This window comes from Gordonia sp. Z-3 (genome assembly GCF_036233855.1).
Taxonomy (GTDB): Bacteria; Actinomycetota; Actinomycetes; order Mycobacteriales; family Mycobacteriaceae; genus Gordonia; species Gordonia tangerina.
The window spans coordinates 230,687-288,357 of the sequence record NZ_JAZARS010000004.1; the positions used below are offsets into that span (position 1 = coordinate 230,687).

The following is a 57,671-nucleotide window of genomic DNA, read 5'->3' on the forward strand; positions in this document are numbered from 1 at the left end:
GAGACAGCGAAGCAGGCCAAGATCGCGTTCCTGATGCTGCCCGGACTCGGCACCAAGGACGACATCCGGGCTGCGCAGGACAACGGTGGACAGATCTGCCGCATCGCCACCCACTGCACCGAGGCCGACGTGTCGATTCAGCACTTCGGGCTTGCCCGCGATCTCGGGTTGGAGACCGTCGGATTCTTGATGATGAGCCATTCGCAGCCGCCCGAGAAGCTGGCCGAACAAGCCCGCATCATGGCCGACGCCGGCTGCCAGTGCGTGTACGTGGTCGACTCCGCAGGCGCACTGGTGCTCGAGGACGTCACCTACCGGGTGCAGGCGCTACGAGCCGAACTCGGTGATGATGCGCAGATCGGCTTCCACGGGCACGAGAACCTCGACATTGCGGTGGCCAACTCCATCAACGCCATTCGTGCCGGTGCGCAGCAGATCGACGGCTCGATCCGCCGCTTCGGCGCCGGCGCCGGTAACACGCCGACCGAGGCATTCGTCGGGGTGTGCGACAAGTTGGGTATCACCACCGGCGTGGATTTCATGAAGATCGCTGACGCCGCCCAGGATGTGGTGCGACCGGCGATGCCGTCGGAATGCCTGGTGGATCGCTCGGCGATGATGATGGGCTACGCCGGCTGCTACTCGAGCTTCCTCAAGCACGCCGAGGGGCACGCCGAACGCTACAACGTCTCGGCCGCCGAGATCCTGCTCGAGGCCGGCAACCGCAAGCTCGTTGGTGGGCAGGAGGACCAGCTGATCGACATCGCGTTGGAGCTGAAGAAGAAGCAGGACGCGAACGCGGGGGTCTGAGGGCTACGGCCTGCCGCGTTCGTTGGACGGCGTGACCGGGCAGGTTCACGCGGGTCGTGTGGGATGGCGCAGGTCGACTCGGTCCGCGCGGACCGTCGACGACCCGCGTTCTCCGAGCCGACCCGCGTCGTCCGCGCCCTCCTGGGCGGCCGCGGCCGCCTACCCCTCCCAGCCGGCGGGCGGATGCCCCAGACAGAACACCGCCCCGAACGGGTCGGTCACTGCTGCAAGAGTGCCGTAGGGGGTTTCCTCGCCGGCCATCATCACCCCACCGCCGAGCGACTCGACCTGCTTCACCGTCGCGGCCACGTCGTCGACGGTGATGTAGACCTGCCAGAACGATGGCACCTCGGCAGGGAACAGCTTGGCGGCGTCCATGATCCCGGAGTAGGAGCTCTCGCCGACGAACACCTGTCCGTAGAAGTCAGGGCCCACCGCGTCCGGGTCGCCGCCGGTGCCGACCTCTTCGATCCTCGCGCCGATGACGTCGGTGTAGAACTCGATGGATTTCTTGTAGTCCTTGCTCTGGCACTCGAACCAGTACGGTGTCCCGTGGGTGCCCCATTCCAGGAAGCCGGGATGGGTGTTGGGCTTCCACCAGCCGATCACCGCACCCGCGCTGTCGGTGGCGACCATCATGGTGCCCATGTCGCCGACATCCATCGGCGGCACCATCATCGAACCGCCCGCCTTCTCCACGGCCGCGACGGTGGCGGCCGGATCGGCGCTGTGCAAGTACACCGACCAGATGTCGGACGGACCGGACGGGTCCATCACAGGTCCACATCCGGCGACCCGTTTGCCGTTCTTGAGGAAGTTGCGATAGCCGGCGAAGTCGGGATTGGCCGCCTCCGCTTCCCACCCGAAGATCGCGCCGTAGAACTCGGCGGCCTTGTCGGGGTCACTGCTCATCAGATCGAACCAGATCGGTGCGCCGATCGGTGCCGAGTAGTCGCTCATCATGCATCCTTTCGAGGATTCGGGATAGAACACCACTGCTGACCTCAAGCGTGACCGAAAGTCATCGCAGGCACGCTGCGAACCGGCAGACCGATGAAAAATGGCCCGCCGATCGGTCGACACCGATGAGTGGAACCGACGTGAGGAGTACCGACATGCCCAACGACACCACCCACGCCCGGCAGATCTCGGCGGCTGCCGACGAGATGATCGCGATGACGGACCCGATCACCGATGCGATGCTGCGCCGCCCGAGTCCCTGCTCCGAGATGGACCTGGCCGCGTTGCTGGGCCACGTCGACGGGTTGTCGCAGGCGTTCGCCGCGGCCGCAAGAAAGGACTTCGGGCCGCTGACATCGACACCGCCGGACCCGGCGCGCAGCGAACTGGCATCGGACTGGCCCGATGCGCTGCGTCGTCACGTGCGGGATCTCGCCGACGCATGGAACACTCCCGGGGCCTGGGACGGCATGACACAGGCCGGCGGTGTCGACGCCCCGGCCGAGGTCATGGGCACCATTGCCCTGTCGGAGCTGGTGCTGCACGGCTGGGATGTGGCACGCGCCATCGGCATCGACTACGCGTTGCCCGAGGAAATCCTTCAGGTCGTGTTCGACTTCCACCATCCGCCGGGCCCGCAGAGCGAGCGGGAAGGAATGTTCGGGCCCGTCGTCGATGTCCCCGACGACGCCCGTCTCATCGACCGACTGGCCGGTCTGACCGGCCGCGATCCGTTCTGGCCGCATGGCACCCTGGAGGAATGAGCGACGGAGTCGACCGGGCACGAGCCACGATCCGTCGATTCACCTGGCCGATCGCTGCACTCGGTGGGTTGCTGTTGATCGGCTTCAGTCTCGTCCCATGGGGGATCTCCGACGAAGGAGTGCAGCCGTCGATCACCGGACTCGGCCGGGTTCGGGTGCCCGGCGCCACCGCCGAGGATGTCGCATTTCTCGAGGAGCACACCCTGCGTCCCGGGCTGTGGACGGTGACGTTCGGGGCGATCATCACGGTCGTGTCACTCCTTGCGTGGTGGCGCCCGCGACTGCGGTGGCCGGCGGTGGCGGTCGTCGGGCTCGGTGCCGTCGCGACGTTGGCGGTGACGATCCCGGCACTGGCCGATCCCGGGGGGCATCTGTTCGACCAGCAGGTGCAGGATGCGATTCGGGTGGAGTCACCGTTGGTGGACGTGGGTTACGGCCTGCTCGGCATCCTGATCGTCGCGATAGCGCTCATCGGACTGGTGGTGGCGGCCGCCCTCACCCCAGCCGACGGATCGTCTTGATGTACGACCAGTGATTCAGCGGGGTGAACCCGATCGGTGCCCCGTTGGGCCCATAGGCGTTGAACACCTGACCGAAGCCGGCGTAGATGCCGACGTGGCTGGCGTCGCGATAGAAGATGATGATGTCGCCCGGGGCCAGCGCTGACAATGGGATCGCATGGCCGACCCGCGCCTGCTCCTGACTGGTTCGCGGTAGTCGGATGCCGGCGGTGGAGAACGCCCACTGCATCAGACCGGAACAATCCCATGACCACGGGCCCGTCCCACCCCATTTGTAGGGTCGCCCGACCTGGGTCATGGCAGCAGAGAGCGCCTGCATACCTGCCGGTGTCGGGATGGGGAGGTAGATCTCGACGGAGCCGGAGGAGCCCGATGAGCCGGTGTCGGCCATCGCCGGAGTGCCTACTCCGAAGCCGACGCCCACCACGATGCCGGCCGCGCACAGCGCAGCGACAAGGCGGCGTCGGATGTTGTGCATGACATCAGAGTGACGGACGGTGCTGCGCTTGTCTCAAGTTTCGATTGAGAGTGGTGAAGAAATTTGTGACCACATGTGCTCGGTGCCGTCCCAACTGTGGTCGCGGGTCCCGAAAAGCGCCCCATAGAAACGCCCGGGTGAGCCCTTCCGTCGACATAATGTTCGCGGCGGCTCTGGCGGGGGCGCATCTGTGGGGCGCTTTCCCGAGGGCGGGGATCACGCTGGGCGCCCGAGATCGCAGAGCGCGCGGAGACGGGCGGCGTGGACTCACCAGTACCCGTCGGGGTCGCTCTCCGGCGACTCGGGCGGGATGATGCCCTCGGCCACGCCGTGGTCGATACTGGCCGACAGCCGCGGGCACGTCGGCATCATCGCGCCCGGCAACAAGGCCTTGCGCCCGTCGTCGGCGCGCTCGAGTTCGTTGCAGCGCTCGCGGGCATCGACGGTCCACTGCACGCTGGTGTGGAACGTGCTGGTCTTCTTGACCAGCACGCACGCATGACACGACCGGCACTCGATTTCGCGCATCCCGCCACGTAGATAGTGTGCGCGATCGCGTTCGGTGGCGGCGTGCACGGCAGCCAGGCGCTCGGGATCGTCGTCGAAGTCGGGGGCCTTGGCCCAGCCACGACCTCCCGACGCCACCTGGCGCGCGGCTGCCCGTGTCATCGCCTCACACCTGCGCCTTCTGCGTGGGCTCGGCCGCCGGCGCCCCGGACTCTTCGGCAGCCTCTTCCTCCTGGCGCCGCAGGTTCTCCTGGATCTCCACGCCCCAGCTCTCCAGAGCCTTCGACGTGTCGATCTCGTATTCGAAGCGCTGCGTCATCTCCTCGTCGACATCGGCCTTGTCGACGTAGAACTGCTCGTACCAGCGGCGCAGCTGATACACAGGTCCGTCCTCCTCGACGAGGAGCGGATTGTCGATGCGAGTCTTGTTCTTCCAGATTTCGACGTCCTGCAGGAATCCGACCTCGACGCCCGCAGTGATCTTCGACGCCATCTTGGCAGCCTGCTCGGCGGTCAGACCTTCGGGGACCTTGGCCATCACGCCGTACATCAGTACGAAGGAGTTCTCGTCGATGGGGTAGTGGCAGTTGGTCAGGATCGTCTCGATCGCGAAGCCGCCGTAGTACTGCACCATCGGGTTGAGCATGTACGACGGCCCGTAATACGCCGCGATGGACTCCAGCCGGCTGTCGCCGTAGTTGGTGCCGAGTGTGACGTCGGGTCGTCCGTGCGAGTTCATGTACTGCGCGGCGACCTCGCCCTCGAACACGTTCTTGAAGTAGTCGGGTAGAGCGAAGTGCACATAGTAGAAGTGCGCCATGTCGACGACGTTGTCGATGATCTCGCGGCAGTTGGAACCCTCGATGACGATGCGATTCCACGTCCACGGAGTCCACTCGTCGGAGCCGACCTCGTCGAGTTCGGGAATGATGCACTCCTCGGGCGGCGGGTTGCCCTCGGGATCGTTGTAGACGAACACCTGACCGTTGCGGGTCATCGTCGGCCACGCGCGTGTCTTGGCGAGCTTCGGATTGCGCTTGGCGTACGGAACGCCCGCGCAGCGTCCGTTGCCCTTCCACAACCAGCCGTGGAACGGGCATGCCACGTTGTCGTCCTTGACACTGCCCTGCGAGAGGTCGCCGCCCATGTGTCGGCAGTAGGCGTCGAGGACGTTGATCTCGCCCTTCGAATCGGCCCACACGACCAACTTGGTGCCGAAGATGTGCACGGAGTGCGGCTTGCCGTCGGTGAAGTCGTCGATGAGGCCGAGGCAGTGCCAGCCGCGCGCGAACCGGGTAGGGGGCGTGCCGGTGTCGATCTCGCGAACGGCGACGTCGTCGCCGTGGGCGGTGACGCCTGCGGTCGCCTCGGGGGTCGCTGACATCCGTTACTCCTGTTCTGGCGTGTGATTCGCTCGTTCCGCTCGAATCGGTACGAACCCAATACTAGAACATGTTACAAAAATGACGAGTCGATCGCTGCATGTGGTGATGATCGGACCAGGAAATGGGCCTAAAGTCCCAGTGCTCGACAGAAATGAGAACGTGTTCTAATCTCATCAACAGATGGGAACCAGGGGCGGCCGCCGAGGTCGTCGAGCAACGAGTAGGAGCGGGCGAGATGCCAGCACATCAACGTAGCGAAGCGGCCGAACAGGTCCTGGAGAAGATCAATGCTCTCCTCCCCGAGATCGAGCAGCGCGCGCAGCAGACCGAGGATCTGCGGCGTATCCCGGACGAGACGGTGTCGAGCCTCGAGGGTGCCGGCTTCTTCAAGCTGATGCAGCCAGAGCAGTGGGGTGGCCATCAGGTCGACCCGGTGACTTTCTACGAGGCGGTGCGTCGGATCGCGTCCGCATGCGGTTCCACGGGCTGGGTCTCCGGGATCATCGGCATCCACAACTGGCATCTGGCCCTGTTCGACCAGCAGGCGCAGGAAGATGTGTGGGGTGCCGACACCAACGTCCGTATCTCGTCGTCGTACGCGCCGATGGGGATGGGCGAAGTGGTCGATGGTGGGTACAAGGTCAACGGCTCGTGGGCGTGGTCGTCGGGCTGTGAGACCGCCGATTGGGTGTTCGTGGGTGGCCCGGTCATCAAGAACGGCAAGCCGGTCGACTTCGTCAGCTTCCTGATCCCGCGCAGCGACTACACGATCAAGGACGTGTGGAACGTGGTGGGCTTGCGGGGCACCGGATCGAACACCATCGAGGTCAAGGATGTGTTCGTGCCGCGTCACCGGATGCTCAGCATGCGGACCATGAGCATGGGGCAGAGCCCCGGACTCGAGCAGAACACCGCACCGGTCTACAAGATGCCCTGGGGCACAATTCATCCGAGCACCATCGCCACTCCCATCGTCGGCATGGCCTACGGCGCCTACCACGCCCACGTCGAACATCAGGGAAAGCGGGTGCGTGCCGCCTACGCCGGTGAGAAGGCCAAGGAGGATCCGTTCGCCAAGGTGCGGATCGCTGAGGCGGCCAGCGACATCGACGCCGCATGGCGGCAATTGTCGGGCAACCTGCAAGCGGAGTACGATCTGATCCTTGCCGGTGAAGAGATCCCGATGGAATTGCGGTTGGCTGCGCGCCGGGATCAGGTGCGGGCCTCGGGCCGGGCGATCTCGGCAATCGACCGCCTCTTCGAGAACTCCGGGGCGCACGCGTTGGAGAACGGCACCCCCATCCAGCGATTCTGGCGCGACGCGCACGCCGGCCGGGTACATGCCGCCAACGATCCGGAGCGGGCGTACGTGGCATTCGGCAACGGCGAGTTCGGGATTCCCATCGGCGACACGATGGTGTGACTCCTCGTGAGGTGGAGGAACACGTCCCGCTGGTGCGTGACAATCTAGAGGAGTCAACAGATGAGTGACAGTCCGATCCGATCCCTGGGATACATGCGGATCGAGGCGACTGACGTCGATGCCTGGCGCGAATACGGCCTGAAAGTGCTCGGCATGGTGGAGGGCAAGGGGCTCACCGAGGGTGGGCTCTACCTGCGGATGGACGACTTCCCAGCGCGGCTGGTGATCGTTCCGGGTGAACACGACCGTCTCGATGTGTCCGGCTGGGAGTGTGCGAACGCCGCAGCGCTGCAAGATGTTCGAGATCGCTTGTCGACGGCCGGGGTGGTGTTCCGCGAGGCCAAAGGTGAGGAGCTCGCGGACCGTCGGGTGGTCGAGATGATCGTGTTCGACGATCCCGCCGGCAACACCCTGGAGGTGTTCCACGGTGTCGCACTGGAACATCGGCGGGTGGTGAGCCCGTATGGCCACAAGTTCGTCACCGGCGAGCAGGGGTTGGGGCATGTCGTGCTGACCTGCGACGACGACAAGGCTGCGCTGGCCTTCTATCACGACGTGCTCGGCTTCGCACTGCGTGACTCGATGCGCCTGCCGCCGCAGGCCGTCGGACGCGAGGAGGGGGAGGAGTCGCCATGGCTGCGATTCCTGGGCTGTAACCCGCGTCATCATTCGTTGGCATTCCTGCCGATCCCCAACAGCACCGGCATCGTGCACCTGATGGTGGAGGTGGAGAACTCCGACGACGTCGGCCTCTGCCTGGATCGCGCGTTGCGCAAGAAGGTGAAGATGTCGGCGACTCTGGGTCGCCATGTCAACGATCTGATGCTGTCCTTCTATATGAAGACGCCCGGTGGGTTCGACATCGAATTTGGTTGCGAGGGAAGAACAGTCGACGACAACGAATGGATCGCCCGGGAGAGCACCGCGGTCAGTCTCTGGGGTCACGACTTCACAGTCGGGTTCAAGTGAGATGACCAGCACCGATACGACCCGTACCCCGTACGGTTCGGCCGACTTCGACAGTCGCCAGTTCCGCACCGCGATGGGTCAGTTCTGTACCGGTGTCACCGTGATCACCACGACCGACGCAGACGGTGGCCCGGTGGGCTTCGCCTGTCAGTCGTTCGCCGCGTTGTCGCTCGACCCGCCGTTGGTGCTGTTCTGCCCCATGAAGACGTCGCGGAGCTGGAAGGTCATCGAGGAGAACGGAAAGTTCTGTGTCAACGTGCTGTCCAACCGGCAGCAGGACGTGAGCGCGGCCTTCGGAGCACCTGGCGACGACAAGTTCCGCCATGTCACCTGGGACCCGTCGCCGGCCGGGCTGCCGGTGATACGCCACTCACTGACCTGGGTGGAATGCGACGTGGAACGGGTGACCGACGGCGGCGACCATCACATTGTCATCGGTCGCGCGCTGACCCTCGGTGAAGTGTTGCAGGACAAGCCGTTGCTGTTCTATCGCGGCGGCTACCTGTCGACCGAACACCCGCGCGTGACACCGGCGCAAGCAGAATTGGAGAACTTCCTCACCTGGACCGGAGGCGATACCTGGCTATGATCTCGATACGGCTCCTCACTCCGTTCGTCGCCTACTCGATCATCGGGTTGGGGTACGAGTGACCGATCAATCGGAAGTTGTGTCCCATTCGATTACCCCGCCGGTCGGCGTCACCGCGCCGCTCACCGACGCCATCGCCGAGGCCGAGCAAATGATAGCGTCGGCGGACTTCGTGAACAGCGAACAAGACCTTGCCGAAGGGTACGACTACCTCGCCGGCAGCATCGCAGCCATCGTGCAGCTCGTCCGGTCGCGACAGAAGAGCCACCCGAACTTCATCACGTCGACGGGCCCGACCACCAAGATGGGGCTCGACAACCCGGACACCCTCTACTATCACGCCGACCTGGAAGACGGTGGTACCTACGTCGTCCGCGGACATCGTGGCAGCACAGCGGATCTCAGCTTTCAGGTGCTAACCGGGGACTACACGCCGTCGTCGGTCCCCGGCGGCGACGACGCCTTCGACGACCGGCGCATCCCGATCGACGCCAATGGCGACTTCGAGATCACCTTCGGCCCGCCCATCGAGGGCGAGCGGCCGGACTACTTCGTACTCGCCGACGGCGCCTCGATGCTGTCGGTTCGAGAGGTGTACAGCGACTGGACGCAGCACAAGGGCGCCATCTGGATCGAACGACTCGACACCGCGGGCACGGCACCGACCGAACCCGACCTCGCGCGGGTGACGAGACGTTACGCCACCGCAGGCAAGATGCTCACATCGCGGATCAACACCTGGTTCAACTTCCCCAAGTGGTTTTACCTCGACGAACCGGTCAACACCTTCACCACGCCACGGCTTACGCCAGGCGGATTGGCGACCCAATATTCGTCGGTCGGGCACTTCCGACTCGCCGACAACGAGGCAATGGTCATCACCGTTCCGAAATCGTCGGCCCCATATCAAGGCTTCCAGCTGGGCAGCATGTGGTACATCTCGCTGGACTACGTCAACCACCAGACCAGCCTCAACTCGGCACAGGCACAGGTGGACCCCGACGGCATGATCCGGATGGTGGTGTCGCGCCGTAACCCCGGCATCGCGAACTGGATCGAGACCACCGGCCGCACCAGCGGCATCATGCAGTTCCGGTGGCAGCGGACCGATCAGCCGATCACGACCGACGACGGCCCGAGAGCTCAGGTGATCGACATCGGCGATGTGGCGCAGCATCTGCCCTACCTGTCCCACAACACGGTCGACGCGGCCGGCTGGGCCGAGCGTATTGCGGCGCGTCAGCGCGCGTTCGCGGAGAGGATGCTGCTGTGAGCGGTAGCGGATTGCTCGCCGACAAGGTCGTCGTCGTGTCCGGGGTCGGACCTGGTCTGGGTCGGTCGATCTGCCTGCGCGCTGCGGCGGCGGGCGCACATGTGGTGCTCGCCGCACGCACCGAGTCCCGGCTCAAAGAGGTTGCCGCCGAGATCGATGCGCTCGGCAGGGGCGGGCGGTCCTTCGTGGTGCCGACCGACATCTCCGACGACGACGCGGTCGACGCCCTGGTGTCATCGACGATCGACGAGTTCGGCCGCGCGGATGTGCTGGTGAACAACGCGTTCGCGCTGCCGTCGATGAAGCCGCTCGCGCGTACCGACTTCGACCACATCACCGCGAGCCTGGAGTTGACCGTGCTGGGCACGCTGCGGGTCATCAAGGCGTTCACCGACCGGCTGGCCGACGTCGACGGCGCCATCGTCAACATCAACTCGATGGTGATCCGCCATTCCGAACCCCGATACGGCAGCTACAAGTTGGCGAAGTCGGCCCTGCTGGCGATGTCGCAGACGCTGGCGACCGAGCTGGGCGACAAGGGTATTCGCATCAACACCGTGGCGCCGGGATACATCTGGGACGACCAGCTGAAGTGGTACTTCGGCGAGATCGCGAAGAAGTACGACATCACGCCCGAGCAGGTTTACGAGCAGACCGCGAGCAAGTCTGACCTGAAACGGTTGCCCGAGCCCGACGAGATCGCCGAGGCCGCGGTGTTTCTTGCCTCACCGATGGCCAGCGCCATCACCGGACACACCCTCGACGTGAACTGCGGGGAATACCATGACTAGTGTCGCACCTCGGCGCGACGTCGGAACTGTCGACGATCTGCACGAAGCGGCCACCCGGGCAACAGGTCTCGACGACTTCGGCGATCAGGACTACCTGCCGGCCCTGGAAGTCTTGCTGGAATCGTATGCACGCGATGCCGATCTCACGGAGATAGGCAGCAAGATGTTCCGCTTCTTCCTCAAAGGCGCGCTCATCGCACGCCTGCTGTCGGAGTCGTCGTGGAAGAACAATCCCGCGTATGCGGAGGTTTCCCTGACCCGTCCGATCTTCGTCACCGGGCTGCCGCGCACCGGAACCACCGCGCTGCACCGCCTGCTGACCGCAGACCCCGCGCACCAGGGTTTACAGATGTGGCTGGCGGAGTTCCCGCAGCCGCGTCCGCCCCGGGACAGTTGGGCGTCGAACCCGATCTACCAACAGATCGACGCCGGACTCGAACAGCATCACGTCGACAACCCCGAGTTCATGGGCTTGCACTACATGAGCGCGGCCGAGGTCGAGGAATGCTGGCAGCTGTTGCGCCAGAACGTCATGTCGATCTCCTATGAGTCGTTGGCCTACCTGCCGACCTACTCGCGGTGGCTGGCCGAGCAGGATTGGAGCCCGGCCTATGCGCGACACCGTCGCAACCTGCAGATGATCGGTCTCAACGACCCGGACAAGCGCTGGGTGCTCAAGAATCCCAGTCACATGTTCGCCCTCGATGCGCTGATGGCGGCCTACCCCGATGCGTTGGTCATCCAGACCCATCGCCCACCCGAGACCATCATCGCGTCGATGTGCAGTCTCGCGGAGAACGCGACACCGGGATGGTCGAACACTTTTGTCGGCGACACGATCGGTCGCACGCAGTTGGAGTTGTGGTCGCGTGGGCTCCGTGAGTTCGAGGCCGCGCGACGCAAGTACGATCCGGCACAGTTCGTCGACGTCGACTTCGCCGATCTTCGTGCCGATCCCTTCGGCACCGTCGAGCGGGTCTATGCAGCGCTCGGCGCCGACTTCACCGACGACGCCCGAGCGGCGATGGTCGCCCTCGACGACGAGAGTCGGTCGGGGGATCGCAAACCGCAGCACCGGTACAGCCTTGCCGACTACGGGCTCACCGACGACGCGGTCGCGGCGGCGTTCGCGCCCTGACCGGAATTTTCGGAGGCGGACCCGCAGGACTCACCGTATGGTTGCGCCCATGTCCGAATACCAGTCCCGGCGCACCGAGGAGGGGTTCCGGCGGCTGATCGCCTTCTCCGACGCGGTGGTGGCGATCGCGTTGACACTGCTGGTGCTTCCGCTCGCCGACATCCCCGACGAGATCGCAGACGAGACCTCGGTCGGCACGGTTCTGTCCGATCACCTATCTGACATCGTCAGTTTCGCCGTCAGCTTCATCGTGATCTGGGTGCTCTGGCGCAACCACCACCGGATGATGGAGAACTTCCGGGCCTACGACAAGGTGCTGTTCGAGCTTCACTTCGTGTGGCTGCTGACCATCGTGATCTTGCCATTCGTGACTGCGATGATGGACAACCGTCATGTCGATCGTGCCAACGCCGCGTACATCGGCGTGCTGGCGGTCTCCATCATGTCGCTGGTGGCGATGACGGCGTGGGGTCGGCGACATCGGGAACTGCTGATCGCCGGGGAGGACACCGAGGATTGGCTGGCCCACCGGTCCGGGGTGGGTACGTTGCTGTTGCTGATGGTCGCGTTGATCATCGCCATCGTCGTGCCGGACGCTGATGTGTGGCCGCTACTGCTCCTGCTGCTGTCCGGGCCGCTGGAGAACCTGTTACGCCGCTTTCGGTGACTCGCACCCTCACTGGTGCCCTGCACCGAGTGTCGATGCCCGGGCGACCAGTTGGGGCTGGAACACGGGATTCGACGGGGTGTGGCGATGTGGTGAATCCGAGGCCGCCGCGAGGAGCAACTCCACGGCCGTGGCGCCGATCCGTGCGGTTGGCTGTCGGATCGACGACAGCGGCACGACCGCCGAACGGGCGAAGTCGATGTCGTCGTACCCGATCAGCGAGATGTCCTCGGGTACCCGCACCGAGCCGCCCATCATCGTGAACGACTGCAGCACACCCATGGCGACGAGGTCGTTCGCGCAGAACACCGCGTCGGGTCGTTCGGCCGGGCGCCGGCGCTGCAGTTCGTCGCCGACGCCGCGTCCCGCGAGCACGCTCAGGGTCGGTGTCTCGATGACCTCCAAGCTCGCCCCGGGCACCGCCGCGATCGCGGCCTCGGCCCCGCGGCGGCGGTCGGCCACCTGCCGCAGGGTCAACGGGCCGCCCACATAGGCAATCCGGCGACGGCCGAGCCCGCACAGATGGTCCACCGCCATCCGCCCACCTGCTATGTCGTCGACGGCGACCGAGTCGAATGGGGAACCGGTCGCGTCACGGTCGACCAACACCACCGGCGTTCCACGGCGACGTAACGCGTCGAGTCGTCCGAGATCGTCCCCCACCGGCGAGACCATCAGGCCGAACACCCGCTGCTCATCGAAGGTGTCGACGTAGGCGGACTCGCGGGACGCATCCTCATCCGAGGTACCCAACAGCACCGTCAGGTCGTGGTCACCGGCCTCGCGTTCGGCCGCGCGCGCGATGTCGGTGAAGAACGGGTTGCCGACGTCGAGCACCACCAGCCCCACACATCGCGACCGTCCGGCGCGGAGTTGGCGGGCGGCGTCGTTGCGCACGAAACCGAGACTGTCGATTGCTGCCTGGACCCGCGCAACCGTCGACGGGGACACCTTGTCGGGGGAATTGAGCACGTTGGAGACCGTGCCGACCGACACCGACGCCGCGGTGGCGACGTCGCGCATGCTCACACCCATGAGTTCATCTCACCAGATGGGCCTCGGGGAACCGACCCGACACGGTCGGCGATGGTTGACTACAGACATGGCCACACCCGGCGACCCGTTCTCCGACCAGTACCAGCCGGACCCCCGACGCTGGAAGGCACTCGCCGTCTGTCTGGTCGTCGGCTTCATGACACTCCTCGACGTATCGATCGTCAACGTCGCTCTGCCCTCGATCGAACAGGGGATCGGCGCATCGTCGGCCGACCTGTCGTGGATCGTCTCCGGGTACGCGCTCGCGTTCGGGTTGGTACTTGTCCCCGCCGGCCGGGTAGGCGATGCGCGCGGCCGCAAGACGACCTTCCTCGTGGGGCTCACACTGTTCGTCGTCGCATCGGCGGCGTGTGGGCTCGCACAGGGACCGATGACGCTGGTGATCGCCCGGTTGGTCCAAGGCGTGGCCGGCGGCATCCTGTCCCCACAGGTGTCCGGACTGATCCAGTTGTTGTTCCGCGGAGCCGAACGTGGCCGTGCCTTCGGCATGTTCGCGGCCACGATCGGCATCTCCACCGCGGTCGGGCCACTGTTGGGCGGTGTCCTCATCCAACTCGGCGGCGCCGAGCACGGCTGGCGGTGGGTGTTCTTCGTCAACGTCCCGATCGGCGTGGTCGCATTCGTTGCGGCACTTCGACTGATCCCGGCTCGGCCGGCCGAAACCAAACAGGCCCTGCGGTTGTCGTCGTTCGACCCGGTCGGCGTGGTTCTTCTCGGCGTGGGTGTGCTCAGTCTGATGCTGCCGATGGTGCAGGCCCAGCAGTGGACCGGAGATGCGAAATGGCTGCTGCTGATCATCGCCGCGGTGTCCATCGCGGCTTTCGTGATGTGGGAACGACATCAGGGTCGACAAGGGCGTCAACAGCTTGTCGATCTGTCGTTGTTCACCATTCGCTCGTACAGTCTGGGATGCATGATCGCCCTGGTGTACTTCGCCGGTTTCACCACGGTGTTCTTCATCTATACGCTGTATGTCCAACAGGGGCTGGGATATTCGGCCCTGATGGCCGGCCTGGCGGTGACTCCGTTTGCGCTCGGCTCCGCGGTGTCGGCGCGTGTCGGCGGTGAGCTGGTCGAGAAGACTGGCAGGCCACTGGTGATCGTCGGACTTGCGCTCGTGTTCGTCGGCATGCTCACCACGGTGCTGGCCGCCTACCTCGTGCCGGGTCACAACGTCGGCTACGCTGCGGCGTTCCCGCTGCTGGTTGCCGGTGTCGGGTCCGGACTGGTGATCTCACCCAACCTGACCTTGAGTCTCGACGAGATCCCGGTGACCAAGGCCGGTATCGCCGGCGGCGTGCTGCAGACCGGGCAGCGTATCGGTTCGGCGGCCGGCATCGCACTGGTCGGCGCGGTGTTCTTTGGCCAGGTGGTGGCCACGCATGGAGATTGGGCGCACGCGTTCCGCTTCGGCCTGATGACCGCGGCCGGGCTGGTGTTGATCGCTTTGGTCGTCGGGCTGAGCGATCAGTTCGCGGAGCGGCGGAAGGTCGACGCGGCGGTGTAGGGGCGTATCGAGGCGCCGGCGGGGGTCTCGATACGCCCCTCACTCCGTTCGTCGCTGCGCGACCGGTGTTGGGCCGACGCTCGGCTCGCGGCCGAGTGCTACATGGCAGGTGGCTGGGACTGCACGTGACGATCGCGTGGCGCCAACCGTTGGAGTTGGGTGACGTGCGCCGGTGTCAGTTCGTCGAGCGAGGCGACTCCGAGTAGGCGCATGGTGCGGGTGATCTGCTCGGCGAGGATCTCGATCGTTCGGTTCACGCCGGCTTCGCCGCCCGCCATCAGGCCGTAGAGGTAGGCGCGGCCGATGAGGGTGAAGCGGGCACCCAGGGCGATGGAGGCGACGATGTCGGCGCCGGAGGTGATGCCGGTGTCGAGGATGATCTCGGTGTCGTTGCCGACCTCGCGGGCCGCCTCGGGCAACAGGTGGAACGGGATGGGTGCGCGGTCGAGTTGGCGTCCACCGTGGTTGGACAGCACGATGCCGTCGACGCCGAGGTCGGTGACGGCTTTGGCGTCGTCGATGGTCTGGATGCCCTTGACGACCAGTTTGCCTGGCCACTGGCGTGTGATCCAGGCCAGATCGTCGAAGGTGACGGTGGGGTCGAACATGGTGTCGAGCAGTTCGGCGACGGTGCCCGACCAGCGGTCCAGCGAGGCGAACGCGAGGGGTTCGGTGGTGAGGAAGTCGATCCACCACTGTGGCCGGGGCAGGGCGTTGAGTACGGTTTTCGCGGTCAATGCCGGTGGGATGGACATGCCGTTGCGTTTGTCGCGCAGGCGGGCACCGGCGACCGGTACGTCGACGGTGACCAGCAGGGTGTCGTAGCCGGCGTTGGCGGCGCGTTCGACCAGTGCCATCGAGCGTTCGCGGTCTTTCCACATGTACAGCTGGAACCAGTTGCGGCCCGACGGGTTCGCGTTTTTGACGTCCTCGATGGAGGCGGTGCCCATCGTCGACAGTGAGAAGGGGATGCCGGCGTGGCCGGCGGCGCGGGCGCCGGCGTATTCGCCTTCGGTCTGCATCATGCGGGTGAAGCCGGTCGGTGCGATTCCGAAGGGTAGTTCCGAACGTCCGCCCAGGATGGTGCACGAGGTGTCGACCTTGGACACGTCACGCAGGATCGCCGGGTGGAATTCGATGTCGGCGAACGCTTGGCGGGCCCGGGCGATGGACAGTTCGGCTTCGGCTGAGCCGTCGGTGTAGTCGAACGCGGCCTTCGGGGTGCGGCGTTTGGCGATCGTGCGCAGATCGTCGATGGTCAGCGCGGCGTCCAGACGCCGCTTCTTGGCGTCGAACTGCGGCTTCTTGAACTGCATCAACGGCGCGAGATCTGCCACCTTGGGAACTCGACGTTTCATGATCATGCCTTTCCTGCCCCGACCGCGTCGCGGCGCGGGGGCACGTGCGTGCGGCGGGGAACGTAGTGTTGCGGCGGGAAGCGGTCGGCGACGATGTGGCGCATCGCCTCCAGGTCACCGTCGATGAGGTCATGGGCGCGCGCGGTGATCAACACGTTGCCCAGCGCGGTCGCCTCGACCGGCCCGGCCAGCACGGGTAGACCCAGACGGTCGGCGGTCAGCTGACACAACAACCGGTTCTGCGATCCGCCTCCGACGAGATGTACTGTCTGCACCGTTTTCCCGGACAGTGTGGCGGCCCGCTGCACGGTCTCGGCGAACGCCGCGGCGAGGCTTTCGATGATGGCCCGCACCATCTCCGGAAACGTCATCGGCGGCCGCATGCCGCGTTCGGCGTACCAATCCCGGATACGCCCGGGCATGTCGCCGGGCGGTAGGAATCGCGCGTCGTCGGTGTCGAAGACGTCGAACGCCGGTGTGACATCGGCGGCCTGGGCGAGCAGTTCGGACAGATCTGCCCGGTAGCCGTCGCGCTGATAGTGCCGCACCGTCTCACTGAGCAGCCACAGGCCCATCACGTTGTGCAGATAGCGAATCCGGCCGTCGGCGCCGACCTCGTTGGTGAAGTTGGCCTTCCATCCGGCACGCGAGACGTTTGGTGACTCGAGTTCCACACCCACGAGACCCCAGGTGCCGCACGAGATATAGGCCGCCGACGATGGGTCCATGGGGATCGCCGCAACTGCGGAGGCGGTGTCGTGTGAGGCGACCGCGGTCACGTGTGGCGCGTCGGCCAGCCCCAACCGGTCGGTGACCTCGGGAAGCAGCGATCCCAGATCGGATCCGGTTTCCACGATCTCGGGAAACAGCCCGACCGGCAGATTCAGGCGCTCCATCATCGCGGTATCCCACTGGCCGTTGATACCGAGCAGCCCGGTGGTCGAGGCGTTCGTGCGTTCGGTGCCGCGGCGTCCGGTGAGCCAGTAGGCGAGCAGGTCGGGGATGAGCAGCGCGCTGTCGGCGTGGTCGAGCAGGCCATCGCGCTTCTCGGCGGCCAACTGATACACGGTGGTGAATGGCAAGAACTGCAGCCCGTTACGCACATACAGATCCGCCGGGTCGAGTTCTGCGTGCACCGCCTTCACACCGGCGGCGGTCCGGTCGTCACGATAGTGATGCGGCAGCCCCAGCATGCGTCCGTCGCGCAGTAGTGCGTAGTCGACGGCCCAGGAGTCGATTCCGATCCCGACGAGGTCGTCGGATCGGCGGCCGGCTTCGGCCAGTCCGGCGCAGGCCTCGCGGAACAGGCCGGGCACATCCCAGTGCAGTGCCGTCCGTCGGCCGTCGAAGAGGTGGACCGGGTCGTTGCCGAACCGGGCGACCTGCTCGAGTTCGAGCCGGCCCGGCGAGATGTCGGCGAGCATGACACGTCCGCTGGTCGCGCCCAGGTCGATCGCGGCGACCTGGGCCGACCGGTCAGAGCGCCTCATCGCAGGAATGCGGCCGCGACGCCCGCGTCCACCGGCACGTGCAGACCGGTGGTGTGCGAGAAGTCCGAGGTGCACAGCGCGAACGCGGCGTTGGCGATGTTCTCCGGTAGCACCTCGCGCTTGAGCAGGGTGCGCTGCGCATAGAACTTGCCCAAGTCCTTCTCCTCGACGCCGTACACCGCGGCGCGCTGGGCGCCCCACCCGCCGGCGAAGATCCCCGAACCACGCACCACACCATCGGGATTGATGCCGTTGACCTTGACGCCGTGCTCGCCGAGCTCGGCCGCGAGCAGCCGCACCTGGTGGGCCTGGTCGGCCTTGGTGGCCGAGTAGGCGATGTTGTTGGGGCCGGCGAAAACCGAGTTCTTCGACGAGATGTAGAGGATGTCGCCGCCGAGTTTCTGGTCGATCAAAGCGCGGGCAGCGGCCTTGCTCACCAGGAACGAACCGCGCGCCATCACGCTGTGTTGGAGATCCCAGTCGGCGGCGGTGGTGTCGAGCAACGATTTCGACAACGACAGCCCGGCATTGTTGACCACGAGGTCGATGCCACCGAAGGCGAGCACCGTGGCATCAATCGCCTCCTGCACGGCAGCTTCGTCGGTGACGTCGGCGGCTACACCGATCGCCACGTCTGTCGACCCGATTTCCTCGGCCGCGGCCTGGGCCTTCGCGGCGTCGAGGTCGGCGATGACGACGCAGGCACCTTCGGCGGCGAGACGCGCAGCGATTGCCTTGCCGATACCCGATGCCGCACCGGTCACCAGCGCGATGCGGGTGGCCAGGGGTTTGGGCTTGGGCATGCGGGCGAGTTTGGCCTCCTCGAGTGCCCAGTACTCGATGCGGAACTTCTCCGATTCGTCGATGGGTGCGTAGGTGGAGACGGCTTCGGCCCCGCGCATCACGTTGATCGCGTTGAGGTAGAACTCACCGGCCACGCGTGCGGTCTGCTTGTCCTTGCCGAAGCTGAACATGCCGACGCCCGGGATGAGCACGATCGCCGGGTCGGCACCGCGCATCGCGGGGCTGTCGGCGGTGGCGTGCCGATCGTAGTAGGCGCGGTAGTCGGCGCGGTAGCTCTCGTGCAGTTCGGCCAGACGCTGCTTGCTCTCCTCGATCGTCGCCGATGCGGGCAGGTCCAACACCAGCGGCTTGACCTTGGTGCGCAGGAAGTGGTCCGGGCAGCTGGTGCCGAGCTCGGCCAAGCGCGGATGTTCGGAGGCCGCCAGGAATTCCAGCACTGGGTCGACGTCGGTGAAGTGACCGACCTGCGGACGGTCCACTGAGGCGAGGCCACGGATGAAAGGCGCCAGCGCAGCAGCCTTGACGCGACGCTCGTCGGCGGGCAATACGCCGTTACCGTCGAGCTGCGAGCCGAACGGCTGCGGGCGACCGTTGGCGCTGATGTAGCGCTCGGCGGACTCGATGATCTCCAGCGAGTTCGCCTCGGCTTCTGCGGAGGTGTCTCCCCACGCGGTGATGCCGTGACCGCCGAGGATGCATCCGATGGCCTGCGGGTTTGCCTGCTTGATCGCGGCGATGTCGAGGCCGAGCTGGAAGCCCGGTCGTCGCCACGGCACCCACACGACGCGGTCGTCGAAGATCTTGCGGGTCAACGCCTCCCCGTCGGCGGCGGTGGCGATCGCGATGCCGGAATCGGGGTGCAGGTGGTCGACGTGTGCGGCGTCGACCAGGCCGTGCATGGCGGTGTCGATGGACGGGGCGGCGCCGCCCTTGCCGTGCAGGCAGTAGTCGAAGGCGGCGACCATCTCGTCCTCACGCTCGAGGCCGGGGTAGACGTCGACGAGCGCGCGCATCCGGTCTAGCCGCAACACAGCCAGCCCTTTGTCGGTGAGCGTGCCCAGATCTCCGCCGGAGCCCTTGACCCACAGGAGGTCGACGTCCTCGCCGGTGACCGGGTCGGTGTCGGTGCCCTTGGCCGAGGTGTTGCCGCCGGCGTAATTGGTGTTCTTCGGATCGGCGCCGAGGCGGTTGGACCGCGCGATGAGTTCGGTGACGGTGGGGTTGGTCATGAGTTCGGTTCTCCTCGGGATGGGTTCGGTAGGTCAGGCGCCCCAGGAGGACTGGGTGCCCCCCACGCGCTCGTCGGCGATGCGCTCGGCGTACCCGGAGGCGGCGAAGGCGGCCATCGGATCGGCCGGTAGGCCGCGGGATTCGCGGCGCTGCGCGAGCATCGGGCGGACGTCGGTGTAGAAGGCGTCCATCATGATGGCGTTGGCGCCCAGCACATCGCCGGCCTCCTGGGCGGCGGTCAGGGCGTCGGTGTCCACGAGCAGCGCACGTGCGGTCATCTCCTGCACGTTGAGCACCGATCGGATCTGGCCGGGGATCTTGTCCTCTACGTTGTGGCACTGGTCGAGCATCAGCGCCACCGGTGAGCCGGTGTCCAGGCCGCCGCCGCGCACCACCTCGAACAGGATGCGGAACAGCTGGAACGGGTCCGCGGCGCCGACGATGAGGTCGTCGTCGGCGTAGAAGCGGGAGTTGAAGTCGAACGAGCCGAGCTTCCCGAGGCGGAGCAGCTGGGCGACGATGAACTCGATGTTGGTGCCCGGGGCGTGGTGTCCGGTGTCGAGGCAGACCATCGCCCGTTCGCCGAGCGCGCTGACGTGCGCGTAGGAAGTGCCCCAGTCGGGCACATCGGTCACGTACATGGCGGGCTCGAAGAACTTGTACTCCAGAACAAGTCGCTGGTCGTCGCCGATGTGTTGGTAGATCGTGGCCAGTGACTCGGCGAGACGGTCCTGGCGGCCGCGGATGTCGCCCTGTCCGGGGTAGTTGGTGCCGTCGGCCAGCCAGATCTTCAGATCGCGCGAACCGGTCTGACCCATCACGTCGATGCAGGCGAGGTGGTGGTCGATGGCCTTCTGCCGGACCGTCTTGTCGGTGTGGGTGAGACTGCCGAACTTGTAGTCGTCGTCCTGAAAGGTGTTGGAGTTGATGGTGCCCAGCGCAACCCCGAGATCCTCGGCGTACCGGCCGAGCGCGCGGTAGTCGTCGACGGTGTCCCACGGGATGTGCAGAGCGACCGAGGGCGCCAGGCCCGTCAGTTCGTTGACCTTGGCGGCGTCGGCGATCTTCTCGTGCACGGTGCGCGGGGTGCCCGGGGTGCCGAACACCTTGAACCGGGTGCCGGAGTTGCCGAACGCCCAGGAGGGTAGCTCGATTTGGAGGTTGTCGAGGATCGTCTCGTCAATGGTGGTCATGAGGGGTCCTTCGGTGGAGCCCCCGCCGCCGGCGTCGGGAGGAAGCACCGGCGGCGGAAGTGTTGGAACGTTTCAATTAGGGGGTGTAGGCGGCGATCAGGCTGGAGTGTGCGTGACCGGCCGGGGGGCCGCGAGATCAGTGCCCGAGGGGGTGCCACCCAGTTCCGGCGAGAGTGGCGTGCCGTAGCGTTCGACCTCGATCTCCTGCAGCGTCTTACCCTGCGTCTTGGGCGCCCAGATCGCGCCGATCACCAGGGCGACGGTCAGCAGGCCGACGAGTAAAGCGCCCACCGCCGGCAGGCCGGTGGCCGCGAGCATCGTCGGGAAGAAGTAACTGAGCAGGCCTGTCGCGGCACGGACGGCGAAGAACATGATGCCCTGCGCGCTGGCCCGGTACGGCGTGGCGAAGAGCTCACTGGCCCACAGGCTGTAGAAGGCCTGGGCGCCGATGCCCGACGAGATGCCCCACAGCACGGCGAAAACCAGCATGGTCGCGATACCGCTGTCGGTGAACAGGACCAGCACCAGCCAGCCGACGATGCCCAGCGCGGCGCCGAAGACATACAAGCCGCGCTGCGAGACGCGGTCGGCGTAGCGCATGAAGCCGAAATAGGTGGCCAGGACCGTGCAGCCCCAGACAAGCACCTGCAGCAGGTTCTGCTGGACCTCGCTGTGCAGGCCCGCGGTCTCGTACACCCGCGGCATGAAGATGCCTGCCTGGCCGGCCACGGTGTTCCAGAAGAGATAGATGCCGCCGAGCAACAGTAGCGCGGTGATGTTGACCTTCTTGGAGAACAGGCCCTTGACGCCGCGAGCGCCGACTGCGGACTCGATCGCCTGTGGCTCGCGCGCCGCCTCGTCCTTCCAGATCTTCGACTCGGCGAGTCCCTGACGAATCCACCACACCACGGCGGCGACGACGAACAGGTGCAGGAAGATCAATCGTGAACCGAGGAGTCCGAGCGGCGCCAGCGCGGCCGCGAGCGCGAAACCGATCAGGGGCCCGACCGACCAGGCGAGCTGGGCGGTCCCCACGTGTTTGGCGCGCTCCACCGATGGGGCCTCTTCGGCGATATAGGTCCATGAGGCCGGAACTCCGGCCCCGACTGCAATGCCGGTGATGATGAACGCTGCCAGCAGCATGGAGTAGTTGACCGCGAAGGCCGCGAGGAGCACGCCGGCCATGTAGACCAGCAGATCGTAGGTGTAGATCTTCTTGCGGCCGAACCGGTCGCACAGCGGCCCGCCGATCGCCGCGCCGATGGCGGCGCCGAAGGCGTTCGCGCTCAGGGCGGCGAGCAGGCCGACGGCGAAGTTGCTGATGCCGAACTCGTCCTGCCAGAACGCCAGGCTGGTGGCGATGGCGATGATGGAGCCGGCCTCGATGTAGTTCGACATGGCGACCGAGATGGTCGCCCGCCAGCCGGTGGTGGAGCGCGCTCCTACTTTCATGGTGCTTCCTCGCGTCGATCTCAGTAGAGAGGGTGGGGTCGATGAGGTCAAGCCGGGTCGGGGATGGGAAGGCTCCGATCAGTCGAGGTGGAAGTACTCGATCAGCTCGCTACGGACGGTGTCGGGGTTGGCGCCTGCCGTCTGGTCGGCGGTGCTCGCCGGGAGGAAATACTCCGACATCTGCCGCTGCCACCGTGTGTTGACGTCGGTGGCCTCCATGGCGGCAGCGGCCGCGGCGAAGTCGTCCGTTTCGAGGTAGCCGACGATCATGCCGTCGCCGGGGTGCAGGAACAGCGAGTAGTTGTGCCAGCCGGCCTCCCGTAGGGCTTCGAGCATCTCGGGCCACACGGTGGTGTGGGCATCGAGGTAGTCCTGCACGCGGTCGGGCTTGAGGTACATCACGAAGCACACGCGCTGACGTTGCGTCATGTCACTCCTGTTCGGCTGATCGCGACGGCCCGGTAGCAGGACGCCGACGTGGAGGTCTTCGAAACAACAGTTCGTTGAAACGTTTCAATTTGTGATAGCGGCAACACTAAGCGCATCGGAGTGAAGTAGTCAAGTGCGGGTTCGGCGACCCCGGATCATTGTCGGAGTGCTTCCGACGGTGACGATGGTCGTGGGCGACCTGGAGTGGAGAGCGGCGGGTCCGCCAGGCTCAGGCCAGTAGGCGGCGACTCAACTCGTCGATCACCTCGTGCGGTTGCCCGAACAGTTGAGCACTACCGTGAGCGCGTTTGAAGAACAGCGCGATGTCGTGCTCGGCGGTGATCCCGATACCGCCGTGAAGTTGGATGCCCTCGCCGGCGACGAGACAGAACGCCTCCGAACACTGCACGTGAGCGGCCGCCGCGAGATCCTCGGCGTCGGGTGCGCCGGCCACCGCCGCGGCCACCGCGGCCCGCGCAACTGACCGCGCGGCCTCCACGGCCGCGTACATGTCGGCCATCCGATGTTTGAGAGCCTGAAACGAACCGATCGTGCGACCGAACTGCTTGCGCGACTTGGTGTAGTCGACTGTCAGGTCGAGCGCCGCGGCGGCACCGCCCACCTGCTCGACAGCCAGTAGCGCCCACGCCAGGATGCGCAGGCGAACCGGGAGATCGGGGCCGGACGGGATCGTCGTCGCCGGTGTCTCGTCGAATTCGACCCGGGCGAGCGGGCGACTCGCGTCGACGACCGGTAGTGGCGTGATCCGCACCCCGTCGGCGTCGGCTCCGACGGCGTGCAGCGTCGTGGTCTCACGTCCGCCCGCCAACACGATGAACAGATCGGCAGATTCTGCGTCGATAACGTATTCGGCAGCGCCGGAGAGCAATCCGGCGTCGGCGTTGACGCCCGGCGACGACCAACCGCGCGGGTCCGCCCAGCACAGGGTCGCGATCTGTTCGCCGGCGGCCAACGCGGGCAGGAGTTCACGATTGGTCGCGTCGTCGTCGGCGAGCAGGATGGCGGCGGTCGCCAGTGCAGAGGTCAACACCGGGACCGGGCACAGCGAGCGACCCAACTCCTCCAACACCGCACCGGTCTCGGTGAACGACGCACCGCCCCCGCCGTAGGCCTCCGGGATGGGCAACGAGGCCACCCCGATCTCGGCGCATAGGGTGTCCCACAGTGCGCGGTCGATCCGCGGGGTGTGTCGCATGGCGGCCCGTGCGCTGGCCGAATCGCCTCGGCGGGTGACGAGTTCGCTGATCGCCTCGGCGAGGGCGGCGCGATCCTCGGCGGAGATGGCCGTCGATTCGGTCGTTGCGGTCACAGTGACTCCAGGACTCGTCGGCGCAGATCTGCGGGCGTACCCCACGCGGTCAGCAGGGCCCGCGTCTTGGTGAGATATAGCGACAGATCGTGCTCGGTGGTGTACCCGATCGCGCCGAGCACCTGCAGTGCGCGTCGCGATGCGAGATAGGCGGCGTCACCGGCAGCGACCTTCGCCGCTGCCACATCCCGGCGGACATCGGTGCCTTCGGGCACCAGACCGTCGACGCCCAAGGCGGCGGCATAGACGAGCGGGCGGGCCATCTCGACCGCGATCGCCACATCGGCGAGGTGGTGCTTGACCGCCTGGAACGAACCGATCGCCCGCCCGAACTGCTTGCGGGCCTGCGCATAGTCGGCAGCCGAGGCAAGCATGGCGCTCGCCATCCCCAGTAGTTGGGCGGCGGTGGCCAGTGTGCCGATGTCGGCGGCGTCGTGAACATCGACATTCTCGGCGAGGACTTCGTCGGGGCCGAGTTCGGCCAGGATTCGGGTGGGATCGACGGTTGCTACCCGGTCGGTTGTGGTGGCGGTGCTCAGCACGCCATCGATCACCACATAGGAGGTTTCGGCGATGGGGGCCAGCGGTGCGATGGGTGGGATGGCACACGTGGCCAGTGCGCCCTCGGCCAATGCGCTGAGGTGCGAGCCCGATACGCCGGCGCTGCGCAGGAGTACCGGTAGTACGGCGACGGTCTCCACGATCGGCCCGGGCAGGGCATGTCGACCGACCTGTTCCATCGCGACCACCATCTCGGTGGCACCGGCCGATGACCCGCCACTGCTCTCGTCGATGAGCAGTCCGGTGATCCCGGTCTCGGCCAGGGCGGTCACCACCTCTGCGACCGGGTGGTGATCACCATGGGTCCACGCCCGTGCCCGCGCTGGGATATCGGCCTTGGTGAGCAGCGCGTCGACGGTCGACGCGAGGTCATCGTGCACATCAGAGAGAAGAAAATCCATGGTTCACCGGTCCCCACGCGGCAGGCCCAGGAGCCGTTCCGCGATCACGTTGCGCTGGATCTCGTTGGTGCCGGCGTAGATCGGGCCCGACAACGAGAACAGATAGCCGTCCATCCACGCGTCGTCGACCTCGGCATCCACGCCCTGCAGGTCCAGCGCAGTCTCGTGGGCGACGATGTCCCACTGCGACCAGAAGACCTTGTTGATCGACGACTCCATGCCGAGTTGTCCACCCGCGGCGAGGCGACTGACCGTCTGATACGTCGACAACTCGTACGCGCGCGCCCCGATCCACGCATCCGCCACGCGCGCATCGACGTTGGCGGTCGCGTACACCGCGTCGTGATTGTGCTTCCAGAGGTCGACCAGCCTGTCGGTGGTGGCCAGGAATCGCCCCGGAGAACGCAACGACAGCCCGCGTTCGTTGGCCGCGGTACTCATCGCAACCTTCCAGCCGTTGTCGACGGCGCCGATGACGCCACTGCCACCTGGATCGGCCGGGTCGTCGGGGACGAAGACATCCTCGAGGAACAACTCGGCGAAACCTGGCTCGCCGTCGAGCTGCGCGATGGGGCGCACCGTGACACCCGGGCTGCGTAGGTCGAACATGAAGTAGGTCAAACCGCGGTGGCGCTGCGCCTCTTTGTCCGAGCGGAACAGGCCGAAGGCCCAGTCCGCGAAACTCGAGCGTGAGCTCCAGGTTTTCTGACCGTTCAACAACCACCCGCCGTCGGTGCGGGTGGCCGTGGAGCGGAGTGACGCGAGGTCGCTGCCGGCCTCCGGTTCGCTCCAGGCCTGCCCCCAGATGTCGTCGGCACGCGCCATCCGAGGCATGATGCGCGCGAGCTGATCCGGGTGCGCATGTTCGAACAACGTCGGCGCGAGCAGGAAGATGCCGTTCTGACTGACCCGGCCGGGCGCGCCGGCACGGTAATACTCCTCCTCGAAGATCACCCAGTGCAACAGGCCGACATCGCGACCGCCGTACTCCTCGGGCCAGCTCACCACCGACATCCGGTCGGCGGCCATGGTGCGTTCCCACTCGCGGTGCGCCTCGAACCCCTCAGCGGTGTCCATGGATGGAAGGGGTTGGGCAGGAACGTGGTCGGTGAGCCAGCTACGCACCTCGGCGCGGAACTGGTCGGCGTCGTCGTCGAAGAAGAGGTCCATGTCAGCTGCCGCTGCCGTTCACATTCGACCCGCTCCCGGCGCCGGACGACGCCTTCATCGACTTGGCATCCATCCCCCCAAGTGAGTCGCCGCCGGATTCGGCGTTGGCGGCGTGGGCGTAGTGATGCCACCCGAAGACCGAGTCCATCGAGTTGCGCAGTCCCATCTGGTCCTCGCAGATGTTGACGGCCTTCTTGGACAGGAACAGCCCCTGCATCGGCATCGCGGTCATCTTCGCTGCGATGGTGTCGACCTTCGTGACGAGTTCGTCGCGGGTCACAACATGGTTGACCATGCCCCATTCCGCCGCCTGGGTTGCGGTGAACCGTTCGCCGGTGAACAGGATCTCCTTGGCGCGGCGGGTGCCGAGGGCATAGGCGTGCGCGAAATACTCGACGCCCGGTATGCCCATCCGGGCAACCGGGTCGGAGAAGAAGGCGTCGTCGGAGGCGACGATGAAGTCGCAGATCCAGGCCAGCATGAGCCCACCCGCGATGCAGGCGCCGTGAACCTGCGCGATGACCGGCTTGGGGATCTCCCGCCAGCGGCGACACATTCCCATGTACACCTCCATCTCGCGGGCCAGACGCTGGTCGGCGCCGGACTTGTCGGAGTGGTCCCAGTGCAGGGTGGCGACGTTGTCGTAGTAGGTGTCGAAGTCACGTTCGGGAGTGCCGATGTCGTGCCCGGCCGAGAAGTGTTTGCCGTTGGCGCGTAGCACGATCACCTTGACCGCTGCGTCGTCGACCGCCTTGCGGAACGCGGCGTCCAGCGAGTACGTCATCACCGAGTTCTGGGCGTTGCGGTACTCGGGACGGTTGAGCGTCACGTAGGCGACGGCGCTCTCGGGACCACCCACCTCGTAGGCGACCGGCGACGAATCCGGACCCAGATCGTCTGGGCCGAGTGCGGGCGGGATGACGGCATCACTCATGTCCCGAGCTTAACCTAGCAAGTGCTTGGTTGGTAGACGGGTGGTCGTGTGTACGGCCGGTCTGGGGGCCCGGGTCAGCCGCGTGTCACCGCAGTCGGGCCGAGATCGAACTCGCGGCCGCGTGTACCGCCTCGGCCAACGTCCGCAAGTCTGCGGCCGGCAATGTGGTGTTCGGGCATACCACGATCGATGCGACGACCAGCCCCGACGAGTCGATGATCGGGGCGCCGACGGTCACGGCCGCCACCTCGCCATCGAGCTCGGTAGGCAGGTAATCGATCGCGGACAACTCCGTCAGCAGGTCGCCCACCCGTGCGCGGAGTCGATCCGAAACGCTGTCGAGCGTGCCGAGTGCCTCGATCATCGCCACGTGGTCATCGGTCATCCGCTCGATGGAGTACCCGCGTTCGGCAACGGTCTGCAGTACCTGCCGCAGTCGAGGGCGGATCGAGTCCGGGGCTTGCGCGATCCACGCGGCCTGGGACTCGGCGGATTCATAGGCGATGAACTCCCGGCAAATGGGCGGCCGGAGACGGACCTGGCGCCCGTGCCGAAACCACGGAGATTCCTCCCGATCGCGGGATCGCGCCGGGACGACGTGGTCGGTCACCGTGATCAGATCGGGCGCGATCCGTTGTGCGACGAACGCGGCCAGATCGAACCGGTCGCTCAACTCATGGGCACATGTGCTCGCCCATCGCGCGACGTTATCGGCCGAACCGGTCGCACGCGCCAGCGCCGCGAACGCCGGTCCGACGGTGAAAGCGCCGGTCTTCGAGTCGCGCAGCACCCAGCCGTGCTCGATCAGTTCACCGACGATCGCGTGGGCGGTGGCCCGGGACAGGCCCGTCCGCCGGACGATCTCGGCAAGGGACAGGGGTGGTTGCTGGGGGCTCGCCAGGAGTTCGATGATGCGGATGACGCGGTTCGTCGGGGGAGAATGTGAGGACCGGTCCTGTGGCGGGCCCGAAGCGCGCGTCACTTGTTGACGCGCATCGGCCGCCTCACCTACCGTCTGTGTCACATAGTCAATGCTTAGTGTCGAGTATTCGACATGTCAAGGAGAGCGAATGGTTGCGAGCGCAGCGGATGCGAAAGTCGGACACGCGCATCACGGCTACGAGTTGACCCATCTCGCCGCGCTGGAAGCCGAGTCGGTGCACATCATGCGCGAGGTGGCGGCGACCTTCGAACGCCCAGGGTTGCTCTTTTCAGGTGGCAAGGACTCCGTGGTGATGTTTCACCTCGCGCAGAAGGCGTTCTGGCCGGCGCCCGTCCCGTTCCCGCTGATGCATATCGACACGGGCCACAACTTCGATGAGGTCATGGAGTATCGCGACCGGGTGGTCGCGGACACGGGCGTGCGCCTGGTGGTGAGTTCGGTACAAGACGACATCGACGCGGGTCGGGTCGTCGAGGACACGGGCCCGGGGGCGAGTCGCAACCGGCTGCAAACCACGGCGTTGCTGCGCGGCATCCAGGAGAACCGGTTCGACGCAGTGTTCGGTGGTGCGCGGCGCGATGAGGAGAAGGCGCGTGCGAAGGAACGAGTGTTCAGCTTCCGCGACGAATTCGGGGCATGGGACCCGCGGGCTCAACGACCCGAATTGTGGCAGCTCTACAACGGCCGCCATCACAAGGGTGAGCACATCCGGGTGTTCCCGCTGAGCAACTGGACCGAACTCGACATCTGGCAGTACATCGCGGCCGAGAACATCGAACTGCCGCCCATCTACTACGCCCACCAGCGCGAGGTGATACCGCGCGACGGCATGTATCTGGCGAAAACCCGCTTCCTGCAGCCGTATCCGGGTGAGCAGACCCAGATCGAGACCGTGCGATTCCGCACCGTCGGCGACGCCACCTGCACCGGTTGTGTGCTCAGCACCGCCGACACCGTCGAGAAGGTGATCGACGAGATCGCCATCACCCGCGTCACCGAGCGTGGTGCGACACGCGCCGACGACCGCATCTCGGAAGCCGGCATGGAGGATCGCAAGAAGGAGGGCTACTTCTGATGCCCAAGGAACTGTTGCGGTTGGCGACTGCGGGTTCGGTCGACGACGGAAAATCGACCTTGATCGGTCGACTCCTCTTCGATTCGAAGACGATCTTCACCGACCAACTCGAATCGATCGAACGCACCAGCGCCGAACGCGGCGACGAGTACGCGAATCTGGCGCTGCTCACCGACGGACTGCGCGCCGAGCGCGAGCAGGGCATCACCATTGACGTCGCCTACCGCTATTTCTCCACGCCCAAGCGGAAGTTCATCATCGCCGACACACCCGGGCACGTGCAGTACACCCGGAACATGGTGACCGGGGCGTCGACCGCCGATCTCGCGATCATTCTCGTCGACGCCCGCAAAGGCATTCTCGAACAGACGCGGCGGCACGCGTTCCTGTCATCGCTGCTGGGGATTCCGCACCTCACGATCTGTGTGAACAAAATGGATCTCGTCGACTGGTCGCAGGAGCGGTTCGACGAGATCTGCGACGACTTCATCGCTTTCGCGGCAAAACTGAATGTCACCGACCTCACCTTCATCCCGCTGTCGGCGCTCCAGGGCGACAATGTGGTGGACCAATCGGTCAACATGCCCTGGTACGAGGGGCGGCCGCTGCTCAACCACCTCGAGAACGTCTACATCGCGTCGGATCGCAACCTGATCGATGCACGCATGCCGGTCCAGTACGTGATCCGCCCGCAGCGCAGCGACGGCGCCGATCACCGCGCGTACGCGGGAACCGTTGCCGGTGGTGTCTTCTCGCAGGGCGACGAAGTGGTGGTGCTGCCCAGCGGATTCAGCACCACCATCACCGGCATCTGGGGACCCGGCGGCGAGCGGGTCGACGAAGCGTTCGCGTCGATGGCGGTGTCGATGGAACTCGCCGACGAGATCGACATCGTCCGCGGTGACATGCTGGCACGGCCGAACAATCGTCCCTACGTGGGCCGCGACATCGACGCGATGGTGTGCTGGTTCTCCGACGACACCGAACTGCGGCCGGGCAACCGGTACGTGATGATGTGCGGGACCCGTACCACGCGCGCGCAGATCAGCGGGCTGAACTACCGGCTCGATGTCAACACCCTGCACCGAGATGAAGAAGCCAAGACGTTACAGCTCAACGAGATCGCACGCATCTCGGTGCACGCCCAGCAACCCCTGTTGTTCGACGCATACCGCAAGAACCGGGAAACGGGCAGCTTCATCCTGATCGACGAGGCGACCAACAAGACTGTCGGAGCGGGCATGATCACCGCGCCGGTCAGCAAGGACAGCCACGTCGTGTGGCAGACCACGAAGGTCACCCGCGAGCAGCGCACCCACCAGGGGGCGACCATCTGGCTGACCGGGTTGTCGGGGTCGGGGAAGTCCTCGCTCGCGGTGGAACTAGAGCGGCGGATGGTGGCCGAAAGTCGATTCGCCTACCTCATGGACGGCGACAACCTCCGGCACGGCCTGAACGCCGACCTCGGCTTCTCCGACGACGACCGGCGTGAGAACATCCGCCGGACCAGTGAGGTGGCCGCGTTGTTCGCCGATGCGGGCGCAATTTCCATCGTGTCGCTGATCAGCCCGTTCGCCGATGAACGCCGGCGTGCGCGGGAGATCCACGCCGAGCGGCGCCTGCCGTTCTACGAGATCTTTGTCGACACCCCGCTCGAGGTCTGTGAGCAGCGGGATCCCAAGGGGCTCTATGCCAAGGCCCGTCGCGGCGAGATCAGCCAATTCACCGGCATCGACTCGCCGTACGAACGTCCCGCCGATCCCGACGTCCTCGTGACACCATCGGATGGCTCGCCCGCCGAGGTGGCCGAATCGATCATCCGCAACCTGGGACTGTAGGAGACAGCGTGTCAGAGGATCGTGTTCTCGCCGGCGAGCTCGCCACCGCCGCCGGACAGTTGCTCCTGCAGATCCGCGCCGAGAGTGATCTGCGCGGAAAGGAACTCGGTGCCGAAGGGGATCGGCGGTCGAATGATCTCTTGCTGGAGCGGTTGGCGGCCGCACGTCCCGATGACAAGGTGTTGTCGGAGGAATCGGCCGACGACAAGAGTCGACTGCATGCGGAGCGGGTGTGGATCGTCGACCCTGTCGACGGCACACGGGAATACGGTACTGACGGGCATACCGACTGGGCGGTGCACGTGGCGTTGTGGTCGGCCGAGAGTGGCCTGATCGCCGGTGCTGTGGCGCTACCCGCATTGGATGTCACCTACGTCGACAGTGGCGAACCGGTCGCGGCGACAACGGGCTTGGCATCGTCTGCGCGTGGCGAGCGACCGCGGGTGGTGGTGAGTGCTTCGCGCGCACCGGCCTTCTCGCAGGCGGTGGCCGAGGCGATCGGCGGCGAGTTGCTACCGATGGGCTCCGCGGGTGCGAAAGCGATGGCCGTGGTGCGCGGGGAGGCCGATGCCTACGTGCACGCCGGTGGCCAGTACGAGTGGGATTCGGCGGCTCCGGTCGCGGTCGCGCAGGCCAAGGGGCTGTGGTGTGGCCGCATCGACGGAAGTGCCCTCGTCTACAACCAGGACGACACCTACCTGCCCGACCTGGTCATCTGTCGTCCCGAGTTGCGCGACGCGATTCTCGCGGTGACCGCGTCGTCGTAGTGGGCCGTACTGGATCTCGATACGCCCTCCGCTGGCGCTCCGGGCTACTCGATCAGCTGTCGGGTGGTCTCGTTGAGTGGGTCATGCTGGTTGAGTAGCGGTGCGTGAGCTTGCGAGCGCAGCGTGTATCGAAACCTGTTGTGGTGGATCTCGATACGCTCTCCGCTGGCGCTTCGGGCTACTCGATCAGCGGAGGAACGATCAGGGTCAGCGCTGGAGTCCGGCAAGGACATTGCGGAGGGCGGTGCGGATGTCGCCCACCTCGATGCGCATCAGGTCGTCCTGGGACAGCGATGCGAGATCGTCGGACGCCGAGAGCCGGTATTCGCGCTCCTCCTCCGCGGCCTCGACGATGTTGCGGATGAAACGCCCATTGCCGGCCACGTCGCTGGCTCGCCGTATCCCCGAGGGGCTCTGCCGCACATCGTGATACAGAGGTGTGCAGGCTTGTTCGAGTTCGATGACGGATTCGTGGGTGAGCAGTGAATCGCGCCGACGAGCGATGAAGTCGCCGATCCGGGCGAGTTCATCGGGTGTGTAGGACTCGAACCGCACGCGACGGGCGAACCGGGACGCGAGGCCGTCGTTGGACGACAACAGGCGGTCGATCTCGGAGTCGTATCCGGCGATGATCACAACCAGACGGTCCCGGTCGTCCTCCATCCGGGCCAGGAGTGTGTCGACGGCCTCTTTACCGAACGCATCCCCACCGGAGAGCCCCTCTTGGATGAGGGTGTAGGCCTCGTCGATGAACAGCACACCGTCCATGGCCGAATCGATGACGGCCGACGTCTTGGGCGCCGTGGAGCCGAGGTGTTCGCCGACGAGGTCGCGGCGGGTCGCCTCGATCACCTTGTCGGTCTTGATGAACCCGAGGCCGCAGTAGATTTTCGCGACGATCCGGGCCACGGTCGTCTTGCCGGTACCGGGCGGACCGGTGAAGGCGAGGTGCAGACTGCGCGCGGCGGTGTTGAGGCCACGGTCGGCGCGGACCTTGGCCAGCGTGGCGGCCGACTGGAGTTTGGCGACCTGCTCCTTGACCGAGTCGAGGCCGATCTGGTCGGACAATTCACGTTGGGCCTCGGTCACCATGTCCGCCATCTCGGGACGTTCGGCGGTGTCGGAGACCAGCGAGTCGGCGAGATCGGGCACCGAGTCGGGGTCCCACGGGTCGCTCCGCTCGGCGATGGCGTCGGGGGAGGTGATGACCAATCGGAAATTCGGCGACTTCAGCGCCTGCCCGGCCGGTGAGTTCGGGTCCCGGGCGTAGGCCTGCTCGAACATCGCCCGCGCCTTGTCCTCATGGCCCTGTTCACGCAGCGCGAGGCCGTGGAGGTACATCGCCTCGGTGGCGAGGGCCGGAATCGGACCGTCGACGACGTTCTGCAGCCTTCGGATGCCCTCCCCGAACATGCCCATCTGCACGCACGCCGCGCCGACCATGTTGTCAGCGGCCGCTTGCAGGAAGCTGTCGTTCCACCGCTCCGAGCGTCGTAGGGCGGTGAGTACGTCGGGCCAGCGTTTCGCCGACAGGTACAGAAACGCCTGCACGAACTCCACGATCGGCGTCCGATGGGCTGCGGGTACGTCGTCGAGGACGTCCTGGGCTCCGGCGAAATCCTGACCACGCGTCAGTGAACCGGCATAGGCGGCCGCCGCCTCGGTGGCATCGGTCATCGGATAGGTGATGTGACCCACCGTCCACCGGCCGACCAGCGTTCGCTGCGGCAATCCGAGTCGCCGTTGCTCGTGGCCGATTGTGCTGCGGGTTCGGTACAGGGCGAGCAACACCTCGTCGGTGTCCTCGCCGCAGACGAGTCGTCCCAGCCACGCGTCGGCCATCGACGGGTCCCATTCACTGGCCCGCGTGAACGCCTTGGCGGCCTGGGCGGCATTGTTGATCGGTTCCTGGCCCTCGACGGCGATGCCGAGCGAGAGCACTCCGAGTTCGAACAATTGCCTCGCTTTGCGGACGTCAGCCATCGGGTCCCCCAGTCCGTGCTCGTGCAGGTCACCCACGGTGTGGTGACCTGTCCGTGTCAGGTGCCCAGCGTAGCGGGGCGCCTGTCCACTCCCACACGCGGCCGCGGCCGAGCCTGACATAGACTCGTCAGAGTGAGTGCGCAGGTGGATACCGTTTCAGCCGCAGCAGGCAGCCCCGACCAACCGCAGCCTTTCCGTGAGCTCGGACTCAAGGACGACGAGTACGCCCGGATCAAGGAGATCCTCGGCCGCCGTCCGACCGACGCGGAACTCGCGATGTACTCGGTCATGTGGTCGGAGCATTGCAGTTACAAGTCGTCGAAGGTGCATCTGCGCTACTTCGGTGAGACCACCACCGACGAGATGCGCGCGAGCATGCTCGCCGGCATCGGCGAGAACGCCGGTGTTGTCGACATCGGCGACGGGTGGGCGGTCACCTTCAAGGTGGAGTCGCACAATCACCCCAGCTACGTCGAGCCCTACCAGGGGGCGGCCACCGGCGTCGGCGGCATCGTCCGCGACATCATGGCAATGGGAGCACGACCGATCGCGGTGATGGATCAGCTGCGCTTCGGTCCGGCAGATGCTTCCGACACCCGCCGGGTCGTCGACGGTGTGGTCCGCGGCGTCGGCGGCTACGGCAACTCCCTCGGCCTGCCCAACGTCGGTGGTGAGACCGTCTTCGACGCCAGCTATGCGGGTAATCCTCTGGTCAACGCGCTGTGCGCGGGTGTGCTGCGCACCGAGGACCTGCACCTGGCCTTCGCGTCGGGAGCCGGCAACAAGATCATCCTGTTCGGCGCGCGGACCGGTCTGGACGGCATCGGCGGCGTGTCGGTGCTGGCGTCGGAGACGTTCGACGACTCCGACGGGAACTCCGGGCCGAACCGTAAGAAGCTACCGAGTGTGCAGGTCGGTGACCCGTTCACCGAGAAGGTGCTCATCGAGTGCTGCCTCGAGCTCTATCACGCGGGCCTCGTCGTCGGTATCCAGGATCTCGGCGGCGCCGGGCTCTCCTGCGCCACCTCGGAGCTCGCCGCCGCCGGAGACGGCGGCATGCACATCGACCTGGAAAAGGTGCCGATGCGCGCCGAGGGCATGACCCCGGCCGAGGTGCTCTCCAGCGAGTCGCAGGAACGCATGTGCGCGGTGGTGACGCCGGACAATGTCGACGCGTTCCTGGCCGTGTGCAAGAAGTGGGATGTGCTGGCGACCGTGATCGGTGAGGTCACCGACGGCGATCATCTCGTCATCACTTGGGACGGCGAGACCGTCGTCGACGTCCCACCGCGCACCGTCGCCCACGAGGGCCCCGTCTACGAGCGCCCGGTCGCCCGGCCGGACTGGCAGGACGGCGTCACCTCGTCGACCACCGCGTCACTGAAACGGCCCGAGACGTCCGACGAGCTGCGGGCCACGGCACTCGAGCTGCTCGCCTCGCCGGCCCTGTGCAGCCGTAAGTTCATCACCGAGCAGTACGACCGCTACGTACGTGGCAACACCGTGCTCGCCGAGGCCGCCGACTCCGGCATGGTCCGCATCGACGAGGCATCCGGCCGAGGCATCGCGTTGGCCACCGACGCATCGGGTCGCTACACCTACCTCGATCCGTATCGGGGTGCGCAGCTCGCGCTGGCCGAGGCCTACCGCAACGTGGCGGTGTCGGGTGCGTCGCCGAAGGCTGTCACCAACTGCCTCAACTTCGGATCGCCCGAGGACCCGGCGGTGATGTGGCAATTCCAGCAGGCCGTGCGCGGCCTCGCCGACGGTTGCGCCGAACTCGGTATCCCGGTGACCGGCGGCAACGTCAGCTTCTACAACCAGACCGGGTCGACCGCGATTCTGCCGACGCCAGTGGTCGGCGTGCTCGGCATCATCGACGACGTACATCGGCGGGTGCCGACCGGGTTCGGCACCGAGCCGGGGGAGACCTTGATCCTGCTCGGCGAGACCCGCGACGAGTTCGACGGCTCCATCTGGTCGCAGGTTGCTCACGATCACCTCGGTGGGGTGCCGCCGCGGGTCGACCTCGCGCACGAACGGCTGCTCGCCGAGATCATGGTCGCCGCGTCGCGCGACGGGCTGGTCTCGGCGGCCCACGACCTGTCCGAGGGCGGCCTGTTCCAGGCGGTCGTCGAATCGGCGCTGGCCGGCGAGACCGGTTGCCGCATCCTGCTTCCCGACGGTGCAGACCCCTTCGTATGGCTGTTCTCCGAGTCCGCCGGCCGCGCCGTGGTCGCGGTGCCGCGCACCGAGGAGTCGCGGTTGTGCTCGATGCTCGACGCGCGCGGCATGCCGTGGACGCGGATCGGGGTGGTGGACCAGGGTAGCGACTCGGTGACCGTGCAGGACCAGTTCGAGGTCACCCTCGCCGACCTCCGCGCGACCCACGAGGGAACTCTGCCGAAGCTGTTCGGCTGATGTCCTCCGAGCCGGGCGTGTTCGGACCACACGAGCTCGGCGCGCTGGTGTGGTTCTACGACATGCACGGCTACGCGACGCTGCGTGGACTGCTGACCGAATCCGATGTCGCGGCGGTCGAACGTGAATGCACCGCGGCGCAGCAGGCGGTGATCGCCGGTGAACTCGACATCCGCCACGGCTCGACGGTGTTCCTCGACGAGGAGGCCAAGGCCCAGCGGTTCGCCAACTACGTCGAGTACGTCAGCGAGATCTCGCCGGCGGTGCGAGCGGCCGTCACCCACCCGGTACTCGCCGACGCAATGGCTCGGCTGCTCGGAGAACGCGCCTGGCTGCGTGCGCATGAACAGTTCGGCGTGGTCTACCAGGATGCCCGACCCGGCCGGGAGTCCGGCTACACCCGGATCGGCTGGCATTCGGACTGGCAGGCGGGCCCGAGCCTCGACGTCTGGCCGTCGACGGCGTTCACCATCCACATCGACGGGACCAGCCCTGCCAACGGTTTCCTGCGCGTCGTCCCCGGCTCGCACCTGTGGGCGACGCCGGCACCCTACCGGAACGTCAACGGCGTCGAGGTGCCCGCGACGGCGCGCCCGGCCGGCGGCCGCACGGATCGGCCGCCGCCCTTCGACATGCCATTGCGGTTCGAGAAGGTGCCCGGCGAGGTCGCCGTGTACGCCGAGCGCGGCGACATCCTGCTGCATGACTGCTACCTGTGGCACTCCGCTGCCCGCGCGACCGACGACGACTCGCGGCGCAGACATGTGCGTGGTGGCTACTTCGGGGGCACCAAACCTGCTGCGGGTGTTGAGGAGTTCATCAAAAACGCGGCGCGCTGAGGAGCCCGCGCTGAGGAGCACGCTCACTACCGTTCACACCGCGGCGACGAGCCCCTCGGCATCGTCGGTGGTGATCTGATCGACGCGCAGTTCGATCAGGCGCCGCGCTTGCCGCACCGAGTCATCGTCGACCCCGGTGATTGTGTACGCATCGACGGTGCGCCCTTGGCTGTGGAAAGCGCCGACCATGTCGAAGCCACGCCGGTCGGCCTCCAGAACCAGGCGGCGTTCCAGATAGACCATCTCGGCGTGCGGTGATGCGGCGACCGCTCGTCGGACGAAGCCGTGGAAATCCTCGGAACGCAGGACGCGCCGCAGGGCGCCGTGATGACAAGGGTCGTAGCCGATCCGGATACCGGGCACGGCGTCGGTCAGGAGTCGGACGGCCTCGGCGTCACCGCAGGACAGGATCATGTTGGGTGCCATGTCGGCGGTCGCGTCCGCGAAGTGGCCGATCACGGTGTCGTCGAGTGCCGAAGCGTCCTGTTTGAAGTCCAGCTGCAACCTCGCGGCCGGATGAATCCGACCATGCGCGAACAGGTCCGGAAGATCTTCCAGCAGCAGGACCGGTTGATCGACGGGCACCCCGTCGTTGTCCCGGAGGTGCACGGTGCGCAACTGCGCGACCGAGGCCGCGGTCACCCGGCCACGCCCGGTGGTGGTGTGCCCGAGTTCCAGGTCGTGCAGGACGGCGAAACCGCGTTCGCCGTGGATCACCAGATCGATCTCGACGCTCGCCCCCGCCGTCATACCCTCGACGATCCGACGCGCGGTGAATGGCGGATCGGTGGGACGTCGGCGCGCACGATGCCACTTGATGCAGGTCCTATGGCCCTCGTGGATCACTTCCACCGGTGGCAGCGTGGAAGGCGTGAAGACCGGGTCGGTGTGCATCGGCGAGACGCTACGCCGCCCGGATGAACGGAAGGCATCGATGCGGTTCAGTTTAGGACGATGGATCGGTTTCGTGACGGTTGCGGAATCGGTGGGCTTCCTGATTCCGGTGGCGGGCATGGCGATCTGTGCGGCGGCGGAGTGGTCGCCCTGGGCGACCTGGCTGACTGTCGCGATCTTCGGAGCCGGCGAGGGTGCCCTGCTCGGGTTGGGTCAGGCCGAAGCGTTGTACGGCACGGAAGTGGCTGTGCCGGTGTTGAAGTGGGTGGCGGTGACGTCAGCTGCGGCGGCGTTCGCGTGGATGCTGGGGATGTTGCCGTCGATCCTGAACGATGCGGGAGTGCTCGCCGACACGTCGAATCCGGCCGGGTGGGTCGCATTCGGGGTGGGCGCGGTCCTGCTCCTGCTGAGCATTCCGACGGCGCAATTCCTGGTGCTCCGCGAGGTGATGCCGCACGCGGTGGGGTGGATACCGGTGAATGTGGCTGCCTGGTCGGTCGGCCTGGTGGCGACCTTCGTGCCCGGCCCGTTTGTCGACGAGGACACATCGACAGTAGTTCTGGTGACTTCCTTCGCCGTGGCGGGTATGTGCATGGCGCTCATCGTCGCGACCATCACCGGCTGGTGGCTACGCCGTCGGGCCGCCGTTTCGCCGAACCCGCCACCGAAAAGTGAAACGTGTTCTAGTTTGAGTGTATGACTCTTCGCGTGGTCGAGTGGTCGACCGGAACCGTGGGCAGGCACGCCATCGCCGGAATCGACGCCCGGCCGGACCTGGAACTGATCGGCGTGTGGGTGTCCGATCCGGCCAAGGTCGGCCGAGATGCCGGTGAGCTGGCCGGTCTCGGCCGCGACCTCGGTGTCGTCGCGACCAACGATCGGGATGCGCTCATCGCGCTGAAGCCCGACTGCATCGTGCACACCGCGATGACCGACGACCGCATCTTCGAGGCGATCGACGACCTCATCTTCTTCATCGAGTCCGGTATCAATGTCGTGTCCAGCGGACCGGTTCTCCTGCAATTCCCGCAGGGCATCCTCGATCAGGACCTGATCGATCGGATCGCGGCGGCCGGGCGCAGTGGCAACGCGAGTCTGCACGTCAACGGCATCGACCCGGGTTTCGCCAACGACATGCTGCCGCTGTCGATGACGAGCCTGTCCCAGCGGATCGACGAGGTGCGCTGCCTGGAGATCGCCGACTACTCCACCTACTACCAACCCGTGGTCATGAAGACCATCTTCGGGTTCGGCCAGTCGATGGACGAGACGCCGATGCTGCTCTACCCAGGGGTGCTCGCGATGGGGTGGGGCAGCGTGGTGCGCCAGATCGCCGCCGGCCTCGACCTGACACTCGACGAACCGCTCGTGGAGCGATTCGACCGGGTCGCAGCCGACCGCGACTACTCCACGGTGTCGGTCGATATTCCCGAGGGGGCCATGGCGGCACTGCATTTCGAGGTCGTCGGACAGGTGAACGGCGTCGACCGGGTGGTTGTCGAACATTTCACGCGCACCCATCCAGAGCAATGTCCGGATTGGCCCACCCCGGCTCAGGGTGCCGGCTGCTACCGCATCCTGATCTCGGGTGAACCGCAGATGCAGGTCGAGTTCACCCACCACGGCGAGAACGGCGACCACAACGTGTCCGGCATGATCGTCACGGCAATGCGGCTGGTCAATTCTGTTGCTGCGGTTGTGGATGCGACGCCCGGGCTGGTGACCGCGCTGGACCTTCCGCCGGTGAGTGGTCGGGGGCTCGTGGCGGGGAGGTGAGCGCCGAGTAGAACTGTGCGTGCACTCGCGTCTACACCGACCAGGTGTGCACCGGTTCCCCCTCGTGCATCTGGGTGACATAGTCGCGCAACATCCCCCGCAGGGCCTGCGATCTGTCCTCGCCGGCATCCTCGCGTGCCAGCACCGCCCTGCGTTGCCATGCCGAACCGGTCTGATGGGTGATGGCGCGGCCCTCGATCACCGACAGGTACCGCGAACGGGCCTTGCCTGACACCCCGTACGCGCGTAAACCGGTGTCGGCGACGTCGATCAAGCGTCGCAGCGTCAGTTCGTCGGGGCGAACCCACCCGACGTTCGGCCAATACAGTTGTGCCTCCATACCTCCGCGAGCACCCGACTGCAGGTTCTCCGCAGCCGCGTTGAACGACATCTGTGACCACAGTGGCCGGTCGGATTCGACGAGGCCACGCACGAGTCCGTAGTAGAACGCGGCATTGGCCATGGTGTCGACGACGGTCGGGCCCGCGGGCAGCACCCGGTTCTCCACCCGCAGGTGTGCGCGGTCGTCGACGACGTCGTAGACGGGCCGGTTCCAGCGGTACACGGTGCCGTTGTGCAAGCGTAGTTCGTCGAGTGCGGGGATGCGGCCGGCGTCGATCTCATCGATGGGATCGACGTCGCTGCACACCGGCAGCAGGGCGGGGAAGTAGCGAGTGTTCTCCTCGAACAGATCGAAGATGGTGTTGATCCATCGTTCACCGAACCACACTCGTGGGCGCACGCCCTGATTCTTCAACTCCAGCGGGCGGGTGTCAGTGGCCTGTTCGAAAACCGGGATACGACTCTCGTGCCATAACGCGGTCCCGGCGAGAAAGGGGGCGTTGCCCGCCAGCGCCACCTGCACACCGGCGATCGATTGTGCGGCGTTCCAATAGGCGGCGAAGTCCTCCGGTGCCACCCGAAGATGCAATTGCAGTGACGTGCACGCGGCCTCGGGCAGGATCGAGTCGGTGGTGGTGCGCAGCCGTTCGCCTGCGTGCCGTTCACTCAGCGGCACGCCCGCGATGTCGATCTCGATGTCCTCACCGCGGGCTGCGAAGATCTGCCGGTTCAGCAGGTCGTAGCGCGGGTTCGCCGAGATCCACTGATGCGCGAAGTGCTCGTGCGTCAGCGTCGGCAGCATGCCGATCATGACGAGGTGGTTGTCGGTGCGCGACGCGCGCTCCTCGGCGCGGTTGAGCGACGTGCGCAGCGCCTGCTCGAGCGAGATCGTGTCGTCGGTGACGAATGGGCGGGGGGAGACGTTGATCTCGATGTTGAACTGGCCGAGCTCGGTCTGATAGTCGGGATCGGCGATCGCGTCGAGCACCGTCGCATTGGCCATCGCCGGGTTCATGTCCTCATCGACCAGGTTGAGCTCCACCTCCATGCCGAGCAGCGGCTCGGGCGGACGGCCCTGATCGGTGAACAGGCCGTCGGCGAGCATGCGGGCGATGGCCTCGGTTCCGCGGCTGACCTGCCTGCGGAACCGCACCCGGTCGTCGCCGGTGAACTCGCGTTCGGCCACATCGGTGCCCATGGGTCAATGGTGCATGATGGTCGGCGTGGCAGCGCGCAAACCGATCGATCCGGTCGCCGTGCGTGCAGCGGTGCTGGCCGTGGCGCCCTGGTTGCTCGACGATGCCGCCCCCGAACCGACACGCAGCGAACTGGCTGCTGCAGTGCGCCTCAGCGTCCGTACCCTGGCCCAGCTCGCTCCGGGCAACTCCGTCGAGGTCCGGGTGCCGCCGTTTGTGGCCGTGCAATGCATCGAAGGTCCCCGCCACACCCGGGGGACACCGCCCAACGTGGTCGAGACGGATGCCCGGACCTGGCTGTTGCTGGCGACCGGGCTCGCCGGCTACGACGATGCCGTCGGCGCGGGGCGGCTCAGCGCGTCGGGTCACCGGGCGCCGGCCATCGTGGACCTGTTGCCCATCGTCCCGCTCGACCGTCAGGTCTAGTGTCCGGAGGCAGTGCGATGCCTCACACCGCGGAATTTCCCGCCGCGGCGCACCGCTGCTTGATTCGCACGGGCCGACTACCGACCGGTAAACTCGCGGTATCTCCCAATCCGTCGACGTCTCGCCCCGTCAACGTGTTGTACCGCCGTGATCTGTAGAGCCCCAGGGAGCGCACCTCGAATGACCGACTTGTCGATCACCAGCAAGAACCTGCTCGCGCCGGTGCGTACCTGCGGTGCGCCTCAGATCTCCGAGGAGCCCGAGAACGAGCCGCGTGAAGAGTGTGGCGTGTTCGGGGTGTGGGCGCCGGGTGAGGATGTCGCCAAGCTCTCGTATTACGGCCTGTACGCGTTGCAACATCGTGGTCAGGAGGCCGCCGGAATCGCCGTCGGTGACGGCTCTCAGGTGCTGGTCTTCAAAGACCTCGGACTGGTCAGTCAGGTCTTCGACGAGCAGACTCTCGGCGCGATGGTGGGGCACGTGGCGATCGGGCATTGCCGATATTCCACCACCGGCTCCACGACCTGGGAGAACTCGCAACCGATCTTCCGCACCACCGCTGCTGGCACCGGCGTCGCGCTGGGACACAACGGAAACCTGGTCAACACCGCCGACCTGGCGAGCCGCGCCCGCGGGCTGGGCGTGATGAGCACGGCCGCGACGTCGGACTCCGACCTGGTCGGCGCCTTGCTCGCGCATGGTGCCGCCGACAGCAGTGTGGAGCAGGCGGCGATGGAACTGCTGCCGCATCTCAAGGGTGCGTTCTGTCTCACCTTCATGGACGAGCACACGCTGTATGCGGCGCGTGATCCGCACGGCGTGCGGCCGCTGTGTCTGGGACGCCTCGATCGCGGCTGGGTGGTCGCGTCGGAGACCGCGGCGCTCGATATCGTCGGTGCCTCCTACGTGCGCGACATCGAGCCCGGCGAACTGCTCGCGATCGACGCCGATGGGGTGCGCAGCTCGCGGTTCGCCGAGCCGACGCCGCGCGGCTGCGTCTTCGAGTACGTCTACCTCGCCCGGCCGGACAGCGTCATCCACGGGCGTTCCGTGCACTCCACCCGGGTGGAGATCGGTCGGCGGCTCGCCCGTGAGTTCCCGGCCGAGGGCGATCTGGTGATCCCCGTCCCGGAGTCGGGCACTCCCGCCGCAGTCGGATACGCCCAGGAATCTGGTATTCCCTACGGACAGGGGCTGATGAAGAACGCCTACGTCGGACGTACGTTCATCCAGCCGTCGCAGACGATCCGCCAGCTCGGTATCCGCCTCAAACTCAACCCTTTGAAGGAAGTCATCCGGGGCAAGCGCCTCGTCGTCGTCGACGACTCGATCGTGCGCGGTAACACCCAGCGAGCGCTGATCCGGATGTTGCGCGAGGCCGGGGCGGCCGAGATCCACGTCCGTATCGCCTCGAGCCCGGTCCGCTGGCCGTGCTTCTACGGGATCGACTTCGCTTCGCCCGCAGAGCTCATCGCGAATGGCATGGAGTCCGAAGAAGGCATGGTCGAAGGTGTCCGGCAGGCGATCGGCGCCGACTCGCTCGGCTACATCGGTATCGACGAGATGATCGCCGCCACCGAACAGCCGGCGGAGAACCTGTGTGCCGCGTGTTTCGACGGTGACTATCCGATCGAACTGCCCGAGGAGACCTCGATGGGCAAAGCCGTTTTGGAACAGATGCTGGCCAGCGCGGCCGGCGACGGCCGCGACCCATTGACCGCTCCGAACGACAATGTCAGCGCGGTGATGCGGCCCTGACCCGGTTCGGATCAGGGCCCGACACCCTGCCCGCGGCCATCGCAGGGTCGGGTAGCGTATTCGGCGTCGGGACTCGTGGGTGACCTCAGGCGCGAGCCGACCGTACAACGACGGAGGCTCCGACGCCCGGAGATCCGACCACCTGGATTTCGACAAGGGGTGCTCAGCTAGATGACCGATCGGGATTCGGCTGCCGACGCAACGGCCAACGACCGTGGTGATGGTCTTTCCTACGCCGCCGCGGGCGTCGACATCGACGCCGGTGAGCGCGCGGTCGAACTCTTTGCCCCGCACGCCAAGCGGGCCTCTCGCCCGGAGGTGATGGGCGGTCTCGGCGGGTTCTCCGGTCTCTTCGCATTGAAGGGCAATTACCGCGAGCCGGTGCTAGCCGCCGCAAGCGACGGTGTGGGCACCAAACTGGCCATCGCTCAGGCGATGAACAAACACGACACCGTCGGGCGCGACCTCGTCGCCATGTGCGTCGACGACCTCGTCGTGTGCGGCGCCGAGCCGTTGTTCTTGCAGGACTATGTGGCCGTGGGCAAGGTCGTACCGGAGACCGTTGCGCAGATCGTCGCCGGGATCGCCGACGGTTGCGTCGATGCCGGTTGCGCTCTGCTCGGTGGCGAGACGGCCGAGCATCCCGGTCTGATGGACGAGGACCACTACGACCTGTCGGCCACCGCCGTCGGTGTGGTCGAGGCGGATTCGATCCTCTCTCCCGAGCGTGTGCGGCCTGGAGACGTCGTGATCGCGATGGGGTCGTCGGGCCTGCATTCCAACGGTTACTCGTTGGCCCGCAAGGTGCTCCTGGAGTGGGGGCACATGGATCTCGCCGGCCACGTCGAGGAGTTCGGCCGCTCGCTCGGCGAGGAACTCCTGGAACCGACCAGGATCTACGCCCGGGATTGTCTGGCCGTCGCCGCGGAGGCAGATGTCCGTACGTTCGCCCATGTCACCGGTGGCGGGCTCGCCGAGAATCTGGCCCGGGTGATCCCAGCCGGCCTCGTCGCGGAGATCGAACGGGAGACCTGGACCCCGGCGCCGGTGTTCGCGCTCATCGCTCAACGCGGACGGGTTGCGCGGGAAGAGATGGAACGCACCTTCAACATGGGTGTTGGCATGGTCGCCGTGGTCGCGCCGGAGGACACCGAGCGGGCTCAGGCGGTGCTGACGGCTCGGCACGTGGACAACTGGGTTCTCGGCTCCATCAAGCGCGCCGCCGAACCGAAGAACCCCGACCTTCCTCGTGTGGCGCTGTCCGGGGAGCATCCCCGGTTCTGAGCTGAATGGCGGGGCGCTACCTGCGGGGTGCCCGGGAAAACGACCGGAGGCGCCGCCTGTTCTGTGACGGGAACGGCGCGGGACATCAGGTCCACGCGCTGTGGTGGCGCATGGCGCCAGTCAGCGAACGCAGCAGCATCTGTCGGCACATGATTTCGGGCACGCGGCGAGACGCCGCAATGGCGACCTGGCCGACCGGTCCCGCGCACAGGGCGTTGGTGGTATCCGGACGCGACGTGACCGACCGCCCGCAGGTGGTCCGGCGATGGTTCGGTCGCACGTCAGAGACCCAGCACGAAACCACACCCGGGGCGAAGACGGGCAACAATGCCCAGAGTCTGCCGATCAGGTGTGGTTTCGTGTGATGCGCATCGACAACGATGCAGAGGCATGAGGGTCATGCCGACGTCGAACGAGAGTCAGGCTCTACGCCACTCGTCCTCATCGGCCCACTCATCCACTGGATCCCGGCGATCCGCCGAGTCGTCCGACCCGGACAGCTCGCGCTGCAAGCTGTCGAAGTCGGTGTGGGGAGTGGAGTACTTCAGCTGACGAGCAACCTTCGTCTGCTTTGCTTTTGCCCGGCCGCGGCCCATGTGGGACCCCCTCGCACAATGACGGGGCGGCCAAACACTTGGCGGCCCCGTTCTCTAGGTAATGAATCTGTCGTGGGACCCAGTTTAGCGCGCTCGTCTCGATAATGCGGATCGCCCTGCCGTACACGCCGACGCCGACGCAGAATGTGCTGCGCAGAGCGTCAAAAATTCAGGTCCGGGCGAGCTTGCGGGAGGCCTCGCGGTGCACCTTGGGTGCGAGACCGTCGTGGGAGAGCAACACCGACAGAGCCTCGGCATCGGCCTCGGTGCCGGCGAGTAGGTGGCGCACCAGAACGCCGTGCGAGGGTCGGTATGTCACCCGCACGACGTCCCCTGCGGCGACACTGCCGGGCCGCACGATGCGCAGGTAGGTGCCGGTGTCGGCACGTGCCATGAATCGCTTCACCCACTTCGGTTCACCAGCCCAGGAGGCGAAGGTCCGGCACGGGGTGCGCGGGATCGTCGTCTCCACCACCAGGCCGTCGTCGCCGATCTCCCACCGATCACCGACCACCGCGTCGGTGGTCTCGAGCCCGTCGATGCGAAGGTTCTCCCCGAACCACCCGTGCGGGAGGTCGCGGTCGAGTTCCTCGGCCCACCGCTGCGCCTCGCGTTCGCTGTAGGCGTACAGCGCCTGGTCGATCCCGCCGTGGTGCTTGGTATCGACGACGTGGTCGGTCACCAGGCCCAGTTCGGTGACCTGAATCCGGCCTGTTTGCGGGCGTTTGTCTATTCCGCTGGCGCCGACGTTGTCCAGGATCACATCGTGGCCTGCGGCACAGACGGTCAGCACGGTGCCGCTCGGTGGCGCGTCGGTCACGAGTTCTGTCCGCCGCGGCGGAGCCGCTCGACCGCTGCGCGTCCGGCCTGCACGTGGTCGTCGGAGCGCACCGAATCGGGATCGATCCGGGCGGACACCGGATGTTCGCCGTTGACGAGAAGGTCGACGTCGGGTCCCACCGACCGCTTCACCAGCGCGAGGGCGATCGGGCCCCATTCGAAGTGATCCACCACCGTCCCGACCCGGCCGACGGTCCGACCGCCCGCGGTCACCGGGTCGCCGGTGGCCGGCCGCTCGTCGCCACTGCCGTCGAGGTGAAGCAGGACGAGGCGTCGCGGCGACTTGCCGAGGTTGTGTACCCGAGCGACCGTCTCCTGGCCGCGGTAGCACCCCTTGTCGAGGTGGACCGCACCGTGAACCTCCGGACCCCCGATCCAGTCGACCTCGTGCGGGATGGTGCGTTCATCGGTGTCGACACCCAGCCGCGGTCGCAGCGCCGCGACGCGCATCGCGTCGTAAGCCCAGGTGCCGGCCATCCGGACGCCGAGTTCGGTGAGCTGCGCCCACCACGACGGCACCGCATGGTCGGGCACCACGAGGTCGACCACCGGCACTCGTCCGCCGTCACCGAGGCCGGGCATGACCCGCCAGAAGCCGATCGGCTCGTCCTCGTGGTGCAGTTCGGGGAGGCTGCCGGCGGTGTACACCTCGGCATCGGGCGTCAGTTCGAGCAGCTCGGCGATGGGTCCACCGACGATGTCGGGACCGATCAGCGTCAACACCGCCATGTCGGGGCGCGCGGCCGGTTCGGCCTTGGCCCAGAACACCATCTTGGTGAGGAAGTCCGTGAACGGGGCGCCCCGGCTGCCCTCGCAGTCGATCCAGGTGATCCCGTCGATGTCGGTGAGCACGAAATGCTCCTCGACACGCCCGTTCAGGTCGAGAGAGAGGTTCTCGGCGCTGTGCCGGTCGGCGAGCGACGCGACGTGCTGGCTGGAGATGGTGTGCAGCCAGGACAAACGATCGGCGCCCGGGATCTCGATGACGGCCCGATCGGACCTGTCGACGATCACCGCGGTGCGTTGCGCTGCCCGCTGCTCCCCGAGAGGATCTCCATAGTGCCAGGCGACATGGAGCAGGTCGTCGGCGGAATCGGGACCGGGCACGGCGCCCTGGTCGGAGTACCTGGTCAAAATTGGTGACGCGGCCACAACGTCCATCCTACGGGTCGACGCGTTCGCATCTTGGCGGCCCGAAAGGCGCACTGCCTACGGGATCCCGCGAATCCTCGGCGCGGGACACTAGCCTCGTGCCATGGCTGTTGCGCAGATCCTGGTGACCCTCGACGGCACGGTGCATGACCCCGACGTCCCGTTCCTGCACGCCGACGACCTCGCCGCGCTGCGCGGGGACGGGGTGTTCGAGACCCTGCTCATCCGTTCCGGGCGTACCCGCAAGGTGGGCGCGCACCTCGACCGGCTCGAGCGCAGTGCAGCGATGATGGAGCTGCCCGCGCCCGACCGTGCGCAGTGGCGCGGTGCCATCGAGGTCGTCGAGAAGCAGTGGTCCCGCGCAAACCCTGATGCCGAGGCATGGCTGCGCCTGGTCTACTCGCGCGGCCGGGAGAATGCCCCGGACGCTGGACCGACGGCCTACCTGATGGCCGGGCCGGTTGCCGACCGGGTCGCCGCGGCCCGGTCCGACGGCGTTTCGGTGGTGACGCTGGACCGCGGGTTCTCCACCGACCTCGCCGACCGCGCCCCGTGGCAGCTGTTGGGCGCCAAGACCTTGAGCTATGCGACCAACATGGCTGCGCTACGCTACGCGGCTGCGAACGGGTTCGATGACGTGATTTACCTGAGTAGTGAGGGCTCGGTCCTCGAGGGGCCGCGCTCGACAGTCGTCACCGTGACCGGAACCACCCTGACCACCCCGCCGTCGGAGGCCGGAATCCTGCCGGGCACCACTCAACGAGCGGTGTTCGAAACCGCGGCGTCCGAAGGGTGGACCACCCGCACCGACGCGCTCGGCCGCGCCGACCTCATCGCGGCGGACTCGGTCTGGCTGATCAGCAGTGTCGCGCTGGCCGCGCGGGTCACCTCGCTCAATCGCTACATCATGCCGGTGTCACCGAACCACCACGATTTCGTCGATTTGGTGGACCGTGCCATTTGTGTTGATCGAGAATGATGTCGTCATCGGGGTCCTTCGGCGGTGACCGAGCTCTGGCGCGCCGAACGACGCGATGCATCCCACAATTGAATCCGGGTGCGATCTGACTGCGAAGGGCTTGAGCCGGACGTTCTGCGCAGCGTAGCGTGGGCCACACACCTACTACGACGTCTTGTAGTAGTAGGTGTGGTTCGGTGGTCAGGAGTTCGCACAGCCGGACCGGCCCGTGCATCGCAGCCCGATGCACCGACTCTGATTGAGGCGACATGGACGCTCTTGATGTCTCCCGATGGCAATTCGGGATCACCACCGTCTATCACTTCATTCTCGTCCCCCTGACCATCGGCCTGGCGCCGATGATCGCGGTGATGCAGACGGTCTGGCATGTGACCGGCAACGAGCAGTGGCTGCGCGCCACCAAGTTCTTCGGCAAGCTGTTCCTGATCAACTTCGCCCTCGGCGTCGCCACCGGCATCGTGCAGGAATTCCAGTTCGGCATGAACTGGAGCGAGTACAGCCGGTTCGTCGCCGACGTCTTCGGTGCGCCGCTGGCGTTCGAGGGTCTGGTCGCATTCTTCCTGGAGTCCACGTTCATCGGACTGTGGATCTTCGGTTGGGGCCGGCTGCCGCGTCGGGTACACCTCGCCTGCATCTGGCTTGCCGCAATCGGGGTCAATGCGTCCGCCTACTTCATCATCGCCGCCAACTCCTGGATGCAGCATCCGGTCGGTGTCGCCTGGGACGACTCACGTGACCGACCGGCGATGAATGACTTCTGGGCGGTGCTCACCAACAACACCACGTTGGCCGCCTTCCCCCATGTGATCGCCGGCGCCTTCCTGACCGCAGGCACTTTTGTCGCGGCGATCGGTTGCTGGTGGATGGCTCGCAACATGTGGCGGGCGAAGAAACTGCGAGCGGCGTCTGAAGCCGGCGAGACCGCCGATCTGCCGCCCACCACCTCGCCGAGCCAGATCGACGCCACGCCGGAAGATCTGGAACACGACGCCCGTCGTCTCTGGCGCCCGGTGACCAGATTCGCACTGTGGGTCGTGATGGTCTCCGGTGTCGCGCTGTTCATCACCGGCGACATCCAGGCCGAGATCATGTTCAAACAGCAGCCGATGAAGATGGCCTCGGCGGAGTCGCTGTGCGAAACCACCACCGGCGCGCCGTTCTCGGTGCTCGCCATCGGACGGCAGAACAACTGCGACAACATCACCCAGGTCATCGAGATCCCGAACATGCTGTCCTTCCTGGCCAACCGGGACATCAACAGCACCGTGCAGGGTGTCAACGAGTTGCAGGTGCAGTATCAGGAACAATTCGGCATGCCGGGCCAGAACTTCGCGCCGAATCTGTTCGTCACCTACTGGGGTTTCCGCGCCATGATCACCTGGGCGCTCGGCTCGGCCCTGCTCGCGCTGGGCGCGCTGTGGCTCACCCGCAAGAAGCGGGTGGTGGAATCCCGCAGATTCGGGTTGTTCGCGCTGTGGATGATCCCGACCCCGTTCCTGGCCAACAGTTCCGGCTGGATCTTCACCGAGATGGGCCGCCAGCCGTGGGTGGTGGTGCCGAACTGGGAAGATGACCTCGATCCACTGCGCATCCACATGCTGGTGCAGGACGGTGTGTCCAACCATGTGGCGGCGACAGTGTGGGTCACGCTGATCGGATTCACCCTGCTCTACGGTGCGCTCGGCGTGGTCTGGTTCATGCTGCAACGCCGATACATCATCGAGGGTCCGGCCACCTATGACGCGGTACCGCCCGACGAACCGTCGGATACTGATGAGCCCAAACAACTCTCGTTCGCGTACTGAGGAGGTCGACGATGGGTCTGCCCGAACTCTGGTTCCTGATCATCGCGTTTCTGTTCGTCGGCTACTTCGTGTTGGAAGGCTTCGATTTCGGCGTCGGCATGCTGATGCCGTTCCTCGGCCGCAGTCACACCGGCGGGGACGAATCGGTGTCACCCACCGAGGAGCTCGCCGATCCTGATGCTCGGCGTCGAACCATTCTCAACACCATCGGACCGGTGTGGGACGGCAACGAGGTATGGGTGATCACCGCCGGCGCCGCGCTGTTCGCGGCGTTCGGCGGCTGGTACGCAACGATGTTCAGCGCTTTCTATCTCCCGCTGTTCCTCATCCTGATCGGGCTGATCACCCGGGTCTGCGCCATCGAATGGCGCGGCAAGATCGACGATCCGAAGTGGCGCAAGGCCGCCGACGTGGGTATCGGCCTGGGCTCGTGGATTCCGGCGATCCTCTGGGGAGTGGCGTTCGCGAATGTGGTCCGTGGCATTCCCATCGACGCCGAATATCAATACACCGCAGGCTTCTTCAACCTGCTCAACCCGTACGCCCTGCTCGGCGGACTCACCACGCTGCTCGCCTTCTTGACCCACGGCGCGGTCTTCCTCGCGCTCAAGACCTCCGGTGTGCTGAAACAGGACGCAATGACCTACGCCGCACGGCTCGCGATCCCGACGCTCGTGGTGGCCGCGGTCTTCCTGCTCTGGACGCAGTTCGCCTACGGCAACGGATGGACCTGGATACCGGTGCTGATCGGCGCGGTTGCCGCGGTGGTGATGGTGGTCGCCACGCAGATCCGCCGAGAGGGCATCGCCTTCGCCGCGACCTTCGTCGCCATCGGCGGCACGGTGGCAACATTGTTCGCCGTGCTCTACCCGAACGTACTGCCGTCGAGCACGAGTGAGGCTTACAACCTCACCATCGCCAACACCTCGTCGAGCAACTACACGCTGACCATCATGACGTGGGCCGCGGTGCTGATCACCCCCGTTGTCATGGCCTACCAGGCATGGACCTACTGGGTCTTCCGCAAGCGGCTGTCCGTGGAGCAGATCCCGGCGCCCACCGGGTTGCCGTCATTGCGTATGCGTTCGCAGTGACCCGACCCCTCCGCGCCCCGGTTACCACGGCCACGGCCGAGGCCACGACCGAGGACGGTTCGCCGAATCCCGGGCCGGCCACCGCGGGACGGTCAGGGCCGGTCGATCCGCGACTGCTGCGGCACTCCACGGTTGCCCGCGGCTACGTTGTCGCCACGGCGATGTTCGCCTTCGCCGGTGTGGCGATGACCATCGTGACAGCGGCGATGGCGGCTTCGATCGTCTCCGAACTCATCGTCGACCCGAGCCGGCGATCGTTGGGTGCCCAACAACTGCATCTGGCGGTGTTGGCCGGGGCTCTCGTCGCGCGCGGAATGCTGACCTACTTGCACGACCGTTACGCCCACCGTGGGGCCGCGCGGGTCATCGCCCAGCTGCGCGGCCGGGCGCTCGACGTCCTCACGGACCCGACGCAGACCTCGGTGCGTGCCCTGGTGGCCCGTCGCGAACACGCCGCGACGCTGGTGTTGCGGGGACTCGACGCGTTGGGACCATATCTGTCGGGTTACCTTCCCGCACTGATCGTCACGATGACGGTCACGCCGACGGTCGTGGTGGTGATCGGGTTCACCGATTGGCCGTCGGCTGTGGCCATCCTCATCACTTTGCCGCTGATCCCGCTGTTCATGATCCTCATCGGCCTGATGACCCGGGAACGGACCGATCGCAAACTGGCGGCGACCAGTCGCCTGGCGGCGCAACTGCTCGACCTGATCGCCGGACTACCGACTCTGCGTGCGCTCAACCGCGCTCGTGGTCCGGCGGAGAGGGTGGCCGAACTTGGTCGGGCGCAGCGACGCAGCACGATGTCGGCGTTGCGGGTGGCGTTCCTGTCGGGGGCGGTGCTGGAACTGCTGGCCACCTTGAGTGTGGCGGTGGTCGCGGTCGGCATCGGTCTACGGCTGGTCCACGGCGACATGAGCCTGTATGCCGGTGTGCTGGCGCTCATCCTGGCTCCCGAGGCCTATCACCCGTTGCGGCAGGTGGGCGCCCAGTTCCACAACTCCGCCGACGGCGTCGCCGCCGCCGGCGAGGTCCTCGACCTGATCGAGTCGGCACCCGACGACGCGGTGATCGCGCCGGGCCGCCGGAGCTGTTCGGTGGCCGGGCAGCCGGTCCGACTGCTCGATGTCGGTGTGCACGGCCGGGACGGCTGGGCACCCGAGCACCTCGACGCCGTGTTCGAACCCGGCCGGCTCACCATGGTGACCGGGGCGAACGGGGCCGGGAAGTCCACCGCCCTGCTGGCGGTGATGGGGCTGGTGGCTCCCGACAGCGGGTCGGTGCTGATCGGCTCGATTCCCGTCGCCGAACTCGAACCGAGCCTCCTGCACGAACAGATCGCGTGGCTGCCGCAGCAACCCGTGATGGTGCCCGGCACGGTGAGCGAGAACCTCGCGCTGTTCGGCCGGCTCGAATCGGCTGCGTCGGCCCGTGCCGCGGCTGCCACCGGGTTCGACAGGGTGCTCGCGGCTCTGCCCGACGGCGTCGACACCCCGATCGGTGCGGACGGCTCGGGGCTGTCGGCCGGCCAGCGTCAGCGTCTCGCGCTCACCCGGACACTGGCGTCCCCGGCGCCTCTGCTTTTGCTCGACGAACCGGCGGCGCATCTCGACGACGCATCGGTGCGTGCCGTATTCGAGGTCCTGTCCGCCCGGGCGGCGGCGGGGGACACCGTGGTGGTGGTGGCCCATCAGTCGGTGGCACGCGCGTTCGCCGATCGTGTTCTCGTAGTCGGACAGGAGTCGGCATGACGACCCGACCCGGCCGGGATATCGGCACGGCGCCCCCGGTGTCATCGGACGCCGCGCTGCGCCGGGCCTTCGCTTTCCTCGGGCTGCGTGGGCGCCCGCTGGTCAAGTCGATCCTCCTCGGTGTCGGCGGAGCCCTCTCGGCACTGGGACTCGCCGCGCTGTCGGCCTGGCTGATCACCCGCGCCTGGCAGATGCCGCCCGTGCTCTACCTGTCGGTCGCGATCACCGCGGTGCGCGCCCTCGGCATCTCTCGCGGTGTCTTTCGCTATCTCGAGCGTCTGGCCACCCATGATCTGGCGCTCGGCGCGATGGCCACTGCACGCGAGCGGGTGTACCGGACTCTGGCCGCGGGCTCGCCCGCCTACTCGGTCAGCCTGCGGCGCTCGGACTTGCTCGGCCGAACCGGTGACGACATCGACGAGATCGGCAACGCCCTGATCCGCGGCGTCATCCCGATCGCCGTGGGCGCGGTGACCAGCGTGGCGGCCGTCGCCATCATGGCTTCCGTCTCCTGGTGGGCCGCCGGGGTGCTCGCGGTCGCAATGATCGTCAGCGGACTGCTCGCACCGGCGCTGGCCGCGCGGGGAGCGGCGCGGACCATCGCGGACTCCTCCGCCGCACATGACCGGTCGGCCGATGCCGCGGTCACCGCGCTGTGGCATGCGCCGGAACTGACCGTGGCCCGTCGACGCTCCGAGGTGTTGGCCATCGCGCGGCGCACCGAGGCCGACGCCCTGGCCGCAGCCGACCGCGGCCTGCGCTACGAGGCGGCGGCGAGTGCCGCCACACCGCTGTCGATGGGGGCATCACTGCTCGCGGCATGCCTCATCGGGGTGCACCTGGCCTCGCAGATCCCCGGATCGCTGGCCGACGTGGCATCGGGGGAGGGGCTGACACCGATGGTGCTCGGAGTCCTGATCCTGTTGCCGTTGTCGGCGTTCGAATCGACGGGTCCGCTCACCGAGGCGGGTATCCAACTCGAGCGCAGTCGTCAGAGCGCCCGACGGGTGATGGCCCTGGTGGACGGTGCCGGTGTGGACGGCGCCGCAGGAGAACCCGAGGGCGACGGACCCGATCGCGCCATTCACTCCGGCCCGGTCACCCTGGACACCACCGGCCTGCGGTGGGGATGGCCTGCCGGCGATTGCCTGGGATCGGCCGACGGACTCGATCTGCACTTGTCACCGGGCGACCGCTTGGTGATCGTCGGTCCGAGCGGCGCGGGCAAGAGCACCCTCGGCCTCACCGTGACCGGGCTGTTGGCACCGCACGCGGGCCGCATCGACACCCGCGACGACCACGGCGCGACAGTGGACGTCCGCTCGGCGAGCTGCTATTTCGCCGAGGAAGGCCACCTGTTCTCCACCACGCTGCGGGAGAATCTGCGGGTCGCCCGCGGGGACGCGAGCGACGACGAGCTGGTCGCCGCCCTCGAGTCCGTGGGTCTGCGGACCTGGCTGGCGGGTCTGGCCGACGGACTCGACACCGAGCTCGTCGGGGGGTCGGCGGCCGTCAGTGGTGGGCAGCGCAGACGTCTGCTGCTCGCGCGGGCTGTGGTGCACCCGGCGCCGGTGGTGGTGCTCGACGAGCCGACCGAGCACCTCGACGCTGCCGACTCGGCGGTGCTGCTGCACCGACTTCTCGGGCGTACCCGCGGCCTGTTCGATTCGGCGCGGATCGTGGTGGTGATCACGCATGATCCTGCAGCACAACAGATTTCGTCGGAGAATCCGCGATGCCGGGTGCTCGAGGTGCTGCCGTCGCCAACAGGCTGAAAACCTGTTGCCGCGCGCCGGGTCCGAGCGTATCTTCGTCGGTACACGAGGAAGGAGGTGGTTCGAAGTTGTATGACTGTTGGACACGTGAGGTGACCATCCGCTAGCGCGGACCGAGGTGTTCACCTCCGCGGAGTGCGCGGCCGATGCCGAGAGGGATCGGTGACGTCGCACCGGTCCGCGTCGGCGAATCCCAGGTGGTCACCCGGCCCCCGTACCCCGATCCTTGTCCGATCGGCTCAGGCCCGTTCACGGGCGGTACGGGGGCCGTCTGCGTCCGCGGCACCAGGCATTCGACGCGATGCGCCGGAAGTAACGCAGATCACCGCAGGGTCGATGCGTAATTCAAGTAGTCGACTACTCGTGTTCGCGACCTGATCGTGACGTGAACTAGGCACAGGCGTCGATCAGCACAGATCACACCGACCCATCCGCACCGGGCCGGGGCGCGAACCACAGATGAACGAATACTCGCAAGGGAGACCGCCATGACCACGACGCATGCACACGTGGTGTCCGTCCTGGACGAGCCGATCGCGCAGGGTCCACGCGCGTCGGCGGCAGAGCTCGACGGCCGCGTCGACGAGCACGTCCGAGCGCGGTTTCTCACCCCCGATGATGCGGACTGGACCAACGACGGCGCCGCGAACTGGGTTGCCGGTCACGTCAGCGGGTTGGCGTATTCGCACGCACCCGGCGCCGACCACTTGGTCCTGCACAATCGCGGCGATTCCGAGCTCGGCGTGCTGTCGGTCCCCGAGCGGCCTGGTACCTCCGACAATGTCTTCACCCACCTGCCCGCCGGCAGCTCGGTGGCTCTGCCTTCCGCCGACTCCCACGTACTGCAATCGGCGCGCATCGACCGACGTCCGGTGCTTGTCGGGCAGATCCTCGAAGGCCGCGACGCACATACCGGTGAACCGCAGATGATTCTCGACGGCCCGGAAGTCGGCGAGGTCGATTGGGATCAGCGCGATCCCGACGGCATCTTCTGGCGACCCGGCGACGTCGATTTCGGGGTCCCCACGTCGCCGTCATTCGTCTTCGTCGACCCGCTGACGCACGGGGTTCATCACACCCGGATCGATTCCGAGGTGACCATTCACAACCGTTCCGACGGGCCCGTCGCGGTGTTGACCGTGGGCGCCGACGGGCCGCTGGACCTCCTGGTCGCCGAGCCGGGCGAGTCGGTGCCGGTGCCACCCGGCGACCAGGTCTGCTACGTGCAGGCGCCGCGGACCGACGGGAGCCCGACGATTCTGGGCGTGATGTGGTTGGCCGGTGGTGTACTGATGCCCAGTGCGCTGCCCGTCCCCGATCGTCGTGATCACCTGGCCCGCAACTTCCTGACGCCGTGGAGTGCCGATTGGGAGTGTGGCTACAACCAGCAGGACCACCTCGACGCCGAGGCCGACGGGGTGACCTACCAGTATCGAACGGGCGCCGAGACGTTGACCATCCGCAATACCGGCGACGACTCGATCGCGGTGATCTACAACCTCGGATCGGATCGGGCGGTCGCCGAGATCGCGCCGCGCGGCAGACGGGTGTTCCCGGTGCGGTCGGATGCCGACACCGGGCAGGTGTTCTCGGTGGTGGGTACGCGACGGGGTGGAACCGCCGGGCGTGCGGCGAGTGTGGATTCCGTGGGAGGATTCGTCCCGGGGGCATCCGGGCGGCCCGGCACCCCCACCAACTACGGGTCGGTGGTGGTCATGCTCGGGACCGTGGTCTACAGCGCCATCCCGAAGAAGAATCTGTATCTTGCCTGGTCAGATCGTCCCTGGTCAGATCGCCGTCACCGTCGGCATCGTCAGTCGCAGCACTGAGTGCTCGACGGGGGCGGTCAGCCGGCGACGCGGCGCAGTTTGGCCGACAGACGCGGGATGAGGTCACCGTCGGCGTCCACGCGTTCCTCGACGTAGGCCAGGTCACCGTCCTCAACAAGTCCGTAGAGCCGCTTGGCCCCACCGGTGCGGCGGCCGGAGTCGGCCTTGATCACCACATCGGTGGCGAGCTCCCAGGACGTTTGGGTCAGCGGTGCACCGTAGAAGAGTTCGATCGACCCCTCGGCATGGGCGAGAAGCAGTTCGATGCTGTCGTCGTCACCGATCCGCCAGAAGCCCGTCTCGCGCAGGTCCGGACGGACGAAGTGCGCATCCTCGTCGATCACCCAGGAGCGTGCCTGCCAGTTGAGGAAGTTCTGGCCGTCGTGGCTCACCACGATCTGTTGCGCGAAGTGATAGTCCTCGCCGGTCTCGGGGTCGTTCGCCTCACCCTCGCCCTGCCAGATCCCCACCATCGGTAGCAGGGCGAGCAGACCGGAATGCAGATCCGCGCCGTGGCGCAGGTTGGCGGTGTCGTGCGGCAGCGGCAGATCGCCCCACTCGGGCAGGTTCCGTTCGGCGGTCTCCCGCGCGCGTTCGGCCGCCTGGGTGATTGCTTCGTCGCCGGACCGGCGGCCGGCCGGGGTCGGCTGGTCGTCGGCGCCGTCCGCGTCTGCGGAGGTCACGACTCGTCGGTGATCAGACGGTAGAGGACGTACACACCGAACCAGGCGATCAGGATCGATGCCAGAATCAGCAGAATCTCGAAGAAGATGACCACGCGAGGAGTCTACCGCCCGGCTTTCGGGTCCTGCGCGGTGGTCGCTGCTCGGTCACCATGAGCGGCCCGAACACGGCGAGGCCCCCGGGTGGTACCCGGGGGCCTCGGTGGTCCAGTGGCGTGCTACTTGCTCACCACGTACTCGCTGACGACCTATTTGCTCACGACGATGTCGTGCTCGTGCACGCCGGGTCCCTCCGGGGACACGGTCACGTCGCCGTTGCCCGACGACGACAGCGCACGCAACGTCCACTTGCCGGGAGCGGCGAAGAATCGGAAGTCGCCGGTCGGGCTGGCCACGACCTCGGCGGTGAACTCGCCGGTGGAGTCGAGCAGC

At 66.5% G+C, this 57,671-nt stretch carries 51 protein-coding genes (2 of these 51 running past the window's edge); 27 read left to right on the forward strand and 24 right to left on the reverse strand.

Annotation, left to right across the window (positions count from 1 at the left end):
• Positions 1 to 810 carry the 3' portion of a 4-hydroxy-2-oxovalerate aldolase gene (dmpG, locus tag VX037_RS06300; RefSeq protein ID WP_328713617.1) on the forward strand. The gene continues 267 nt to the left of window position 1, outside the view, so 810 of the gene's 1,077 nt are visible here — the last part of the coding sequence; the start codon falls outside the window, past its left edge; it ends in the stop codon at positions 808 to 810.
• Positions 811 to 969: 159 nt separating this feature from the next.
• On the opposite strand, the gene VX037_RS06305 is transcribed toward dmpG, so the two are convergent.
• Entirely contained in the window at positions 970 to 1,770 is an 801-nt protein-coding gene (locus VX037_RS06305; RefSeq protein ID WP_266060465.1) for a VOC family protein, read from the reverse strand.
• Between the two features lie 155 nt (positions 1,771 to 1,925).
• Between VX037_RS06305 and VX037_RS06310 the strand changes: the two genes are divergently transcribed.
• A complete protein-coding gene (locus tag VX037_RS06310; RefSeq protein WP_328713619.1) occupies positions 1,926 to 2,534 on the forward strand; it encodes a TIGR03086 family metal-binding protein in 609 nt (202 codons plus the stop codon).
• Entirely contained in the window at positions 2,531 to 3,055 is a 525-nt protein-coding gene (locus VX037_RS06315) for a hypothetical protein (RefSeq protein ID WP_328713621.1), read from the forward strand. Before VX037_RS06310 ends, VX037_RS06315 begins: the two co-directional genes overlap by 4 nt.
• Here the strand turns inward: VX037_RS06315 and VX037_RS06320 are convergent.
• From VX037_RS06320 to VX037_RS06330, 3 genes are all read right to left on the reverse strand, one after another.
• Entirely contained in the window at positions 3,030 to 3,533 is a 504-nt protein-coding gene (locus VX037_RS06320) for a C40 family peptidase (RefSeq protein WP_372512323.1), read from the reverse strand. The genes VX037_RS06315 and VX037_RS06320 overlap by 26 nt on opposite strands.
• A gap of 267 nt (positions 3,534 to 3,800) precedes the next feature.
• Complete coding sequence (locus VX037_RS06325; protein WP_328713622.1) at positions 3,801 to 4,202, reverse strand: hypothetical protein; 402 nt, start codon at positions 4,200 to 4,202, stop codon at positions 3,801 to 3,803.
• A 4-nt stretch (positions 4,203 to 4,206) separates the two neighbouring features.
• A complete protein-coding gene (locus VX037_RS06330; protein WP_328713624.1) occupies positions 4,207 to 5,424 on the reverse strand; it encodes a Rieske 2Fe-2S domain-containing protein in 1,218 nt (405 codons plus the stop codon).
• Between the two features lie 236 nt (positions 5,425 to 5,660).
• On the opposite strand from VX037_RS06330, the gene hsaA reads away from it, so the two are divergent.
• The 7 genes from hsaA (at position 5,661) to VX037_RS06365 (ending at position 12,275) form a co-directional block, all read left to right on the forward strand.
• Positions 5,661 to 6,848 (forward strand): 3-hydroxy-9,10-secoandrosta-1,3,5(10)-triene-9,17-dione monooxygenase oxygenase subunit, encoded by a 1,188-nt coding sequence (hsaA, locus tag VX037_RS06335; RefSeq protein WP_266060471.1) that lies wholly within the window; start codon positions 5,661 to 5,663, stop codon positions 6,846 to 6,848.
• 60 nt (positions 6,849 to 6,908) lie between these two features.
• Complete coding sequence (gene hsaC / locus VX037_RS06340; protein ID WP_328713626.1) at positions 6,909 to 7,817, forward strand: iron-dependent extradiol dioxygenase HsaC; 909 nt, start codon at positions 6,909 to 6,911, stop codon at positions 7,815 to 7,817.
• Position 7,818: 1 nt separating this feature from the next.
• Positions 7,819 to 8,406, forward strand: a complete 588-nt coding sequence (gene hsaB / locus VX037_RS06345; RefSeq protein ID WP_328713629.1) for a 3-hydroxy-9,10-secoandrosta-1,3,5(10)-triene-9,17-dione monooxygenase reductase subunit — start codon at positions 7,819 to 7,821, stop codon at positions 8,404 to 8,406.
• Positions 8,407 to 8,485: 79 nt separating this feature from the next.
• A complete protein-coding gene (locus VX037_RS06350; RefSeq protein ID WP_266060474.1) occupies positions 8,486 to 9,679 on the forward strand; it encodes a hypothetical protein in 1,194 nt (397 codons plus the stop codon).
• Positions 9,676 to 10,470 carry an SDR family oxidoreductase gene (locus tag VX037_RS06355; RefSeq protein ID WP_328713631.1) on the forward strand — a complete coding sequence of 265 codons (795 nt, stop codon included), beginning with the start codon at positions 9,676 to 9,678 and terminating at the stop codon, positions 10,468 to 10,470. Before VX037_RS06350 ends, VX037_RS06355 begins: the two co-directional genes overlap by 4 nt.
• A complete protein-coding gene (locus tag VX037_RS06360; RefSeq protein ID WP_266060477.1) occupies positions 10,463 to 11,608 on the forward strand; it encodes a sulfotransferase family protein in 1,146 nt (381 codons plus the stop codon). The genes VX037_RS06355 and VX037_RS06360 overlap by 8 nt, the downstream gene beginning before the upstream one ends.
• A gap of 49 nt (positions 11,609 to 11,657) precedes the next feature.
• Complete coding sequence (locus tag VX037_RS06365) at positions 11,658 to 12,275, forward strand: TMEM175 family protein (RefSeq protein ID WP_266060478.1); 618 nt, start codon at positions 11,658 to 11,660, stop codon at positions 12,273 to 12,275.
• A 9-nt stretch (positions 12,276 to 12,284) separates the two neighbouring features.
• Here VX037_RS06365 and VX037_RS06370 read toward each other — a convergent pair whose 3' ends face one another.
• Positions 12,285 to 13,310 carry a LacI family DNA-binding transcriptional regulator gene (locus tag VX037_RS06370; protein WP_235725257.1) on the reverse strand — a complete coding sequence of 342 codons (1,026 nt, stop codon included), beginning with the start codon at positions 13,308 to 13,310 and terminating at the stop codon, positions 12,285 to 12,287.
• Between the two features lie 67 nt (positions 13,311 to 13,377).
• Here VX037_RS06370 and VX037_RS06375 point away from each other — a divergent pair, with 67 nt between their 5' ends.
• Positions 13,378 to 14,838: an MFS transporter gene (locus VX037_RS06375; protein WP_328713633.1), complete on the forward strand. Its 1,461-nt coding sequence runs from the start codon at positions 13,378 to 13,380 to the stop codon at positions 14,836 to 14,838.
• Positions 14,839 to 14,936: 98 nt separating this feature from the next.
• On the opposite strand, the gene VX037_RS06380 is transcribed toward VX037_RS06375, so the two are convergent.
• From VX037_RS06380 to VX037_RS06430, 11 genes are all read right to left on the reverse strand, one after another.
• Positions 14,937 to 16,196 (reverse strand): alpha-hydroxy acid oxidase, encoded by a 1,260-nt coding sequence (locus VX037_RS06380; RefSeq protein ID WP_328713635.1) that lies wholly within the window; start codon positions 16,194 to 16,196, stop codon positions 14,937 to 14,939.
• A 2-nt stretch (positions 16,197 to 16,198) separates the two neighbouring features.
• Positions 16,199 to 17,686, reverse strand: coding sequence for a rhamnulokinase (locus VX037_RS06385; RefSeq protein WP_266060481.1), 1,488 nt, complete (start codon positions 17,684 to 17,686; stop codon positions 16,199 to 16,201).
• The gene (locus VX037_RS06390; protein WP_328713636.1) at positions 17,683 to 19,719 is read right to left on the reverse strand and encodes a bifunctional aldolase/short-chain dehydrogenase; all 2,037 of its coding nucleotides are present in this window, start codon (positions 19,717 to 19,719) and stop codon (positions 17,683 to 17,685) included. Before VX037_RS06390 ends, VX037_RS06385 begins: the two co-directional genes overlap by 4 nt.
• Positions 19,720 to 19,752: 33 nt before the next feature.
• Positions 19,753 to 20,913 carry an L-rhamnose isomerase gene (rhaI, locus tag VX037_RS06395; protein WP_328713638.1) on the reverse strand — a complete coding sequence of 387 codons (1,161 nt, stop codon included), beginning with the start codon at positions 20,911 to 20,913 and terminating at the stop codon, positions 19,753 to 19,755.
• Between the two features lie 96 nt (positions 20,914 to 21,009).
• Entirely contained in the window at positions 21,010 to 22,365 is a 1,356-nt protein-coding gene (locus tag VX037_RS06400) for an MFS transporter (protein WP_328713640.1), read from the reverse strand.
• A gap of 78 nt (positions 22,366 to 22,443) precedes the next feature.
• Positions 22,444 to 22,794 carry an L-rhamnose mutarotase gene (locus VX037_RS06405; RefSeq protein WP_328713641.1) on the reverse strand — a complete coding sequence of 117 codons (351 nt, stop codon included), beginning with the start codon at positions 22,792 to 22,794 and terminating at the stop codon, positions 22,444 to 22,446.
• Between the two features lie 229 nt (positions 22,795 to 23,023).
• A complete protein-coding gene (locus tag VX037_RS06410) occupies positions 23,024 to 24,124 on the reverse strand; it encodes an acyl-CoA dehydrogenase family protein (protein ID WP_235725264.1) in 1,101 nt (366 codons plus the stop codon).
• Entirely contained in the window at positions 24,121 to 25,086 is a 966-nt protein-coding gene (locus VX037_RS06415) for an acyl-CoA dehydrogenase family protein (protein ID WP_235725265.1), read from the reverse strand. The genes VX037_RS06410 and VX037_RS06415 overlap by 4 nt, the downstream gene beginning before the upstream one ends.
• 3 nt (positions 25,087 to 25,089) lie before the next feature.
• Positions 25,090 to 26,256, reverse strand: coding sequence for an acyl-CoA dehydrogenase family protein (locus VX037_RS06420; RefSeq protein WP_328713643.1), 1,167 nt, complete (start codon positions 26,254 to 26,256; stop codon positions 25,090 to 25,092).
• Between the two features lies 1 nt (position 26,257).
• A complete protein-coding gene (locus tag VX037_RS06425) occupies positions 26,258 to 27,190 on the reverse strand; it encodes an enoyl-CoA hydratase (protein ID WP_328713645.1) in 933 nt (310 codons plus the stop codon).
• Positions 27,191 to 27,275: 85 nt separating this feature from the next.
• Positions 27,276 to 28,214, reverse strand: a complete 939-nt coding sequence (locus tag VX037_RS06430; RefSeq protein ID WP_328713646.1) for an IclR family transcriptional regulator — start codon at positions 28,212 to 28,214, stop codon at positions 27,276 to 27,278.
• Between the two features lie 46 nt (positions 28,215 to 28,260).
• Between VX037_RS06430 and cysD the strand changes: the two genes are divergently transcribed.
• Genes cysD through VX037_RS06445 form a run of 3 tightly spaced genes read left to right on the forward strand, consistent with a single transcriptional unit; the run spans position 28,261 to position 31,813 of the window.
• The gene (gene cysD / locus VX037_RS06435) at positions 28,261 to 29,208 is read left to right on the forward strand and encodes a sulfate adenylyltransferase subunit CysD (protein ID WP_328713648.1); all 948 of its coding nucleotides are present in this window, start codon (positions 28,261 to 28,263) and stop codon (positions 29,206 to 29,208) included.
• Positions 29,208 to 31,046 carry an adenylyl-sulfate kinase gene (cysC, locus tag VX037_RS06440; protein ID WP_328713650.1) on the forward strand — a complete coding sequence of 613 codons (1,839 nt, stop codon included), beginning with the start codon at positions 29,208 to 29,210 and terminating at the stop codon, positions 31,044 to 31,046. The genes cysD and cysC overlap by 1 nt, the downstream gene beginning before the upstream one ends.
• 8 nt (positions 31,047 to 31,054) lie before the next feature.
• A complete protein-coding gene (locus VX037_RS06445; protein WP_328713652.1) occupies positions 31,055 to 31,813 on the forward strand; it encodes a 3'(2'),5'-bisphosphate nucleotidase CysQ in 759 nt (252 codons plus the stop codon).
• 207 nt (positions 31,814 to 32,020) lie between these two features.
• Here VX037_RS06445 and eccA read toward each other — a convergent pair whose 3' ends face one another.
• Entirely contained in the window at positions 32,021 to 33,796 is a 1,776-nt protein-coding gene (eccA, locus tag VX037_RS06450; protein WP_266060561.1) for a type VII secretion AAA-ATPase EccA, read from the reverse strand.
• Positions 33,797 to 33,928: 132 nt separating this feature from the next.
• Here eccA and purL point away from each other — a divergent pair, with 132 nt between their 5' ends.
• Complete coding sequence (gene purL / locus VX037_RS06455) at positions 33,929 to 36,217, forward strand: phosphoribosylformylglycinamidine synthase subunit PurL (RefSeq protein WP_266060499.1); 2,289 nt, start codon at positions 33,929 to 33,931, stop codon at positions 36,215 to 36,217.
• A complete protein-coding gene (locus tag VX037_RS06460; RefSeq protein WP_235725280.1) occupies positions 36,217 to 37,056 on the forward strand; it encodes a phytanoyl-CoA dioxygenase family protein in 840 nt (279 codons plus the stop codon). The genes purL and VX037_RS06460 overlap by 1 nt, the downstream gene beginning before the upstream one ends.
• A gap of 33 nt (positions 37,057 to 37,089) precedes the next feature.
• Here VX037_RS06460 and VX037_RS06465 read toward each other — a convergent pair whose 3' ends face one another.
• Entirely contained in the window at positions 37,090 to 37,950 is an 861-nt protein-coding gene (locus tag VX037_RS06465) for a glycerophosphodiester phosphodiesterase (protein ID WP_328713654.1), read from the reverse strand.
• A 73-nt stretch (positions 37,951 to 38,023) separates the two neighbouring features.
• On the opposite strand from VX037_RS06465, the gene VX037_RS06470 reads away from it, so the two are divergent.
• A complete protein-coding gene (locus tag VX037_RS06470) occupies positions 38,024 to 38,650 on the forward strand; it encodes a hypothetical protein (RefSeq protein WP_328713655.1) in 627 nt (208 codons plus the stop codon).
• Positions 38,647 to 39,726, forward strand: a complete 1,080-nt coding sequence (locus VX037_RS06475; protein ID WP_328713657.1) for an NAD(P)H-dependent amine dehydrogenase family protein — start codon at positions 38,647 to 38,649, stop codon at positions 39,724 to 39,726. Before VX037_RS06470 ends, VX037_RS06475 begins: the two co-directional genes overlap by 4 nt.
• A 31-nt stretch (positions 39,727 to 39,757) precedes the next feature.
• On the opposite strand, the gene VX037_RS06480 is transcribed toward VX037_RS06475, so the two are convergent.
• Complete coding sequence (locus VX037_RS06480; RefSeq protein WP_328713658.1) at positions 39,758 to 41,266, reverse strand: glutamate--cysteine ligase; 1,509 nt, start codon at positions 41,264 to 41,266, stop codon at positions 39,758 to 39,760.
• 16 nt (positions 41,267 to 41,282) lie between these two features.
• On the opposite strand from VX037_RS06480, the gene VX037_RS06485 reads away from it, so the two are divergent.
• The 3 genes from VX037_RS06485 to purM all read left to right on the forward strand — a co-directional run bounded on the left by VX037_RS06485 (position 41,283) and on the right by purM (position 44,732).
• Entirely contained in the window at positions 41,283 to 41,690 is a 408-nt protein-coding gene (locus VX037_RS06485; RefSeq protein ID WP_235725948.1) for a sterol carrier family protein, read from the forward strand.
• 180 nt (positions 41,691 to 41,870) lie between these two features.
• Positions 41,871 to 43,448 carry an amidophosphoribosyltransferase gene (purF, locus tag VX037_RS06490; RefSeq protein ID WP_328713660.1) on the forward strand — a complete coding sequence of 526 codons (1,578 nt, stop codon included), beginning with the start codon at positions 41,871 to 41,873 and terminating at the stop codon, positions 43,446 to 43,448.
• Positions 43,449 to 43,619: 171 nt separating this feature from the next.
• On the forward strand, positions 43,620 to 44,732 hold the full coding sequence (purM, locus tag VX037_RS06495) for a phosphoribosylformylglycinamidine cyclo-ligase (RefSeq protein ID WP_266060507.1): 1,113 nt from the start codon (positions 43,620 to 43,622) through the stop codon (positions 44,730 to 44,732).
• Positions 44,733 to 45,151: 419 nt separating this feature from the next.
• Here the strand turns inward: purM and VX037_RS06500 are convergent, their stop codons facing one another.
• The 3 genes from VX037_RS06500 to ygfZ all read right to left on the reverse strand — a co-directional run bounded on the left by VX037_RS06500 (position 45,152) and on the right by ygfZ (position 47,320).
• The gene (locus VX037_RS06500) at positions 45,152 to 45,328 is read right to left on the reverse strand and encodes a DUF3073 domain-containing protein (RefSeq protein ID WP_235725938.1); all 177 of its coding nucleotides are present in this window, start codon (positions 45,326 to 45,328) and stop codon (positions 45,152 to 45,154) included.
• Positions 45,329 to 45,497: 169 nt separating this feature from the next.
• Positions 45,498 to 46,148 carry an MOSC domain-containing protein gene (locus tag VX037_RS06505; RefSeq protein ID WP_328713662.1) on the reverse strand — a complete coding sequence of 217 codons (651 nt, stop codon included), beginning with the start codon at positions 46,146 to 46,148 and terminating at the stop codon, positions 45,498 to 45,500.
• Positions 46,145 to 47,320: a CAF17-like 4Fe-4S cluster assembly/insertion protein YgfZ gene (gene ygfZ, locus VX037_RS06510; protein WP_328713664.1), complete on the reverse strand. Its 1,176-nt coding sequence runs from the start codon at positions 47,318 to 47,320 to the stop codon at positions 46,145 to 46,147. Before ygfZ ends, VX037_RS06505 begins: the two co-directional genes overlap by 4 nt.
• Before the next feature lie 103 nt (positions 47,321 to 47,423).
• On the opposite strand from ygfZ, the gene VX037_RS06515 reads away from it, so the two are divergent.
• The 6 genes from VX037_RS06515 (at position 47,424) to VX037_RS06540 (ending at position 56,556) form a co-directional block, all read left to right on the forward strand.
• Positions 47,424 to 48,299 carry an aminodeoxychorismate lyase gene (locus VX037_RS06515; RefSeq protein ID WP_235725935.1) on the forward strand — a complete coding sequence of 292 codons (876 nt, stop codon included), beginning with the start codon at positions 47,424 to 47,426 and terminating at the stop codon, positions 48,297 to 48,299.
• A gap of 248 nt (positions 48,300 to 48,547) precedes the next feature.
• Positions 48,548 to 50,104, forward strand: coding sequence for a cytochrome ubiquinol oxidase subunit I (locus tag VX037_RS06520; protein ID WP_328713665.1), 1,557 nt, complete (start codon positions 48,548 to 48,550; stop codon positions 50,102 to 50,104).
• Between the two features lie 11 nt (positions 50,105 to 50,115).
• Entirely contained in the window at positions 50,116 to 51,198 is a 1,083-nt protein-coding gene (cydB, locus tag VX037_RS06525) for a cytochrome d ubiquinol oxidase subunit II (protein WP_266060513.1), read from the forward strand.
• Entirely contained in the window at positions 51,195 to 52,952 is a 1,758-nt protein-coding gene (cydD, locus tag VX037_RS06530; RefSeq protein WP_442903644.1) for a thiol reductant ABC exporter subunit CydD, read from the forward strand. Before cydB ends, cydD begins: the two co-directional genes overlap by 4 nt.
• On the forward strand, positions 52,949 to 54,727 hold the full coding sequence (gene cydC, locus VX037_RS06535) for a thiol reductant ABC exporter subunit CydC (protein WP_266060514.1): 1,779 nt from the start codon (positions 52,949 to 52,951) through the stop codon (positions 54,725 to 54,727). The genes cydD and cydC overlap by 4 nt, the downstream gene beginning before the upstream one ends.
• 488 nt (positions 54,728 to 55,215) lie before the next feature.
• The gene (locus tag VX037_RS06540) at positions 55,216 to 56,556 is read left to right on the forward strand and encodes a hypothetical protein (RefSeq protein ID WP_328713667.1); all 1,341 of its coding nucleotides are present in this window, start codon (positions 55,216 to 55,218) and stop codon (positions 56,554 to 56,556) included.
• Positions 56,557 to 56,573: 17 nt separating this feature from the next.
• On the opposite strand, the gene VX037_RS06545 is transcribed toward VX037_RS06540, so the two are convergent.
• Positions 56,574 to 57,239 carry an FABP family protein gene (locus VX037_RS06545; RefSeq protein ID WP_235725930.1) on the reverse strand — a complete coding sequence of 222 codons (666 nt, stop codon included), beginning with the start codon at positions 57,237 to 57,239 and terminating at the stop codon, positions 56,574 to 56,576.
• A 248-nt stretch (positions 57,240 to 57,487) separates the two neighbouring features.
• Positions 57,488 to 57,671: the 3' portion of a DUF1416 domain-containing protein gene (locus VX037_RS06550; protein WP_235725929.1), read on the reverse strand. It continues 122 nt past the right edge of the window; the window shows 184 of its 306 coding nt (coding positions 123-306); its start codon lies off the right edge, out of view; the stop codon is at positions 57,488 to 57,490.

Coding starts and splice junctions, on each gene's coding strand:
- VX037_RS06305 (WP_266060465.1), bottom strand. CDS start 1,770: ATGAGCGACTACTCGGCACCGATCGGCGCACCGATCTGGTTCGATCTG.
- VX037_RS06310 (WP_328713619.1), top strand. CDS start 1,926: ATGCCCAACGACACCACCCACGCCCGGCAGATCTCGGCGGCTGCCGAC.
- VX037_RS06315 (WP_328713621.1), top strand. CDS start 2,531: ATGAGCGACGGAGTCGACCGGGCACGAGCCACGATCCGTCGATTCACC.
- VX037_RS06320 (WP_372512323.1), bottom strand. CDS start 3,533: ATGCACAACATCCGACGCCGCCTTGTCGCTGCGCTGTGCGCGGCCGGC.
- VX037_RS06325 (WP_328713622.1), bottom strand. CDS start 4,202: ATGACACGGGCAGCCGCGCGCCAGGTGGCGTCGGGAGGTCGTGGCTGG.
- VX037_RS06330 (WP_328713624.1), bottom strand. CDS start 5,424: ATGTCAGCGACCCCCGAGGCGACCGCAGGCGTCACCGCCCACGGCGAC.
- hsaA (WP_266060471.1), top strand. CDS start 5,661: ATGCCAGCACATCAACGTAGCGAAGCGGCCGAACAGGTCCTGGAGAAG.
- hsaC (WP_328713626.1), top strand. CDS start 6,909: ATGAGTGACAGTCCGATCCGATCCCTGGGATACATGCGGATCGAGGCG.
- hsaB (WP_328713629.1), top strand. CDS start 7,819: ATGACCAGCACCGATACGACCCGTACCCCGTACGGTTCGGCCGACTTC.
- VX037_RS06360 (WP_266060477.1), top strand. CDS start 10,463: ATGACTAGTGTCGCACCTCGGCGCGACGTCGGAACTGTCGACGATCTG.
- VX037_RS06365 (WP_266060478.1), top strand. CDS start 11,658: ATGTCCGAATACCAGTCCCGGCGCACCGAGGAGGGGTTCCGGCGGCTG.
- VX037_RS06370 (WP_235725257.1), bottom strand. CDS start 13,310: ATGGGTGTGAGCATGCGCGACGTCGCCACCGCGGCGTCGGTGTCGGTC.
- VX037_RS06375 (WP_328713633.1), top strand. CDS start 13,378: ATGGCCACACCCGGCGACCCGTTCTCCGACCAGTACCAGCCGGACCCC.
- VX037_RS06380 (WP_328713635.1), bottom strand. CDS start 16,196: ATGAAACGTCGAGTTCCCAAGGTGGCAGATCTCGCGCCGTTGATGCAG.
- VX037_RS06385 (WP_266060481.1), bottom strand. CDS start 17,686: ATGAGGCGCTCTGACCGGTCGGCCCAGGTCGCCGCGATCGACCTGGGC.
- VX037_RS06390 (WP_328713636.1), bottom strand. CDS start 19,719: ATGACCAACCCCACCGTCACCGAACTCATCGCGCGGTCCAACCGCCTC.
- rhaI (WP_328713638.1), bottom strand. CDS start 20,913: ATGACCACCATTGACGAGACGATCCTCGACAACCTCCAAATCGAGCTA.
- VX037_RS06400 (WP_328713640.1), bottom strand. CDS start 22,365: ATGAAAGTAGGAGCGCGCTCCACCACCGGCTGGCGGGCGACCATCTCG.
- VX037_RS06405 (WP_328713641.1), bottom strand. CDS start 22,794: ATGACGCAACGTCAGCGCGTGTGCTTCGTGATGTACCTCAAGCCCGAC.
- VX037_RS06415 (WP_235725265.1), bottom strand. CDS start 25,086: ATGGATTTTCTTCTCTCTGATGTGCACGATGACCTCGCGTCGACCGTC.
- VX037_RS06420 (WP_328713643.1), bottom strand. CDS start 26,256: ATGGACCTCTTCTTCGACGACGACGCCGACCAGTTCCGCGCCGAGGTG.
- VX037_RS06425 (WP_328713645.1), bottom strand. CDS start 27,190: ATGAGTGATGCCGTCATCCCGCCCGCACTCGGCCCAGACGATCTGGGT.
- cysD (WP_328713648.1), top strand. CDS start 28,261: ATGGTTGCGAGCGCAGCGGATGCGAAAGTCGGACACGCGCATCACGGC.
- cysC (WP_328713650.1), top strand. CDS start 29,208: ATGCCCAAGGAACTGTTGCGGTTGGCGACTGCGGGTTCGGTCGACGAC.
- eccA (WP_266060561.1), bottom strand. CDS start 33,796: ATGGCTGACGTCCGCAAAGCGAGGCAATTGTTCGAACTCGGAGTGCTC.
- VX037_RS06460 (WP_235725280.1), top strand. CDS start 36,217: ATGTCCTCCGAGCCGGGCGTGTTCGGACCACACGAGCTCGGCGCGCTG.
- VX037_RS06465 (WP_328713654.1), bottom strand. CDS start 37,950: ATGCACACCGACCCGGTCTTCACGCCTTCCACGCTGCCACCGGTGGAA.
- VX037_RS06475 (WP_328713657.1), top strand. CDS start 38,647: ATGACTCTTCGCGTGGTCGAGTGGTCGACCGGAACCGTGGGCAGGCAC.
- VX037_RS06480 (WP_328713658.1), bottom strand. CDS start 41,266: ATGGGCACCGATGTGGCCGAACGCGAGTTCACCGGCGACGACCGGGTG.
- VX037_RS06485 (WP_235725948.1), top strand. CDS start 41,283: ATGGTCGGCGTGGCAGCGCGCAAACCGATCGATCCGGTCGCCGTGCGT.
- purF (WP_328713660.1), top strand. CDS start 41,871: ATGACCGACTTGTCGATCACCAGCAAGAACCTGCTCGCGCCGGTGCGT.
- purM (WP_266060507.1), top strand. CDS start 43,620: ATGACCGATCGGGATTCGGCTGCCGACGCAACGGCCAACGACCGTGGT.
- VX037_RS06500 (WP_235725938.1), bottom strand. CDS start 45,328: ATGGGCCGCGGCCGGGCAAAAGCAAAGCAGACGAAGGTTGCTCGTCAG.
- VX037_RS06515 (WP_235725935.1), top strand. CDS start 47,424: ATGGCTGTTGCGCAGATCCTGGTGACCCTCGACGGCACGGTGCATGAC.
- VX037_RS06520 (WP_328713665.1), top strand. CDS start 48,548: ATGGACGCTCTTGATGTCTCCCGATGGCAATTCGGGATCACCACCGTC.
- cydB (WP_266060513.1), top strand. CDS start 50,116: ATGGGTCTGCCCGAACTCTGGTTCCTGATCATCGCGTTTCTGTTCGTC.
- cydC (WP_266060514.1), top strand. CDS start 52,949: ATGACGACCCGACCCGGCCGGGATATCGGCACGGCGCCCCCGGTGTCA.
- VX037_RS06540 (WP_328713667.1), top strand. CDS start 55,216: ATGACCACGACGCATGCACACGTGGTGTCCGTCCTGGACGAGCCGATC.